Genomic DNA, 56,334 nt, shown 5'->3' with positions numbered 1-56,334 from the left:
GAGACCTACGCCTCGGTCCATCATCTCGTCTCGGTCGTCACGGGCCGACTGCGCGAAGGCCTCGGCGTCGCCGACCTGCTGCGCGCGAGCTTCCCCGGCGGCTCGATCACCGGCGCGCCGAAGCTCCGCGCCATGGAGATCATCGCGGAGCTCGAGGGCCACGCCCGCGGCGTCTATTGCGGCTCGATCGGCTGGATCGGCTTTTCCGGCGACGCCGACTTCAACATCGCGATCCGCACCGCGACCATCGCCCGCGGCAAGGCGCTGTTCCAGGCCGGCGGCGGCATCACCGCGCTGTCCGACCCTGCGGCCGAGTACGACGAGACCCTGACCAAGGCGCGCGCTGTGTTCGAGGCCTTCGGCGGCGCGCTCGAGGAGGCGGGGGCCGCCGACCGACCGCGGACCGCCGCGGCGGGAGGCCTGCGATGATTCTCGTCGTCGACAACTACGACAGCTTCGTCTTCAACGTGGCGCGCTACATCGAGGAGCTCGGACGAGAGGTCCGGGTGGCGCGAAACGACGCGATCACCGTCGAGGAGATCGTGCGGTTGGATCCAGAGGCGGTGGTGGTCTCGCCCGGCCCCTGCACGCCGACCGAGGCCGGCGTGTCGCTGCCGCTGGTGCGGGCGCTGTCCGGACGGCTGCCGATCCTCGGGATCTGCCTCGGCCATCAGGCGATCGGCGAGGCCTTCGGCGGCCGCGTGGTCCGCGCCCGCCGTCCGTTGCACGGCCGCGCCTCGCGCGTCGCCCATGACGGAACCGGCCTGTTCGAGGGGCTCGCCAGCCCGCTCACGGTCGGGCGCTACCACTCGCTGATCGTCGAGTTCGACGAGGGCTACGCCGGCCCCTTGCGCGTCACCGCGCGTTCGGAGGAGGGCGAGGTGATGGCGCTGGAGCATGCCGAGCACCCGACCTACGGCGTGCAGTTCCATCCGGAATCGATCCTGACCGAATCGGGCCACGGCCTGCTGCGGAACTTCTTCGACGCGGCGAAGCGGCGGCAGGCGTGCTTCGCCTGAACGGCGCGCCGGTCGACGGCGGGCGCGCGGGCTTTGATCTCGCCGACCGCGGGCTCACCCTCGGCGACGGCCTGTTTGAGACGATTCCAGCGTTCGGTGGGCGTCCGGCGCTGCTTACCCGCCATCTCGACCGGCTGAAGGCGGCGGCGGCGGAGATCCGGCTGCCCGTGGATCGCGCGTTCTGCGAGGCGGAGGCGCTGGCGCTTGCGGCCGCTGTCGAGAGCGATTGCGTGATCCGGCTGACCGTCACGCGCGGCGCCGGCGCGCGCGGGCTCGCGATCCCGGACGGCGGGGAGCCGACGGTCATCGCCGCGGCGAGCCCCTATCCGAAGGGGGCGCTGAACGCGCCGATCCGGCTCGCGACCGTCGCCGTTCGCCGCAACCCGACCTCGTTCGCCTCCCGCGCCAAGACGCTGTCTTATCTCGACAGCGTGCTCGCCTTCGACGCAGCGAGGCGCGCCGGCGCCGACGACGCGCTGATGCTGAACGTCGCGGGCCGCGTCGCCTCCACCGCCATGGCCAACCTGTTCGCCGTGTTCGGCCGGACGGTCGTCACGCCGCCGGTCTCGGAGGGCGTGCTGCCGGGAGTGATCCGCGCGCTTGTGCTGGAGGTCTGCGCCGGCTTGGGCCTCAAGGCGGAGGAGCGTCCGCTCGCGGCGGACGACCTGTTCCGGGCCGACGCCGTCTTCGCCACCAACAGCGTGCGCCTCGTCATGCCGGCGACCGCGCTCGACGGACGCGCGCTGGGCGGCGCCAGCGACGCGGTCGGCCGCCTCCGGGCCGCGGTGGCGGAAGCCTGCGGCGCGCCGGCCTGAACCGGACGGCTGCATCCAATTTTTTATCGTCAGTTGATCAAATTCCGCCGTCGAGGGTCTTGAGCGGCGCAGCGTCCGGCGTAAGTGGAAGAGACGACAGCCTCGGTATCCCTCTCCGCGTTACAAGCCGCCTCATCGCCCATGGCTCACACCTACAGGCACTTCAAACCGAAGATCGACGCGCCGCAGGCGTCGGAGCGTCAACCGTTCGGGCGCCGCACGGTTATTCCCGACGTCGCCCCGCGGCGACGGCGAAGCGGCGCCTCGACTGCGAGCCAAATTTTCTGTGCGGCGATGATCCTTGTGGGGGTTGCGGCGATCGTCGTCGGCGCAACTTAGATTTGTTGGCGTGGGACGTTCGAGCATAGCTCCTCTGCATAGGGGAGCCTCTTTTTGGTCACAGGCTAATGTCCCTCGTCGTCAACAATCGTTGCGCGCGGGCTAACGCCGGTGAAACCGCCGTTCGCCTCAGTCAGGCTCGCGACAGCATGCACAAGCGACCTGCTGTCGACGGAGAGATGGCTTATAGACACCAAAGATCGATAATCGGAAAATACATTGGAATAAATTTTAAAAGTCCGAAAAATATTTGTCGAATAAGATTTGATACAATGATTGGTCTCAAGGATCAGGTAGCTCGAGTGCCAGCCGACATGCATTTTGTGAATTGATTTGAAGGGAAGAAATAGGCCGGTTCGCCTGTCGTGTACGGCGTCCGTCGCAATGATGAGCGCGGGCCCTCTCCGACAGGCATCAACAAGGAAAGTCAGAGCGCTTCCCGCTTGGAAAAGAGCGAGGACCGCGCTTGCAGGCAGGAAAAATACATAAAGGAATGCGATGCCAGCCTTATCGGCGTACGTTGTCGAAGTTGGGGCCAGGCCGTTGGCTAGCACCCAGACCAGGAAAGAGGACATCCACGCGCCAAAGCCATAGAGCGCCGCGATGAGCGCCAACCTCCAGCGGACGGGGAATGCGACGATCGGCAGTTCAATTCGCGTGCCTGGCAGGCCCACGGTTTGACTGAAGCCGGGAGCGGCCGGAATGTCGATCCACACTGGCGCCGTCCTCGTCGACAGATGCGCGAACCGTGCCGGCTTGATCTGAGGTCAAGTGCGGCCAGCATACGCTCCGTATGCTTACGGCAGCGCGTCGAACCCCGGCCCGAAGCCCTTCAGCGACACCGGCACGCCGATGCCCTTCTCGGGCGTCTGGAAGATGATGAAGGTGGCGCTCTGGCCGCTCTTGAGCTGATTGACGAGCTGGTCCTCGAGCACGACTTCGGCCACGCAGCCGTTCGTCATGCAGCGCACGAAGCCCGCGCGTCCGACCTCGGTCTGGTCGATGCGCAAGCCGAGCCCCGACGGGAGCAGCACCCCAAGAGGCGCCAACACCCGCAGCAGGCGGCTCTTCTTGTCCGCGGTCTTCAGCGCGATCACGGTCAGCCCGACATTCGGCATGTCGTCGGCGGTGACGCTCTGGACCAGGGCGCACTGCTCGCCCTGCGCGCCTGCGGGCGTGTCGCAACGCATCTGCCAGTCGCCATGGGTGGCTTTGACCGCGCCCTGGGCGAAGGCCGGCTGGGCCAGCGCGGCGAGAACGGCCGCCGCTGCGGCGGCTGCGGAGAAAAGGCGTGGCACGGCGGCGACATCTCCTGGTGCGCGCGGACGCTGGGGGTAGCAGAGCGGGGCGTCCTGTCAAGGCGACCAGCCCGGTTCCGGGCGGCCGGTCAAGACTTAGTTTTTCGCGCCCTTATGCCGCATGGAGGCCGGTCCGACCACATTGAGCTTTCGTACTCTTTATGATTTCAAAGGTGCGGGGGCGGCGCGCGGCCAACGCGCGGCGCAGGATTCGGCTCGAACCGACACGCCCCCAAAACCTTCGACGAATGGCGCATTTGCCGCGCCGTCCCGGTGCGTGATGACAACAACAAGGGCGACACCGGCCCTTAGGGATGCGACGAGAGGCTGGCTCATGTTCGGAACCGGACGTCTGACGACGCTCATGCTGACGGCGGCCGCCGCGTGTCTCGCCGCCGGCCCCGCGCTCGCTGGAGACGGTCAGCCTTCGCCGTGGCAGCTCGGCTTCCAGAACGCCGCGTCGCCGATCTTCGAGCAGATCCACTCCTTCCATAACTTCATCCTCGTGATCATCACCGTGATCACGCTGTTCGTGCTGGCGCTGCTGGTCTACTGCGTCGTGCGCTTCAGCGAGAAGAACAACCCGACCCCGTCGCGCACCACCCACCACACCATGCTCGAGGTGGTGTGGACGATCGCGCCCGTGCTGATCCTCGTGGTCATCGCGATCCCGTCGTTCCGGCTGCTCTACGCGCAGTACTCGCCGCCCCCGGCCGACGTGACGATCAAGGTGGTCGGCCGCCAGTGGAACTGGGACATCGTCTATCCCGACGCCAACGAGCTGACGCTGACCGCCGTGATGCTCCAGGAGAGCGAGCTCAACGGCAAGCCGCGCCTGCTCGCGGTCGACAACGAGGCGGTGGTGCCGGTCGGCAAGGTCGTCCATGTCGACGTGACCGCCGAGGACGTGCTGCACTCCTTCGCCATGCCGGCCTTCGGCGTGAAGGTGGACGCGGTGCCGGGCCGGCTGAACTCGACCTGGTTCCGCGCCGACAAGGAAGGCGTCTATCACGGCCAGTGCTCCGAGCTCTGCGGCCAGGACCACGCCTTCATGCCGATCGTGATCCGCGTCGTGAACGACGATCTCTACAAGCGGTGGCTCGAAGCCGCGAAGAACAGCACCGAGGAAGCGAAGAAACTGCTTGAGGCTTCGGTCGGCGGCTCCGCCGCGACCGTGGCTCAGCGCTGAGCGCGTCGGTCGGAACGAGTATCTAGGGAGACGAGGCTATGGCCACTGCGGCTCACGCCCACGGGACGACCCACGACGCGCACGCGCACCCCACGGGATGGCGGCGGTACGTCTATTCGACGAACCACAAGGACATCGGCACGATGTACCTGATCTTCGCGATCATCGCGGGGATCATCGGCGGCGCGCTGTCGATCGGGATGCGGCTCGAGCTCCAGGAGCCGGGCATGCAGATCTTCAGCAACCCGAACACGTTCAACGCCTTCACCACGGCGCACGGCCTCATCATGATCTTCTTCATGGTGATGCCCGCGGTGATCGGCGGCTTCGCCAACTGGTTCGTGCCGCTCATGATCGGCGCGCCGGACATGGCGTTCCCGCGCATGAACAACATCTCGTTCTGGCTGCTGATCCCGGCGCTCGGCCTGCTGCTGATCTCGCTGTTCGTGCCCGGCGCGCCCGGCTCGAACGGCGTCTCCGGCGGCTGGACGATCTATCCCCCGTACTCGACCAGCGGCCAGCCCGGCCCGGCCATGGACTTCGCGATCCTCGGCCTGCACATCGCCGGCGCCTCGTCGATCCTCGGCGCGATCAATTTCATCACCACCATCTTCAACATGCGCGCCCCGGGCATGACGCTGCACAAGATGCCGCTGTTCGCCTGGTCGGTGCTGGTGACCGCCTTCCTGCTGCTGCTGTCGCTCCCGGTCCTCGCGGGCGCCATCACCATGCTGCTCACCGACCGCAACTTCGGCACGACCTTCTTCGCGCCGGCCGGCGGCGGCGATCCGATCCTCTACCAGCACCTGTTCTGGTTCTTCGGCCACCCCGAGGTGTACATCCTGATCCTGCCGGGCTTCGGCATCATCAGCCACATCATCTCGACCTTCTCGCGCAAGCCGGTGTTCGGCTATCTCGGCATGGCCTACGCCATGGTTGCGATCGGCGTGGTCGGCTTCGTGGTGTGGGCCCATCACATGTACACAACCGGCGTTTCGGTGAACACGCAGGCCTATTTCGTGTTCGCCACCATGGTCATCGCGGTTCCGACCGGCGTGAAGATCTTCTCCTGGATCGCGACCATGTGGGGCGGCTCGATCTCGCTCCGCACCCCGATGATCTGGGCGATCGGCTTCATCTTCCTGTTCACGCTCGGCGGCGTGACGGGCGTGGTGCTCGCCAACGCCGGCATCGACCGTTCGCTGCACGACACCTATTACGTCGTGGCGCACTTCCACTACGTGCTGTCGCTCGGCGCCGTGTTCGCCATCTTCGCGGGCTGGTACTACTGGTTCCCGAAGATGTTCGGCTACATGTACAACGAGAGCATCGGCAAGCTGCACTTCTGGGTCACCTTCGTCGGCGTGAACCTCGTGTTCTTCCCGCAGCACTTCCTCGGCCTCGCCGGCATGCCGCGCCGCTACGTCGACTATCCGGACGCGTTCGCCGGCTGGAACTTCGTGTCGTCGATCGGCTCCTACATCTCGGCCGCGGGCGTTTTCATCTTCCTCTACGGCGTGTTCGAGGCCTTCTCGAAGAAGCGCGTCGCGGGCGACAACCCGTGGGGCGAGGGCGCGACGACGTTGGAGTGGACGCTGTCTTCGCCTCCGCCGTTCCACCAGTTCGAGACGCTGCCGCGCGTCAAGTGACCTCCCTCCGGGCGGCGTTCGCGCCGCCCGGACCACATCGGGCGGCGCCCTCCGATCTGGCGCCGTCGTCACGCATCGCGCCCCGTCCCGCGTCATCGCGCAGGACGGGGCGATCCGGTCCCGCGAGGGCCGGGCGTGACGCATCGCATGAGGCCTGACCGGGACGACCGTCCCGTCCCGGCCGTAGAAAGAGGCCTGCCGCGTTCATGTCTTTCGCTCACGACGAACCGATCGAGACCGGCGCGCTGCCGGCTCTGCCCGGGCCGAGCCTCGCCGGCGTCGAGGACTATCTCGCGCTGCTGAAGCCGCGGGTTATGTCGCTCGTCGTGCTCAGCGCGCTCGTCGGCATGGTGGCGGCGCCCGAGGGCCTGCATCCCGTGCTGGGCGCGATCTCGCTGCTTTGCATCGCCATCGGCGCCGGCGCCTCCGGCGCGCTGAACATGTGGTGGGACGCCGACATCGACGCCGTGATGGCGCGCACCGCGACGCGACCCGTGCCCGCCGGCCGCGTCCAGCCCGGCGAGGCGCTCGCCTTCGGCATGACGCTCTCGGTCGGTTCGGTGCTCACGCTCGGTCTCGTCGCCAACTGGCTCGCGGCCGGCCTGCTCGCCTTCACGATCTTTTTCTACGTCGTGGTCTACACGATGTGGCTGAAGCGCTGGACGCCGCAGAACATCGTCATCGGCGGGCTCGCCGGCGCGATGCCGCCGATGGTCGGCTGGGCCGCCATGGCGAACGCGGTCAGCCTCGAGAGCGCGCTGCTGGTCGCGATCATCTTCATGTGGACGCCGCCGCACTTCTGGGCGCTCTGCCTCATCAAGTCGGACGACTACGCCCGCGCCGGCGTGCCGATGCTGACGGTGGTCGCGGGGCCGGACGAGACGCGCAGGCAGATCCTGCTTTACGCGCTTGCGCTCGCGCCGCTCGGCGTGGCGCCGGCCTTCATCGGGCTTGGCGGCTGGGCCTACCTCGCCATCTCGACGGCGGGCGGCCTCGCCTTCGTCGCGCACGCCGTCGCCGTCTACCGCCGCCGGGAGGGCGAGCCCGCCCGCAAGGCCGCTGGCCGCCTGTTCGGCTTCTCGCTGATCTACCTGTTCGCGCTGCTCACCGCCCTGCTGTTCGAGAAGCTCGCGGGCCTGCCCGCCGTGAGCTGGGCGTGAGCGCGATGACCGAGCCCGAAGACGGCGGCGTCGTGCTGACGCCCGAGCAGAAGCGCCAGCGCAACCGGCGCAACGTGGCGCTTGCCCTGGCGCTCGGGTCGCTGGTCGTGATCTTCTGGCTGGTGACCGTGTTCAAGCTCGGCGGCGCCGTGCTGAACCGGCCGCTGTGAGGAGAGCATGAGCGAGACCCCGATCCCGGCCGACATGAACCGCCGCAACGCCCGCATCGCGGTCGGCTGCGTCGCCTTCGTGGCCGTCATGGTCGGCGCGGCCTACGCCGCCGTTCCGCTCTACGACATGTTCTGCCGCGCCACCGGCTTCGGCGGCACGACGCAGGTCGCGGCCGCAGCCCCCGCCGCGGCGCTCGACCGCGAGATCGTCGTGCGCTTCGACAGCAATGTCGGGCAGGGGCTCGACTGGTCGTTCCGGCCCGAGACGACGCAGATGAAGGTCAAGGTCGGCCAGAGCAATCTGGTGGTCTTCAAGGTCCGCAACCGCTCCGACCGCGAGCTGACCGGGACCGCGACCTACAACGTCACGCCCGAGACCACCGGCGGCTATTTCGCCAAGCTGCAGTGCTTCTGCTTCACCGAGCAGACGTTGAAGCCGGGCGAGGAGATCGACATGCCGGTCGCCTTCTTCGTCGACCCGTCGATCGCGGACAACCGCGAGCTCGACCGCCTGAACCACATCACGCTGTCCTACACTTTCTTCCCGGTGAAGCCGAAGCCGCTCGCCTCCGCCGGGACCGACCGACCCAGACTCTAGACCGCGCGGCGCCGCGACGTTGCCGCCGCCTGCGCGGGCGAGAACGAGAAGAATTCAAGGGGAGACCTCGATGGCCGACGCCCACGCCAAGCACCACGACTATCATCTCGTCGATCCGAGCCCATGGCCGTTCCTGGCGTCGATGGCGGCCTTCGTCACCGCGATCGGCGCGGTGCTTTGGATGCACGGCTCGCAGCCGTGGATCTTCTCGATCGGCTTCGCGGGCCTGCTCTATTGCGCGATCTCGTGGTGGGCGGACGTCATCAAGGAGGCCAACACCGGTTTCCACACCCGCGTCGTCCAGCTTCACCACCGCTACGGCATGATCCTGTTCATCGCCTCCGAGGTGATGTTCTTCGTGGCGTGGTTCTGGGCCTATTTCGACGTCGCGCTGTTCCCGAACGAGGCGCACCAGTTCCAGCGCACCGAGTTCGTCGGCGGCGTGTGGCCGCCGAAGGGCGTCGAGACCTTCGACCCCTGGCACCTGCCGCTGCTGAACACGATGATCCTGCTGACCTCGGGCACCACCATCACTTGGGCGCATCACGCGCTGCTGCACGGCGACCGCAAGGGCCTGAAGCAGGGCCTGTGGCTGACGATCGTGCTCGGCGTCATCTTCAGCTTCGTGCAGGCGGTCGAGTACAGCCACGCCGCGTTCGGCTTCTCGCAGAACATCTACGGCGCGACCTTCTTCATGGCGACCGGCTTCCACGGCTTCCACGTGCTCGTCGGCACCATCTTCCTCGCCGTCTGTCTGGCGCGGGTCTACAAGGGCCACTTCACGCCGGAGCACCATTTCGGCTTCGAGGCGGCGGCCTGGTACTGGCACTTCGTCGACGTGGTCTGGCTGTTCCTGTTCGCCGCGATCTACGTCTGGGGCGCCGGCACGCCGCACTGACGGCTAAGCGACGACCGATGAACAAGAGGCCGCCGGCGCCACGCCGGCGGCCTCTTGCGTTCTGGCGCGTCGGCGCGCCATACCGCCGGGAACGTCACGAGGAGCCGACGCCATGACCAATCCCGCACGGCCCTCCGCCGGGGCGACCGCCGCCGCGGGGCTGCTCGGCCGCTGCCCCGCCTGCGGCCGAGGCCCGTTGTTTGACGGCTACATCGCGCTGAAGCCCAGCTGCGACGTCTGCGGCCTCGACTACGGCTTCGCCGACAGCGGCGACGGGCCGGCGGTGTTCGTCACGCTGATCGGCGGCTTCGTCACGCTTGCCTTCGCGCTTTGGCTCGAATTTGCGTTCGCGCCGCCGATGTGGGTCCATCTCGTCGTGTCGCTGCCCGCGGTCGTGCTGGTCTGCCTCGTGCTGCTCCGGTTGATGAAGGGCGTGCTGATCGTGCTCCAGCACCGCAACGCCGCCGCCGAAGCGCGGCTCGACCGGTGACGGCGTGAAGCCGCCCGTCAAGCTCGCGGTGGTCGGCGCGGCCGCGCTCGCGGCCTTCGCGCTGCTGGTCGGGCTCGGCCTATGGCAGCTCCAGCGGCTCGCCTGGAAGGAGGCGCTGGTCGCCCGCATCGAAAGCCGGATGGCGGCGGAGCCGACCGCGCCGCCGGCGGAGGCCGAGTGGCCCGGCCTCGACGTCGACCGATGGGCCTATCGCCGCGTCCGGGCGGAGGGGACCTTCGACCACGCCCGCGAGGCGCGGGTCTATGTCGCGCTGTCGGAGCCGCGGGGACCGGCCGGCGGCCCGGGCTACTTCATCCTGACGCCGCTCGTCCTCGCCGACGGCTCCCGCGTCATCGTCAACCGCGGCTTCGCGCCCGAGCCGAAGGCCGATCCCGCGACCCGCGCGGAGGGGCAGCCCGCCGGGCCCGTCACCGTGACGGGCGTGCTGCGGACGCCCGAGGACCGCAACCCCTTCACGCCCGCCGACCAGCCGGCGAAGCGGCTGTTCTTCGCGCGCGATCCGGTCGCGATCGCCGCCGGCCTCGGCCTCGACCGCACGGCCCCCTTCACCATCGACGCCGACGCGACGCCGAACCCCGGCGGCTTCCCCCAGGGCGGCGAGACGCGGGTCAGCTTTCCCAACCGCCATCTTGAATACGCGCTCACCTGGTTCGGCCTCGCCGCCGCGCTGGTCGGCGTGTTCGCCGCCTTCGCTTGGCGGATCCTGCGTGAGCGGCGGGGCCGCTAGCCGGTCCCCGCGCTTGCGACGCGGTCCCCTCGGGCCTAGTTTGGCGCACTCTTTTCGGTTCTGACGGAGCATGTTCGGCATGGCGATCGCCTATGTCTCGACCCGCGGCGACGCGCCCAGGCTCGGCTTCGCCGACGCCATGCTGGCGGGGCTCGCGCGCGACGGCGGCCTCTATGTGCCGGAGACCTGGCCGACGCTGTCGCGCGAGACCATCGCGGGCTTCGCCGGCCGGCCTTACGCCGAGGTCGCCGAGGCGGTGATCGCGCCCTTCGTCGGCGACGCCATCGCGCGGCCGACGCTGAAGGCGATGATCGCGGAGGCCTATGCGAGCTTCCGGCATCCGGCCGTGACGCCGCTCGTGCAGACCGGCGACAACCGCTTCGTGCTCGAGCTGTTCCACGGGCCGACGCTCGCCTTCAAGGACGTGGCGATGCAGCTGCTCGCGCGGCTGATGGACCACGTGCTGGCCGAGCGGGGCCTGCGCGCCACCATCGTCGGCGCCACCTCCGGCGACACCGGCGGCGCCGCGATCGAGGCCTTCCGCGGCCGTTCGCGCGTCGACGTCTTCATCCTGATGCCGCACGGCAAGGTCTCGGACGTCCAGCGCCGCCAGATGACGACCGTGCCGGACGCGAACGTGCACGCGATCGCGATCGACGGCTCGTTCGACGACGCGCAGGCGCATGTGAAGGCGATGTTCAACCATCACGCCTTCCGCGACCGGCTGGCGCTCGCGGGCGTGAACTCGATCAACTGGGCGCGCGTGCTGGCCCAGGCGGTCTACTACTTCACCGCCGCCGTCGCGCTCGGCGCGCCGCACCGCGAGGCCGACTTCGTGGTGCCTACCGGCAATTTCGGCGACGTGTTCGCGGGCTATGTGGCGAAGCGCATGGGGCTGCCGATCGGCCGTCTGGTGATCGCGACCAACGTCAACGACATCCTGGCCCGCACGCTCGAAACCGGGCGTTACGAGGTGACGGGCGTCACCGCGACGACCTCGCCCTCGATGGACATCCAGGTGTCGTCGAACTTCGAGCGCCTGCTGTTCGACGCGGTCGGCCGCGACCCCGCGACGGTGCGCTCCGCGATGGCGTCGCTCGCGCAGGCGCGGTCGTTCACGATCGCCGACGATGCGCTCGCCGCCATCCGCCGGGATTTCGACGCCGGCCGCGCCGATGAGACGGCGGTCGGCGAGACGATCGCGCGCGTGAAGCGCGACACGGGCTATCTGCTCGACACCCACACGGCGGTGGCCTACGCGGTCGCCGACGCCGCGGCGCTCGATCCGGCGACGCCGACCGTGGTGCTCTCGACCGCCCATCCCGCCAAGTTCCCCGACGCGGTCGAGGCCGCGTCCGGCATCCGCCCGGCGCTGCCGCCGCATCTCGCCGACCTGCTTGACCTGCCGGAGCGCCTGACGCGCCTGCCGAACGACGTCGCCGCGATCGAGGCCTACGTCGCTGCGAACGCGCGCGTCGCGCGGGACGCCGCCGCGTGAGCGCCCGCCTCACGGTGCTGCCTTCGGGCCTCGCGGTCGTCACTGACGCGATGCCGGGGCTCGGAACGGCCGCCGTCGGGGTCTCGTTCGGCGCCGGCGCGCGCTCCGAGGCCGAGAACGAGCACGGCCTCGCCCATCTGCTCGAACACATGGCGTTCAAGGGCACGGCCCGGCGCTCGGCGATCGCGATCGCCGAGGAGATCGAGCAGGTCGGCGGTGACCTCAACGCCGCAACCGGCGTCGAGCAGACCGGCTACTCCGCGCGCGTGCTGAAGGACGACGTCGCCCTCGCGCTCGACATCCTCGCCGACATCGTCACCGAGCCGTCCTTCGACGCCGAGGAGCTGAAGCGCGAGAAGAACGTGATCGTCCAGGAGATCGGCTCGGTCGAGGACACGCCCGACGATCTCGTCTTCGACATGGCGCAGGACGCGGCCTTCCCCGGCCAGCCGCTCGGCCGCTCGATCCTCGGCACGCCGAAGACCGTGCGCGCGCTCGACCGCGCCGCGCTGTCGGGCTTCCTCGAGCGCGGCTACCGCGCCTCGAACGCGGTCGTTGTGGCGGCAGGCGCCGTGGAGCACGAGGCCGTGGTCGCGGAGGCGGAGCGTCGCTTCGCGGCGCTGCCGGGCGGGGAGGCGCCTCAGCCCGCTCCCGCGTCCTATGTCGGCGGCGACGTGCGGCGCGAGAAGCGCGATCTCGAGCAGCTTCACGTCACGCTCGCCTTCGAGGGCCGGCCTTTCGACGCGGACGACGCCTATGCCGCGCAGGTCTTCGCCAATCTGGCGGGCGGCGGCATGTCGTCCCGCCTGTTCCAGGAGGTGCGCGAGCGCCGCGGGCTCGCCTATTCGGTCCACGCCTTCCACTGGTCCTACGCCGACGTCGGCATGTTCGGCGCCTACGCCGCGCTCGGGCCGGAGGACGCCGCCGAGATCCTGCCGGTCATGATCGACGTGCTGCAGGCCGCGGCGGACAGCGCCGACGAGCGCGAGACCGCCCGCGCCAAGGCGCAGATGAAGGCGGGCCTGCTGATGGCGCTGGAGCAGCCGTCCGCGCGCGCCGACCATCACGCCCGCCACCAGCTCGCCTACGGCCGACCGCTCGACGCGGAAGAGACCGTGGCGAAGATCGAGGCGGTCACGGCGGAGGCCGCCCGCGCGGCCGGGCGCCGGATGCTGGCGACGCCGCCGACGCTCGCGGCGATCGGTCCGACCCGCCGGCTGATGGCCGCCGAACGCATCGCCGAGCGCCTCGGCGCCCGCCGGCCTGCGGCCTGACGGACCGCGCCATGGCGTTCTTCCGGACGCTCGCCGCATCCGAGACGATCCCGGTCATCATCGGGGAGGGCGTGTCGCTTCGCGTGCCGCAGATGGCGGACCATCAGGCCTGGGCAGAGCTTCGCGCGGCGAGCCGTGAGTTCCTCAAGCCCTGGGAGCCGATCTGGCCCGCGGACGACCTGTCGCGGCTCGCCTTCCGCCGCCGGATCAAGCGCTACATGCGCGAGCTCGAACAGGACCAGGCCTATCCGTTCTTCGTGTTCGGCGCTGGCGGCGAGCTCGTGGGCGGGGTGACCCTGAGCCAGGTGCGGCGCGGGGTGGCCCAGACCTGCTCGGTCGGCTACTGGATGGGCCGCCCTTACGCCGGGCGCGGCCTGATGACGGCGGCGGTGACCGCGCTGAAGCCGTTCGTGTTCGAGGGCCTGAAGCTGCGCCGTCTCGAGGCCGCCTGCCTGCCGCGCAACGCCGCCTCGATCCGCCTGCTGGAGAAGACCGGCTTCGAGCGCGAGGGCTACGCGCGGCAATACCTGTGCATCGACGGGGTTTGGCAGGATCACCTGCTCTACGCGCTTCTGCGCGAGCCCGCGCTGGGCTAACGTACCGGCGCTTCGCCGACCGGCGGAACGCCATGCCAAGGCTTCGTCCGGCCGTTCGCCGCGCGAGGCCGTCGAGCCGGCCGTCGCCGGAGTTCTGGGAGACGCCCCGCGTTGCGTATCGTCCGCGCCCTGCTTCCGGCGCTGCTGCTCGCCATCCTGACGCTGGCCGGGACCGTTCCCGCGGCGGCGCTGCAACCGCTTTCCATCGGACCGGACGACACAGCGATCGACCTGCTCGGCGCCATCGAGCGCCCGATGGGGCAGGCCGACCGCATCCAGGTCGCCACCTTTCCCGGCGCAGACGGCATCGTGCGCCGCATCGAGGTGCGTTCCGAACAGACCGGCGACGGGCGGCAATGGGCGGTGTTCGCGCTGCGGAACGACGGCGACGAGCAGATCGACCGGCTGCTGGTGTCGCCGCACTTCCGGCTCGTCGGCTCCGGCGCGCTGTGGCCCGATCTCGGCGACGACCGCATCCGCAACGTCACCGCGAGCCAGGGCGTCCGGCCCGAACGGCAAAGCTCCGACGACGCCGACGTGTTCGTGCTGACGATCGATCCCGGCGCCACCGTCACCTACGTGGTCGAGCTCGCCTCGCCGAAGCTGCTGCAGCTCACGCTGTGGGAGCCAGGCGTCTTCAAGGACAAGGTCAACTCCTTCACGCTCTACCGCGGCATCATGCTGGGCATCGGCGGCCTGCTGGCGCTGATCCTGACGATCCTGTTCGTGGTGAAGGGCAGCGTGATGTTCCCTGCGGCGGCCGCGCTCGCCTGGGCCGTGCTGGTCTATCTCGGCGTCGATTTCGGCTTCTGGCGCAAGATCTTCGAACTGACGCCGGAGTTCGAACGCATCTTAAGGGCCGGCAGCGAGGCGGCGCTCGCCGCCACCATGCTGGTGTTCCTGTTCGCCTATCTCAACCTTAACCGCTGGCACGTGCGCTACAGCCACGTCATGGGCGCGTGGCTCGTTTTCCTGCTCGCGCTGGTTTGGCTCGCGGCCTACGACGCGCCGGTCGCGGCCGGCATCGCGCGCATGTCGCTGGGCGCGGTCGCGGTCATCGGCTTCGTCATCGTGGTGTGGTTCGCGGCCAAAGGCTACGACCGCGCGGTGATGCTGGCGCCGACCTGGGCGCTGCTGGTGGCGTGGTCGGCCGCCGGCGCCGCGACCATCGGCGGCGCGCTGTCGAACGACATCGTCGCGCCCGCGCTGGTGGGCGGGCTCGTGCTGATCGTGCTGTTGATCGGCTTCACCGTGATGCAGCACGCTTTTTCCGGCGGCGCGGTCGCGCCGGGGCAGGTCTCGGACGTCGAGCGCCGGGCGCTGGCGGTCACCGGCTCCGGCGACATCGTGTGGGACTGGGACGTGGAGGCCGATCGCGTCAACGCCGGACACGAGCTCGAGCAGGCGCTCGGCCTGCGCCGTGGCGCGCTGGAGGGGCCCGCGGCGCGCTGGCTCGACGTCGTCCATTCCGCGGACCGCGACCGCTTCCGGGCCGCGCTCGACGCGCTGGTGGAGGAGCGGCAGGGCCGGCTGGTCGAGACCTTCCGCCTGCGCGGCCCCGACGGCCACTATCTCTGGTACCTGCTGCGCGCGCGGCCGGTGGTGGGCGCGGACGGCGAGGTGGTGCGCTGCGTCGGGACGCTGCTCGACGTCACCGACTCCAAGACCACCGAGGAGCGCCTGCTCCAGAACGCGGTGCACGACAACCTGACCGGGCTGCCGAACCGCGAGCTGTTCGTCGACCGGCTCGACGCCGCGCTCGCCTATGCGCAGAGCGAGCCGTCGCTGCGGCCGACGGTGATGGTGCTCGACATCGACCGCTACAAGAAGATCAACGAGAGCGTCGGCGTCACCACCGGCGATACCATCCTGATCACGGTGGTGCGCCGCCTTTCGCGGCTGCTGAAGCCGCAGGACACGCTGGCGCGGCTCGGCGGCGACCAGTTCGGCGTGCTGCTGCTCTCCGAACGCGACGGCGAGAGCATCACGGCCTTCGCCGACACGCTGAAGCGGACGCTGCGCTCGCCGATCACCTTTGGTGGCCGTGAGCTGTTCCTGACCGCCTCGATCGGGCTGGCGCTGACCGACGGCCGCTCCGGCGCCTCGGGCGATGAGATGCTGAAGAACGCCGAGGTGGCCATGTACCACGCCAAGCGGTTCGGCGGAGACCACATCGAGGTGTTCAAGCCGACCATGCGCGTCGCGACCACCGACCGGGTGCTGATCGCGGGCGAACTCAACCGCGCGCTGGAGCGCAACGAGATCAAGGTGCATTTCCAGCCGATCGTGCGGCTCGAAGACCGCACCATCGCCGGCTTCGAGGCGCTGCTGCGCTGGGAGCATCCGCGCTACGGCCGGCGGTCGCCGTCGGAGTTCATCGCGATCGCCGAGGAGACCGGCCTGATCGTCGACCTCGGGCTGTTCGCGCTCGACGAGGCCGCCCGCCAGCTCGCGACCTGGCAGGCGCGGGTGCCGGGCGAGCCGCCGCTGTTCATGTCGGTCAACGTGTCGAGCCGCCAGTTCCTGCGGCAGGATCTGGTGCAGGACATCCAGAACGTGCTCGGCCGCTACGCCCTGCCGCACGGCACGCTCAAGATCGAGCTGACCGAAAGCCTCGTCATGGAGAACCCGGAGCACGCGGCGCAGATGCTGACGCGGCTCAGGGAGCTTGGAGCCGGGCTCTCGCTCGACGATTTCGGCACCGGCCATTCCAGCCTCGCCTATCTGCAGCGCTTCCCCTTCGACGTGCTGAAGATCGACAAGTCCTTCGTGCGTCCGACCGGCCGCGGCGAGCGGCCGGTGATCCTGCGCTCGATCGTGCGGCTCGCGCACGACCTCGGCATGCAGGTGGTCGCCGAAGGAGTCGAGACCGACAGCGACGCGGTCGAGCTCTACCACCTCGGCTGCGTGTTCGCGCAGGGCTACGCCTTCGGCGAGGCGATGAGCGCCGAGGACTGCGACCGCCTGCTCGGCCTCGCGCCGGAGGGCGTCGCCCGTCGGGTGATGCAGGGCGCGCTGCGGCGGAGGTGACGGGCGCTACAGATTGTTCTGAATCACGACGAACCAGTTCTGCGACCTGTCCGTCAGTTGGCCCCGCGCGTTTGTCCGGACCTGTCGCCGCGTGACGCTATGATTGACGTTCCCACCAATCGCGTACGCAAACTTATCGTCAATCGCGACGACGATGTCGGTATGGCTTTCGTACCAACCGATCCTTCGAGCGTTCTCGTAGCTGATCACCTCACCTCCGCGCCAGTAACCGATCAGGTCTCCGGGCTTGAGGCTGTATGAGTTCAGCTTGTGGCCGACAATCGGCGCATCCAGGGCGCCATTGGCGGCATTCGAAATCGCTTTATTAATGTACTTCGAATGCCCTGCTGAATATGGAAATTTATCACCAGCACCTACAATTTTGAATGCATACGAAATAAATGCCGCCGACCATGCATATCCGCGGTCTTTTCCCGTCAAATTCTTATATGGCCCGCCAATTTCCTTCCAATAATCGGCCACGCGCTCGTAGGCGCCGTCCTCGTATTCCTTGCGACCGGCCACCGTTGTTCCGTTGAGCTTGATCTCGCCCTTTCTAAAGAACGCCCATTCCTCAAGGCAAAATGCGATGAGTTCGTCCGTGAACACTGACATCCAGGTCCCTCCACAAGCGTAGATTGCGGAACCCTAGGCTGACAGCTGGTGCGATCGTGAAAAGGTGGGATTAATACGAATGCCGCTAGAGGTACCACGCGTCACGCGTGGCCGGCCTCGGGCGAGAGCTTGCCGAGGTCGATGCCGATCTTCGCCAGCGCGCGGTCGTATTTGGTGTCGACGCTGTCGCCGAACACGAGGTCGCGATCGGCCGGGCAGTTCAGCCAGCCGTTGGCCTGAATCTCGGTCTCGAGCTGGCCCGGCGCCCAGCCGGCGTAGCCGAGCGCGAGCACCGCGTTCTTCGGGCCGCCGCCCTTGGCGATCGCCTTCAGGATGTCGAGCGTCGCGGTGAGGCAGATGCCGTCGTCGATGGAGAGCGTCGAATCCTCGATCATGAAGTCAGCGGAGTGCAGCACGAAGCCCCGGCCGGATTCCACGGGGCCGCCGCGCAGGACGGGGATGCCTCCCGCCGCGTCCGGAAGCCGGATCTCGTCGCCTTCGGCGATCACGCCGAGCTGCACCAGAAGGTCGGGGAAGCTGATGTGGGGCGCCGGTTTGTTGACGACAATGCCCATCGCGCCTTCGGAGGAATGCGCGCAGACGTAGATCACCGTACGGGCGAACCGGTCGTCCGACATTCCGGGCATCGCGACCAGCACCTGCCCGTCGAGATAGCCCGATCTGGCGTTGCGTCCGAGCTTCGATTGGCGAAGGATCTGCGGCATGCGGGGAAGAGTAGGGCCGGGCCGTCGGTTTTGAAAGGGACGCCGCACGCGTCTGCGTCGCCGCGCCGCTTTCGCGGCCGGCCGCGTCACGACGAGTTGCGTTTGGCGTGTGGCCGCGGCGGCGCTACCTAACGGGTATGATCGCACGCCTCGCCTTCGCCGCGGCCGCCGCCGCGCTCTTCGCCGCCCCCGCGTCCGGCGAGCCGGCGAGCCCATGGGCCCGCGACGGCTCCTCCGAGCTCCGCCTGATCGACGCCGGCGCGGCGCCGGACGGCGGCCGGCTGGTCGGCGTCGCGATCCGGCTCGACGCCGGCTGGAAGACCTACTGGCGCCAGCCCGGCGACAGCGGCGTGCCGCCCCAGTTCGATTTCGCCGCCTCGACCAATCTGGCGGGCGTCGACATCGCCTATCCCGCGCCGGAGCGCATGACCGACGAGAGCGGAATCGCCAACGTCTATCATGGCGAGGTGGTGCTGCCGGCGACCGTGCGGGCGAAGGACCCGTCGCAGCCGGTGCGGCTGGCGCTGGTGGCGGATTACGGCGTCTGCGACAAGGTCTGCGTGCCGGTGCGCGCGGAGACCGCGCTCGACCTCGCGCCGGACGGCGCCTATCCCGGCCCGGCCGCCGCCGCCGTGCGCCGCGCGCTGGCGAAGACGCCGAAGCGCACCCCGTTCGGCGCGGCTGCGGAGGGACTGTCGATCGCCTCCGTCAGCCGCCGCGACGGGCCGGACGGCAAGCCGGCCGTGGAGGTGGTCGCCGCCGCCCCCGGCCCGGTGACGCTGTTCGCCGAGACCGGGGAGGGCGGCTTCGTGAGGGCGCCCGAACCTCTTGGAGAGAGCGAGGGCGGCAAGGCGCGGTTCCGGATTCCCTTCGACCGGGAGCTACCGGCCTCCGGTCTCCGCCTGACGCTTGCGGCGCCCGAGCGGGCGATCGAGACCTCGGTGCCTCTCGGCGCCATTCTCCGGACGCCGTAGACCCCTATCCATGTGTCCCGGCAGGCTCTAAGACGAAATCGTTTCGCCCGCCGGGGCGTCGCCGACTTCCCGGCTTCACTGCGTCAGGAGTCCGCGATGGCCATCGAGGTCGGTTCCCGCCTGCCCAACACCACCTTCCGCACCATGGGTCCCGACGGTCCCGCCACCGTGATGGCCGACGAGCTGTTCGCGGGGAAGAAGGCGGTGCTGTTCGCCGTGCCCGGCGCCTTCACGCCGACCTGCCACAGGAACCACCTGCCGGGCTACCTGAAGAACCTGGACGCGCTTCAGGCCAAGGGCGTCGACGTGGTGGCCGTGACCTCGGTCAACGATGTGTTCGTGATGGACGTCTGGGCCGAGGCCACCGGGGCCAAGGGCAAGATCGAGTTCCTCTCGGACGGCAACGCCGATTTCGCCAAGGCGGTCGGGCTCGAGCTCGACGCCTCCGGCGGCGGCCTCGGCGTCCGCTCGAAGCGCTACGTCATGCTGCTCGACGACATGGTGGTCACCTCGCTCGCGGTCGAGGATTCGCCCGGCAAGGCCGACCTGTCGAGCGCGGAACGCCTGCTCGAGTCTCTCTGACATTCGCCGGCGCTACGGGCGGGGCGCTCCCCGCCCGTGAGCCTGGCTGTCAGTGCGCGTGCTCGCCGGCCTTGGCCTCGGGCCCCCGCGCGCCGAGCGCCTCGACGACGAACTCCACCTTGATCTCGCCCGCCTTCTCGAAGGTCAGCGCGCCGGCGAACTTTTCGCCTTGCGCGAGCGGGCGCTTCAGCTCGTGCAGCATGAGGTGCAGGCCGCCGGGCTTCAGCGCCACCTCGCCGCGCGCGGGGGCCTCCACGCCGTCCGGCAGCGGCCGCATGGTCATCACGCCGTCCTTGACGGTCATTTCGTGGATCTCCACGCGTCCGGCGACGTCGGCTTTCGCGCCGGTCAGGCGGTCGGGCGCATCGCCGCCGTTCCTTATGACGAGGTAGCCGCCGGCGACCCTGGCGCCGCTCGGGGTCGCGCGCGACCACGGATGGTCGATCTCGATCGACCCGGATTTGAACTCGTGCGCCGGCGCGGGGAGGGCGAAGGCGGCGCACGCGGCGGCGGCGGCCGCGCGAAGCGTCAGTTTCAGCATGGCGTCAGTCCTTGCGAATGCGGGGAGGCGCGGCCTCGACCCGACGTCGGCTTGTGGGATGTGCGATGTCGTCGGCGCCGTCAGGCCGGCGGGCCGCGCGCGAACGCGGGGCCGTCGCTCCGCTGGGCCAAGCGCTCGACGGCCGCGCCTGGCGAGGCTGCGAAAGCGAGGGCGGCGGGGCGGGCGAGAAGCGCAGCGCCGCCCGCAGGCGATGGCGCCGGTTGCGGCGCGCCGAGGCAGCCGACGCCGCAGCAGGCGAACCGGTCGCGGTTCTGGGCCGGCGCGCTCGCGTCGTCGCCCGAGCACAGGGTCAGCGCGAGGGCGAGGCGCTCAGGAGCGGGATGATGCGCGAGGCCCGCGAGCGCGGACTGGACGACGAGCGCATAGGCCGCCAGCACGACGCCGACGCGCCGCCAGAACCCGCTCCGATGTCCGCCCGCCGCCTGCGCCGCCATGGCGCGAGGCCTAGCATGGCGGCGGGTCGAAACCTAGGCGTCGCGGTCGCGGCCGACCGGCGCGATACCGCGGGGGATCGGCGGCGCGAAGGCGTCGATCGCGACCTGACCCGGAGCGCGAATCCCCATATCGTCAGCGGGATGGTCGAGGGGGCGACGACCGGCGTTCGGAACCATGGCGACGGCGGGCCGACCGCCATCCGTCGTCATGAGGAGGCCGAACGCCTGTGGGACCCTATGTCTCGGGTTCCGCGTTCTCTTGCGGGGACCGCGGATTGGGAAGGGATCTCCCCGGGAATGGCTAAGCGCGCTAAGCTCGCGAAGAAGGTCCGGCAGCAATACGGGGCGCTCCCGTTCAGGGAAGCCGCGGGCGGCGTCGAGGTGCTGCTGGTGACCACGCGCGAGACCCGGCGCTGGATCATCCCGAAGGGGTGGCCGATGAAGGGCCGCACGCCGGTCTACGCCGCGAGGCGTGAGGCGTTCGAAGAAGCCGGGCTCCACGGCGACGCGCTGCCGGAGGTTGGCCAGTTCGAGTATGTGAAGAGGATGGCGTTCGGCGCCGACCGTCCCTGTCGCGTCGGCGTGTTTCCGCTACGGGTGACGGAGGAGCTGACGGACTGGCCGGAGAAGGACGAGCGCGAGCGGCGCTGGTTTTCTGTTCCCGAGGCCGCGGCCGCCGTCGTCGAGCCTGACCTCTCGGCGCTGATCCTGGCGTTGCCGTCGCATCTCTCGGACGATTGACCGCGATTTTAAAGTGTTCGTGGATGGTGGGGTCGGGGCCGCCGGACGGCGGGCGCGGACGGGGGCAGCGCGAGCATGACGAAGGTCATACCCATCATCCTGTGCGGCGGGACGGGCTCGCGGCTGTGGCCGGCCTCGCGCGAGAGCTACCCCAAGCAGTTCCTGCCGCTTGCCGGCGATCGCACCATGCTGCAGGCGACGGCCCTGCGGGTCGCGGACCCGGCGCGGTTCGACGCGCCGATCGTCGTCACCAACGCCGAGCACCGTTTCATCGTAGCCGAGCAGCTCGCGCAGATCGGCTCGCGCGCGACGATCGCGCTGGAGCCGGCGCGCCGGGATTCCGGAGCGGCGCTGGGCGCCGCGGTCCGGCTGGCGGCGCTGCGCGATCCGGAGGCCGCCGTGCTCGCGCTCGCCTCCGACCATGTGGTGCTGGACGAGCCGGGCTTTCTCGAGGCGCTCGCCCGCGGCCTGCCGGCGGCCGAGGCCGGCCGCATCGTCGCCTTCGGCATCGAGCCGACCGAGCCGACCTCGAAATACGGCTACATACGACCGGGCGCTCCGCTCGAGGGCGCGTTCGGCGTCAGCGCGGTCGCGGCCTTCGTGGAGAAGCCGGCCCGGGAGGTCGCCGAGCGGCTGATCGCCGAGGGCTGCCTGTGGAACTCCGGCAACTTCCTGACGCGCGCGCAGACGCTGCTGGACGAGCTTGAACGGCTCGCGCCGGGAATCGCGGGGCCGGCGGTCGCCGCGGCCGATGGCGCCAGGCAGGACCTCGATTTCCTGCGGCTCGACCCGGACAGCTTCGCGCTGGCCGAGGCGAAGTCGATCGACTTCGCCGTGATGGAGAAGACGCCGCTGATGGCGGTGACGCCGGGCGCCTTCGGCTGGTCCGACGTCGGCAGCTGGTCGGCGCTCTGGGAGATCGCGTCGCGCGACGCCGACGGCAACGCGCTGATCGGACCGACCGCCGCGATCGGCAGCACCAACTGCTACGTTCGTTCCGACAAGCATCTCACCGCCGTGGTCGGCGTCGACGACGTCGTGGTGGTGGCGACGCAGGACGCGGTGCTCGTCACCACGCGCGAGCGCACCGACGAGGTGAAGGCGATGGTGGCGGCGCTGACCGCGCGCGGCGAGCCGACCGCGACCTCGGCCTCGCTGGTGCATCGGCCGTGGGGCTCGTATCAGATCCTCGACGACGGGGCGCGCTTCCAGGTCAAGCGCATCACGGTCAAGCCCAAGCGCCGGCTGTCGCTGCAGAGCCACGTGCACCGCGCCGAGCACTGGATCGTGGTGCGGGGCACCGCGAAGGTGACGATCGGCGACGAGACCCGCCTGCTGCGCGAAAACGAGTCCGTCTACGTGCCGCTCGGCGTGACGCACCGGCTCGAGAACCCCGGCGTCATCCCGCTTGAGCTGATCGAGGTGCAGTCCGGCAGCTATCTCGGCGAGGACGACATCATCCGCGTCGACGACGATTACCGCCGCGGCTGACGGCCCGGCCCGGCGGGCCGATCGCATGAGCGCAGGCCGGGAGTTGGGGACGACGGCCGTGCCCGGCGTCCCGCAGCGGCGGCGAATCGCGTAACCACAGGGGGTGTCCGACACGATCGAGCTGCGCCCGCCCGCCCTGCCGCCCGCCCTTGAGGCGGAGAAGCGGCGCGTGCTGAAGACCGCTTTCGGCTTCGACGAGTTTCGCCCCGGTCAGGAACGGGTGATCGACGCGCTGCTCGCCGGCCGCGATGTGCTCGCCGTGATGCCGACCGGCGCCGGCAAGTCGCTGTGCTATCAGGTGCCGGCGCTGGTGAAGGGCGGGCTCGCGGTCGTGGTCTCGCCGCTGATCGCGCTGATGGACGACCAGGTGGCGGGCCTCCGGCTCGACGGCGTCTGCGCCGAGGCGATCCACTCCGCGAAATCGCGTGACGAAAACGTCGCCTCATGGCGGCGGGTCGCCTCGGGCGAGGCGAAGATCGTCTACATGGCGCCGGAGCGGCTGATGACCGACCGCATGCTCGGCGCTCTCGGCCGTCTGCCGGTGTCGCTGGTCGCGATCGACGAGGCGCACTGCATCTCGCAATGGGGCCACAGCTTCCGCGCGGAATACCTGACGCTCGGCCGGCTGCGCGAGGCGCTGCCCGAGGCGCGGCTGGTGGCGCTGACCGCGACCGCGGACGACGGCACCCGCGCCGACATTCTGGACAAGCTGTTCGCCGGCCGCGCCGAGAGCTTCGTGGCGGGCTTCGACCGGCCCAACATCGCGATCTCGGTCGCCGAGAAGCGGGACGTCGGCACGGCGATCGAGCGCTACGTCACGTCGCGGCCGGGCTTGAGCGGCGTCGTCTATCGGCTGTCGCGCAAGAAGGTCGAGGAGACCGCGGCCAGGCTCCGTGACGCAGGCGTCAACGCGCTCGCCTATCACGCCGGCATGGAGGCCTCCGAACGCTCGGCTGCGCAGGAGGCGTTCCTGGCCGAGCCTGGCGTCGTCATGGTCGCGACCGTCGCCTTCGGCATGGGCATCGACAAGTCGGACGTCCGCTACGTCGTCCACGGCGACATTCCGGGGTCGCTCGAGGCCTACTACCAGGAGATCGGCCGCGCCGGCCGCGACGGCGCGCCCGCAGAGGCCCTGATGTTCTATGGCCTCGAAGACGTGCGCACCCGACGCCGCTTCATCGACGAGCAGGACAGCGACGACGAGCGCAAACGGGTCGAGGCGCGCCGCCTCGACGCGCTCGTGGGCTTCTGCGAGACGACCTCCTGCCGGCGCCAGACGCTGCTCGCCTATTTCGGCGAGACCACCGGCCCTTGCGGCAACTGCGACACCTGCCTCGACCCGCCCGACGTGATCGACGGCGCGCGCGAGGCGCGGCTGCTGCTCGGCCTCGTCGCCGCGACCGGCGAGCGCTTCGGCGCGGCCCACATCGTGGCGCTGGCGGTCGGCCACCTGTCCGAGACCGTGACGGCGCGCGGCCATGACCGGCTGCCGGGCTTCGGCAAGGGCGCCGACCGGCCGGCGGCCGAGTGGCGGGGCGTCGTGCGGCAACTGGTGGCGCTCGGCGCGCTGAAGGTCGAGGCCGGCGCCTATGGCGGGCTCCAGCTCACGCCGAAGGGCGGGCGCATCCTCGACGGCGCCGAGGGCGTGATGATCGCCAAGCCCAAGGAAAAAAAGCGCGAGCGCCGCCGCATGACGGCTGAGAGCGTGGGCTTCGACGGCGTGGACGGCGAATTGCTCGGCCGCCTCAAGGCGCTCCGCCGCGAGCTCGCGATCGCCCGCGCCGTGCCGGCCTACGTGATCTTCGCCGACCGCACGCTGGTGGAGATGGCGGCCGTCAAGCCGCGGACGCCGCAGGCGCTCGCCAAGGTCAAGGGCGTCGGCGCGGCCAAGCTCGACGCGTTCGGGGACGTGTTCCTCAAGGCGCTGAACGGCGGATGACCGGCGATTATTGGCTCCAGTCGGTCGACACCGCGTCGCCGGGCTTGGAGTAGAGCCGGATCGCCTCCTGATGGCCGGCCTGCAGGCTGAGATCGGAGTGCGTATTCTTGCCCGTAAGCTTGCCTGACGGATCGTAGGTCTTGGCGATCGTGCCGTTTCCGGTCGTCACGATGTCCACCCTGGAGCCGTCCTTTCGCTTGATCTTAGTGTGGCCCGCCTCGGCCATCGTCGCGCCCGCGAGCAGAGCGATGGCGACGGCCAGCGCCCGCCGCGATCCTGGCGTCCTCATGCGCATGACACCCTCCCCCGGAGATCCAGGTCGACACTGTCGCGCGGCGACGCGTTTGCGCAATCCGTAGCTGTGCTTATGACTGCATGCGCCTGCTCAGCGCGTAGAGCGCGATGCCGCTCGTCGTCGCGACGTTTAGGCTGTCGAAGCCGGCCGCCATCGGCACGCGCGCCGTCGTCGTCCGCGCCATGAGCGCCGTGGGAAGGCCGGGGCCTTCGGCGCCCAGCAGCAGCGCCGTGCGCGGGGAGGGGGCGATCTCCGCGATGTCACGCGTTCCCGCGGGGCTGAGGGCGACGGTCGAGAACCCTTCCGCGTCCAGCGCGTCGAGCAGGTCGCCGCCCGATCCGCCGCGAGCGAAGGGCAGGATCAAGCTGGCTCCGACCGACACGCGGATCGCCTTGCGATAGAGCGGGTCGCAGCTCGTCTCGTCCAGCAGCACGACGTCGGCGCCGAAGGCGGCCGAGTTGCGGAAAATTCCGCCCACATTGTCGTGGTTGGCTACGCCGACAAGGACGACGACCAGCGCCCGTTCCGGCAGGCGGGCCAGCAGGGCGGCGGCGGTCTCGGGCGCGGCGCGGCGGGCGATCGCCAGCACGCCGCGGTGGATGTGGAAGCCGACCACCGCGTCCATCACGCTCTGGCCCGCCGCGTAGACCGGGACCTCCGGAGGCAGCTTCGCGAGAAGCTCGCCCAGCGCGTCGAGCCGATTCTCCGCGATCAGCAGGCTTTCGGCGACGTGCCGGCGGGGCGCGCCGCGGCCGCCCTCGATCAGCAGACGCAGCACCACCTCGCCTTCGGCGACGAAGCGCTCGCCGCGCCCCGTCACGTCGCGCTCGCGCACGGCGCGATAGGGCGCGATGCGCGGATCGTCGGGATCGTGAATGGCGATCATCTCAGCGTTCCGGAAGCGGGCCTCACCCCGCCGCCAACTCCTCGCGCATCATCTCAAGCTCCAGCCAGCGCTCCTCCGCCGCGGCCTTCTCCGTCTCAACCTTCGCGAGGTCGTCGCTCGTCTTCGCGGAGGCCTTCGGGTCCCTGGCGTAAAGCTGCGGATCGGCGAGCTTCGCGGCGAGCCGGGCGATTTCCGCCTCCAGCTCCTCGATGCGCTTCGGCAGCGTGTCGAGCGCGTGCTGGTCCTTGAATGACAGTTTCTTTCGCGCCGTCGGCGGGGCGGCGGAGGCCGCGGGCTTCGGCTTCTCGGACGCCGTCGCCGCGGCCGGCCCGCGCGCGTCCACCCCGCGGCCGCGCTGGGCGATCATGTCGGCGTAGCCGCCGGCGTATTCCTGCCAGCGGCCGCCGCCTTCGGAGGCGATGACGGCGTCGACGGTGCGGTCGAGGAAATCCCGGTCGTGGCTGACGAGGATCACCGTTCCGGGGTACTCGCCGATCATCTCCTGGAGCAGATCCAGCGTCTCCAGATCAAGGTCGTTGGTCGGCTCGTCCAGCACCAGCAGGTTGGACCGCTGCGCCAGCGCGCGGGCGAGCAGCAGCCGGCCGCGCTCGCCGCCGGAGAGGGCGGAGAGCGGCGAGCCCGCCTGCTCGGGGTCGAACAGGAAGTCCTTCATGTAGGACACGACGTGCTTGGTCTGGCCGCCGACCTCGACCGTGTCGCCGCGGCCATGGGTCAGCGCGTCGCGCAGCGTGGTCGAGGGGTCGAGGCTGGCGCGCTTCTGGTCGAGGGTCGCGATCTCGACATTGGCGCCCACCCGGATCACGCCGTCGTCGGGCGCGAGCGCTCCGGTGAGCAGATTGAGCAGAGTGGTCTTGCCGGCGCCGTTGGCTCCGACGAGCCCGATGCGGTCGCCGCGGGCGATGCGGGTCGAGAAATCCGCCACGATGGGACGGCCGTCATAGGCCTTCGAGACGCGCTTCGCCTCCACGACCAGCGCGCCGGAGGTCGCGCCCTCCGTCACGGTGAGCTGGACGGACCCTTGCGCCTTGCGCTGCGTCCGCCGCTTTTCGCGCAGATCGTCGAGCGCCCGCAGCCGGCCCATGTTGCGCTTGCGCCGGGCGGTGACGCCGTAGCGCAGCCAGTCCTTCTCGCGCTCGATCTGGCGGTCGAGCTTGTGACGCTCGAGCTCCTCCTGCGCGAGCTGTTCGTCGCGCCAGGCCTCGAAGGCGCCGAACCCCTTCTCGAGCTTGCGGGTTCGGCCGCGGTCGAGCCAGAGCGTGGCGCGGGTCAGGTTCTCGAGGAAGCGTCGGTCATGGCTGATCAACACCAGCGCGGAGCGCGACGATTTCAGCTCGGCTTCGAGCCATTCGATCGCGGGCAGGTCGAGATGATTGGTGGGCTCGTCCAGCAGCAGGATGTCCGGCTCGGGCGCGAGCGTGCGGGCGAGCGCGGCGCGCCGCGCCTCGCCTCCCGACAGGGTGGCGGGCGCTTCATCGCCGGTGAGGCCGAGCGCCATCAGCAGGTAGGACGCGCGATGCTCGTCGTCGCCGGGCGCGAGCCCCGCCTCCACATAGGCGCGGGTGGTGGCGAAGCCGGAGAGGTCGGGCTCCTGCGGCAGGTAGCGGATGGTCGCGCCGGGCTGCACGAAGCGCGCACCGTCGTCGGCCTCGACGAGGCCGGCCGCGATCTTCAGCAGCGTCGACTTGCCCGAGCCGTTTCGGCCGACGAGGCCGAGGCGTTCGCCGGCCGAGACCGAGATCTCTGCGCCGTCGAGCAGCGGGGAGCCGCCGAAGGTGAGGCGGATGTCCTTGAGGAGAAGCAGGGGAGGAGGAGCCATCCGCGCTGCTTACGCCGAGGCGCCGCGGCCCCGCAAGCGGGCGGGCCGGCGCCGCGGCCTCAGCCGGTCGCCTGACGGGGCTTCATGCCGATGGAGGGCTTGTCGGACGCCGGCGCGAAAGCGAAGGCCACGACGCCCGCGCCGTCGTCCTCGATGGCGCTCGAGAGCTGGTCGGCGTAGGCGCGGATCAGGCGCATCGACAGGCCGGTCGCCGGCAGCCATCCCGGCGCGTCGGCAGCGATCCTCAGCATCATGCGGCCGTCCTCGCACGGCGACACGCTGACGGCGGCGGTGGAGCCGGCGGCGCCGGCCGCGGTGAGCAGCTCCATCGACAGCAGCGCGACGGACACCGCCCGGTCGAGGTCGATCTCGCCGATGTCGTTCGCGACCGTGACGGACACGTCGAACGCGCGTTCGGAGCCCACATCGCGCGCCTGCAGCGCCACGTCGCGCACCAGCGTGGCGACGTCCACATGACCGATCTCGCCGCGGGCGTAGGACGCCTTGTAGGCGGCGGCCATGGCGCGGACGCGGTCTTCCGGAGCGCGCAGCACGGCGGACAGCGACTGAGGCGCCTCCTGGCGCTGGAGCGCGAGCAGGCTCGCGATCATCTGGAAGTTGTTCTTCACCCGGTGATGGAGCTCGCGCAGAAGCGTGTCGCGGTCGGCGACGGCGGCCTGCAGCGCGTTGGAGCGCTCGTCGACGCGGGCCGACATGGCGTCGAGCGCGTCTCCGAGTCGCGCCAGCTCGGCCGGGGCGCCGTCGAGCTTGGTGGCCTTCACATCGAGCCGGCCGCCCTGATAGGCCTCGGCGGTGACCCGGAGCGCGCGAATCCAGCGCAGCACGAAGCGCTCGATCCCGAACAGGACCAAACCGACGCAGAGCAGGCTCATCAAAGCTGGAAGGCCGAGCGCGAGCAGAAGCCACTGGGTCTGGCTGCGGCCCGTGAAATCGAAGGGCGTCGCGACGACGACCCGCGCGGCCGCGCTTTCGATCGGCGCCACGGCGTAGCGGTAAGCGCGGCCATCCGCGCCGCGGCCTTTCAGGATGCGTTCGTCGGAGGGGAGGCGCTTGTCCGGAAGGGCGCCGGCCGGCAGCCATCGGCCGCCAAGCGGGGCCTCGGCGTCCTCCGCGATCACCCGGCCGTCGGCGTCTAGGATCGCGACCGAGATCATCGCCCGCGAGCCGCGGTCCTGGAAGATGACCCGACGCGCCTGTTCCGACAACGGCTCGCGGGCGACGGGAAACGCGGTGGCGCGCGCCGCGACCAGCTCGGCGGCCTGCACAAGCCGGTCGCGATCGGCAAGGTCGGCAGCCCTGAAATCGCGCACGCCGATCCAGACCGCGAGCGCGATCACGGGCAAATTGGCTGCGATCAGGAGAAGCGCGATGTTCGCGCGCAGCGTCTTCAACACGACATCACCGCGACGGCGCAGGAGAGGGTGCGCCGGCCGTCAACTACCCTACGGAAGACCCCAACGCTGCGCGCAGGGTCGGCTCCAGCCCGATTTCGGACGTATCGATGTTGAGCTTCTTCGCCAGCGCGTTGCGTGCGCGGTTGACGCGGCTCTTCACCGTGCCGACGGCGCAGTTCGAGATTTCCGCCGCCTCCTCGTAAGAGAATTCGGCTGCGCCGATCAGGATCAACGCCTCGCGCTGCTCTTCGGGCAGATCGGCCAGCGCGGCCTTGAAGTCCGCGAGATCCATGTGGCCGTTCTGCTGCGGGGGCACGGACACGCTCTCGGCGAAAACGCCGTCTGTGTCCTGAACCTCCCGACGGCGGCGGCGGATGTCCGAGATGTAGACGTTGCGCAGGATCGTGAAGAGCCACGCCCGCATGTTGGTCCCCTCGGTGAAGCTCGAGAGGTTTCGCCACGCCTTGACCAAGGTCTCCTGGACGAGATCGTCAGCCCGGTCGACCTGGCCGGACAGCGACACTGCGAAAGCGCGAAGGCTTGGGATATGGGTGACAAGCTCGTCGCGCGGCGGCCGCGGAGGCGCCGCAGTCATCGAGAGCCATTCTGACGAATGTCGTCGTCGTCCGGCCGCTCCGCAGCGCCCTGCGCCTTGTCGAGCTCGGCCAGCAATTCGAGAAATCGGTCCGGCACAGGCTGATTCAAAATGTCGACATATCCCGCACGAAGCTGGCGGCCGATATGCGCCTGCACATCTTGATCCACCTCCGTCTCTGCGGTCTTTCGTTCACTCATTTCATGGTCCCTCGGCGGAGCCCGCCGGCCGCCGGATCTAGATCGGTAGGCGCCATCAGCCGAAATGGCGCATAAACGTCAATATTCCATAAGCCAAATCGCCGCGCGCTTGCGTGGTCAGCACAATACACACCTAGAGCGCTACACCGCATGCTCCAGGGCGAATGTTCATTTGAAGTCCTGCGCGTAGGGCGACGCGGGATGGAACGACGACGCCGCGCCCTTGGCGACCGTCGTGGTCCGGGACGAAACGTTCGTCACGACTCCGTTGGGGATGGCGGCGGAGGTCGCCTGGGTCGTCGCGACGACCGGGGACGCGAGCCGGTCGCCCTTGCCGGTTGACGCATGCTGCGCGCCTGCCGAGAGCGTCAGGAGCGCGATCGCGCCGATCACGGCGACGAACGCTCCAGCCGCCGTCCACGACGTGACCGCCGGACGCGCAACGAAGCGGCGATCGAGGGAATACGAACGATACGCACCATGCGAAACATAGGCCATGTCGCGCCTCCGCGTGCTCTTTTTTGCTCTAAGTTCAGTCTGCGATCGTCGCCCGCAGCATCCACACCGCCTTCTCATGGAACGCGAGCCGCGCGGCGAGGAGATCGTGGGTGACGAAGTCCTTCGCTTCTTCGGCGTGCTCCGCGCCCTCGCGGATCAGCCGGGCGAGACCTTCGTGATCCTCGACGAGCTCCTCGACCATCCCCTTGACGGTGGGACGACCTTCGAGCGAGAGCGCCTTGTCGAGACCCGCGGTCACGCGTGCGCTCGGCGCCGGCGCGCCAAGCGCACGGATGCGCTCCGCCAGCGTGTCGATCGCTGTGAACATCTCGGAATAGTGCTGCTCGGTCAGGACGTGGACGGGCTGGAACAGCGGGCCCACGACGTTCCAGTGCACCACCTGCGATCGCAGAAGCACCCGGTAGGTCTGGCCCACGATCTCGCTCAGAACGTCGGCGACGGCCTTCCGGTCGTCATCCGCGATGCCGGTCGAAACGTTCGCCGCCTTCGGTCTTACGTTGAGGACGTTGCTCGCCTTCGCCATGGTCTGCCCTGTCGTGTCGTTCTCGTCCGGCTTCGCCCGACGGCCGCCGTTCGGCGGATTTTTCAACACGACAACGCAGAATCACGGGGAAGGTTTCAGCGGACCGCCGGCTGCGATCGAAAATGCGAGGGGCCGCTGACAACCGGTCCCTCGCCTGGGCGTTCAGACCGCGGCGCGATCCGGATTGCGGGCGCGAGCGCCGAAGAACAGCGCCTGACTAACGATCGCCTTCACGGTCGAGGCCTGGAACGGCTTGGTCACGAGGAACACCGGCTCCGGCCGCGTGCCGCTCAGCAGGCGCTCGGGATAGGCGGTGATGAAGATGACCGGGACCTCGAGCTGCGGCAGCATCTCGCGCACGGCGTCAAGCCCCGAGCTGCCGTCGGCGAGCTGGATATCGGCGAGGACAAGGCCCGGCCGGGTCTTCGCGGCCATTGCGACCGCCTCGGTATGGGTGCGGGCGGTGCCGACCACCCGGTGGCCGAGGCCCTCGACCAGTTTCGCAAGATCCATCGCTATGATCGGCTCGTCCTCGATCACGAGCACGTCGGTCGCGACCTGCTCGGCGATCTCGCGGCCGGCGTCGTCGATCGCCCGCGCGATCTCGGCCTGGGACAGGTTCAGGATCTGGCTCGCCTCCGAGGGGGTGAAGCCCTCGACCGACACCAGCAGGAACACCTGTCGCGAGCGCGGGGTCAGCGCCTCGATGTTGCGCTCGGAGTGGGCGGCTTCCGCGCCGGTCTCGACGTTCAAAGCGACCGAGGACCAGATGCGCGAAAAGATGGCGTAAAGGCCGACGCGCGGCTCCAGGTCCGCCGGGAAGATCGACGGATCGGCGATCAGCGCCTTCAGCACGGCGGCGACATACGCGTCGCCGCTGTCCTGCCGTCCGGTGAGGGCGCGGGCGTAGCGGCGAAGAAAAGGCAGATGGGGAGCGATGGTGTCGGCGAGAGCCATGACGCGCGATTCCAGACGTCGTTTACTGTTCCGATCGGGCGGCACGCCCGGGGGTCGAAATATGGCGGGACGCGGAGTGAGCAAGCCCCTGCGAAGCTTGTCAACCGGTAGCCGTTTCCGGGGGGATCAGCGCCTCGACCCGGAAGGTCGGCTCGGTCTGGCGCACCAAGCTGCCGCCTGCGCTTTCAACGAGGTTGCGGGCGAGCGCGAGACCCAGTTCGACCGAACCGGTCGCGGCGGCCGCCGCCGGCGCGCCCGTCTCCCCGCGCAGGCTCACGCCGCCGTCCGGCGTCGCCGTGACCGACAGTGCGCCCCGACCCGGCCGTTCGCCGAGGCCGCAGCGGAACAGGTCGATCGCAAGCTCGGTGGCGACCTGCGCGTGAAGCGCGGCGCGGCGCGGCGACATGGCCGGCAAAGGCGACAATGTGACGACCGTCTCCCGCCTGCGGAGCGGATCGAACAGCTGGACGACCCGTTCGATGACGCGGGCGACGGCGTCGGCCTCCGGTGGCATCTCGGCCGTCAGCGCCTCGAAGCGCGCCCGCAGGTCGATCAGCGCGTTCTGGCCGTGGCCGGGAGGCAGCCTGCGCGCCTGAAGAGCGGCGAGGCTCGTCATGCTCTGGACCTGATTGCGGAACCGATGCCAAAGGCTCCCCGCCAGCGTGGGTTCGATGGTCACGACCACCATCGCGCGGCCGGAACCCGATACCGGCGCGGCCGTCAGAGTCATGGCGCCGGCTTTGGAGCCGAACGTCTCCAGGCTGAAGGCGCCGCCGGCCGCGAGCCCGGCGGCGAGCAGAACCTCCTCTTCGGAGGTCAGCCTCCCTCGCAGCGCCACCTGCAGGGGCGCGCCGGCGACGGCCGGCGACGTGTCGGCGCTCGCCGCCAGCACGACGAAATCCGGCCCCGTCGCGTCCGCCAAGAGCACCAGGCGCGCCGTCGCATCCGCGCCGGTGGCCGCGCTGTCGTCATGGGTGGATAATGCGGGATCACGGATCATGCATTGGGATTTATCGCCTATCGCGCGGCCGACCTATGTGTTTTGACGTAGTGGCGACGTTCTATGGACCCGATGATCCGTGGCCGCCGGTTCGCGGCTTCCGCGCTGTGAGTTTTCGCCGTCATGTTCATCCGCTGCGCCTCGTGCCCGCTGCGCCGTCGCCCCGCGTTTCGGCAAAAGAGCGACGAAGAGGTGCGCTTCATCGAGACGCTCAAGACCGAACATCTGCGGCTGCCCGAAGGCGCGGACATCATTCTGCCGGAGCAGGACGACGCGGAGCTTTTCACGGTCTTTTCGGGCTGGGTCTTCCGCTACAAGGAGCTCAGCGACGGCCGTCGCCAAATCCTCAACTTCGCGCTGCCGGGCGACCTGATCGGGCTGCAGGCCTCGTTGTTCGAAAAGGCGCTTCACGGCGCGGTCGCGCTCACCGATGTGGAGCTGTGCGTCATCCCGCGGCGCAAGCTTTGGCAGCTCTATGAAAAAATGCCTGAGGTCGCCTACGACGTGACCTGGCTCGGGGCGCAAACGGTCGCGCTCGTCGACGAGAACCTGCTGAGCGCTGGCCGGAGAAACGCCGCCGAGCGCATCGCGGCCCTGGTGGCCTCGCTCTACAAGCGCATGGAGACGCTCGGCGCCGTGCGCGACAACTCGATGCCGTTTCCGCTGACGCAGCAGCACATCGCGGACGCGCTCGGCCTGTCGCTCGTGCACACCAACAAAACGCTGGCGAAATTGAAGTCCAGCGGACTGTTCAGCATCGCCGACGGCCGCCTGACCCTCGACAATCCCCGTGCGGTGGGGCGGCTGGCCCAGCATTTCGAGAAAGACATCGCGCCGCGTCCGATCATCTGATCGGGACTGCGTGAATTTCGTCGCGCCCGGCTTGAAGTGTGGCGACAGACGCCGATTTTCGATCGCTCAACTCTTTGGGAGATCGTCATGACCGTTCTCGTCACCGGCGGAGCCGGCTACATCGGCAGTCATATGGTCCTCGCGCTGCAGGATGCGGGGCGCGACGTGGTCGTCGTCGACGACCTGTCGACGGGGCTCAGGACCGCCGTGCCGGCGGCCGTGCCGCTGGTGGTGGGCTGCGTCGGCGACGAGACCCTGATGGGACAGGTCATCAAGGACTACCACGTCGAGGCGATCGCCCATTTCGCAGGCTCGATCGTGGTGCCGGAGTCGGTGGCGGACCCGATCGACTACTATCTCAACAACACCGTGCGCTCGCGCGCGCTCATCGCCGCCGCCGTCGCAGGCGGCGTAAAACGCTTCCTGTTCTCGTCCACCGCCGCGGTCTATGGCGAGGCCTCGTCCGAGCCGCTGTCGGAGGACGCGCCTCTCGACCCGGTGTCCCCCTACGGCGCCTCCAAGCTCATGACCGAGCGGATGCTGGCGGACGCTGGCGTGGCCTACGGCCTGTCCTATGGCGTGCTGCGGTATTTCAACGTCGCGGGCGCCGATCCGCATGGACGGGCGGGGCAGTCCGGCGCGCGGGCGACCCACCTCATCAAAGTCGCCGCGCAGACGGCGCTCGGGCAGCGCGGTCATCTCGACTGCTTCGGCGAGGATTACCCCACGCGCGACGGCACCTGCGTGCGCGATTACATCCACGTCTCCGATCTGGCGCGGGCCCATGTCCTGGCGCTAGACCACCTCGCGGATGGGGCCGACAGCTTCGTAGCGAACTGCGGCTACGGGCGCGGCGCCTCGGTGAAGGAGGTCATAGCGGCGGTGAAACGGGCGTCCGGCGTCGATTTCCCGGTGCGGAAGGCGCCGCGCCGCGACGGCGACCCAGCTTCGCTCGTCGCCGATCCCTCGCGCATCCGCGCCACGCTCGGCTGGCGCGCCGAGCATGACGACCTCGACGCGATCGTGGCGAGCGCACTCGCATGGGAGGCGAGCCTCGCGGGCGCGCGGCGCGCCGCCGCGTGAGCGAGCCGTCGCTCGCAGGCCGAAAGGCCGTCGCGATCGACATTCCGGCGCGGATGGACCGGCTGCCGTGGTCGCGGTTCCATATGCTCGTCGTCGTGGCGCTCGGCGTCACCTGGGCGCTCGACGGTCTCGAGGTCACGATCGTCGGCGCGCTCGCCCCGCGCCTCCAGAGCCCGGACGCTCTCGGGCTGACCGACGCCGACGTCGGCATGCTGGCCTCGTTCTACCTCGTCGGCGCGGTGGCCGGCGCGCTCGGCTTCGGCTGGTTGACCGACAGGCTCGGCCGCAAGCTGATGTTCTTCACGACGCTCGGCGTCTACATCGTCGGGGTCGCGCTCTCGGCCTTCGCTTGGGACGTCTGGAGCCTCGCGGTCTTCCGCCTGATCACCGGCGTCGGCATCGGCGGCGAGTACGCGGCGATCAATTCGGCGATCGACGAACTGATGCCGGCGCGCCTGCGCGGACGGATCGCGCTCATCGTCAACGGCACCTTCTGGGCAGGCGCTGCGCTCGGCGCCATGGGCAGCGTCGCGCTGCTGGACGAAGCCCTGTTCGACGCGGATCTCGGCTGGCGGCTCGGCTTCGGCATCGGCGCGGCGTTGGGCCTGCTGATCCTGTTCGCCCGCCGCCATGTCCCGGAGAGCCCTCGCTGGCTCGCCGCCCACGACCGCATCCCCGAGGCCGATGCGGTCACCGCCGAGATTGAGCGCGAGGTCGAGGCCGAGCGGAACGCGCCGCTGCCGACGGCGACGGGATCGATTCTGATCCGGCCGCAGCGCGTGTTCGGGTTGGGCGTCGTGTTCCGCGCGATGCTGGCCGACTACCGCGGCCGTTCGGCGCTGGTGCTCGCGCTCATGACCGCGCAGGCGTTCCTCTACAACGCGATCTTCTTCACCTACGGGCTGGTGCTGACGAAATTCTACGGCGTCGCCGCCGGCCATGTCGGTCTCTACCTCATCCCGTTCGCGCTCGGGAACGTGGTCGGGCCGATCGTGCTTGGGCCGCTGTTCGACACCGTCGGCCGGCGAAAGATGATCTTTCTCACCTACGCGATTTCCGGGACGCTGCTGCTTGCGACCGGCTGGCTGTTCGCGGCCGAGGCGCTGACCTCCGTGACGCAGACTCTCGCCTGGTCGGCGATCTTCTTCTTCGCCTCCGCCGCCGCCAGCTCCGCTTACCTCACCGCGAGCGAGGTCTTTCCGCTCGAGGTGCGCGCGCTCGCGATCGCGGCGTTCTACGCGATCGGAACCGCGCTCGGCGGCGTCGTCGCGCCCTACGTGTTCGGCGTCCTGATCGGCGGCGCCGACCGCTGGCCGATCTTCGGCGGCTACGCCTTCGCCGCCGCGATGATGATCGGAGCGGGGCTCGCGGCGCTTCGCTACGGCGTCGACGCGGAAGGGCGCTCGCTCGAGGACGTCGCCGCTCCGATCTCGAGGGTCGGTTAGCGGCCGTTGGTCGCTGCGCCTTGCGCGATCAGGCCGGCCGAAGCAACCTTCGCCACAGTGCGGCGTTAGCCGTTTGCGCGCGGGCCGGCTGATTCGGCGCGACGTACACCCATGTCCGAAGCGCGTCGGTCGCCGACGGCGAGGAGACCCCATGGCTGAACAGGCGGCAGGCGTTCCGCAGTCCGAACGGGCCGCATCGTCCAGCGCAGGGGCCGCGCCGGCCAAGCACCCCAGCGGCGCCGCGCCTGTCTCGGCCCGAGACTGGCGGCTCGATTTCTGGCGCGGTCTCGCGATCGTGTTCATCTTCTGGAATCACACCGTCGACAACGTCATGAGCTGGCTCACGACGAAGAACTTCGGCGTGTCGGATTCGGCCGAGCTGTTCGTGTTCCTGTCCGGCTTCGCCATGGCGAGCATGTTCACCGGCAAGTTCCTCGATCGCCCCATCATGGCGATTCCTTACGGCGTCCAGCGCGCCTTCTCGCTCTACCTGCACCACATCACCGCCTTCGTGGTGATCGCGACGCTCGCCGTGCTCTACCGGGAATATGCGGGCTCCAGCGTGATGGAGCGCGACCTGTTCGTGCGCCCGTTCCTGGTGGCGACCGAGACCGTGCTGCCGAAGCTCGCGACCCTCGGCTATCTGCCTCCGTTGCTCGACATCCTACCGCTCTACATCATCCTGACCCTGATGATCGGCGTGCTTTTCGCCGCGTTCCGCGACCGCTGGGCGTTCTATGTCGGCTTCGCGGTGGTTGTCTGGAGCTGGGCGCAGATCTCGGGCGCGACGCTGTCGTCCTATCCCGACACGCGGCTCTGGACGTTCAATCCCTTCGCCTGGCAGGCGGTGTTCCTCTCAGGTTTCGCGGCTTTCCTCGCCCGCGGCGAGGCGTGGTTTCGAGATCTGATGGCGGCGCCGGCGACCATCGCGCTGTCGATCACCATCGTGATCGTGGCCTTCATTGCGGCGGCCCCCTGGGCGACCCTCGGGCTCTACGAGTGGCGACCGCTGCGCATCATCACCGACATCGCGGACAAGGCGAACGCCTCGCCGGTGCGGCTCGCGCACTTCCTCGCCATGGCGCATCTGGCGTCGCTGTTCGTGCGGCGCGAAAGCCGGCTAGGCTCCACCTTCCTCGGCCGCTCGATGGTGCTGATCGGCCGCCAAAGCCTGCCGCTGTTCGTGCTGTCGACGGTGTTCGCCGCCGCGAGCCACGGCGTGTTCGACTGGTTCGGCCACGGCGCGGCCGTGCAGATCGCGTTCTCGCTCGGCGGCGCGGCGATTCTGATCGCGCTCGCTTTCGCCACCGAGGAGCTGCGCACGACCAAGCGCGTGTCTCCGCCGCGGCCTTCGGCGCCGCGTCCGGAACCTGCGGCGGCCAAGCCCCAGACTCCGACGGCCACCGCGCCGAGCGCGGTGCCGGAGGCCCGGTAGCCGCCACGGAGGACAGCGGGAGGCCGAGTTTCGGCGTTCCGCTTTCATGGTTCTTTACGGTTGGCGGTGGTATCGCGTTCGGGTCGCGCCATTGGGCGTGTCTCGGGAAACGCCCATGCTCCGCGCACTCGGCAGCGCTCTGCTGACGCTCATCGTCCTCTGCGCGGCCCCGTCGGCGCGCGCGCAGACTCAGCCCGACACGTTGCTCGTCAACCGCAACAGCGGCATGTGCGTCGAGATCCCGCGCGGGAACGCCGAACCGGGGATCTGGGCGGTCCAGTACCCCTGCAAGGACCTGCGCGAGCAGCGCTGGACGCTGACGCGCGCAAAGAGCGACTACGTCATCCGCAACGCCGCGAGCGGCCGCTGCCTAGAGATCATCGACGCCTCGACGCAGGACGGCCATTCGGTCAACCAGGCGGTGTGCGACGGTTCGCGGAAGCAGGTGTTCCGGGCCGAGCCGATCGAGAGCTGGGTGCGCCTCGTCACGGTCGGCGGTCTATGCGTCGACCTGCGCGACGCCTCGATCGACGACGGCGGGCTGCTGATCCAACGCCCCTGCGGCGGCGCCAGCAGCCAAAAATGGACCCTTTACGGCCGCGCGCAGCCCTCGGCCTGGTCGTCCAAGATCTCGCTGCCGCTCGTGCCGGTCGCGGCTGCGACGCTGCGCAACGGTAAGATCCTGGTCTGGTCGGCCTATGATCGCTTCGCCTATGGCGGCGACCAGGGCAAGACCTACAGCGCGCTCTACGACCCCGCGACCAACCGCTCGACCGAGCGGCTGGTGTCGTCGACGGGGCACGACATGTTCTGTCCCGGCACGGCGACGCTGCCGGACGGCCGCATCCTCGTGAACGGCGGCTCGTCCAGCGCCAAGACGTCCATCTACGATCCGGCGACCGACGTCTGGACCACGGGCGCGCCGATGAACGTGCCGCGTGGCTATCAGGGCGACACCGTTCTGGGCACCGGCGAAGTGCTGACGATCGGCGGCTCGTGGAGCGGCGGCGAGGGCGGCAAGCTCGGGGAGATCTGGTCGCCCGCGCGCGGCTGGCGCACCCTGCCAGGCGTGCCGGCCGAGGCGCTGGCGGCGAAGAACGACCCCGGCGGCATCTATCGCTCCGACAACCACATGTGGCTGTTCGGGTCGAGCTTCGGCTACGCGTTCCACGCCGGTCCGGGCGTCGACATGAACTGGATCCGCACCACCGGCGGCGGCGCGATCAAGTCCGCGGGGCCGCGCGGCGACGACGTCTACTCCATGAACGGCAACGTGGTGATGTACGACGCCGGCAAGCTGCTGAAGCTCGGCGGCGCGCCGGCCTACGAGCTCGTCCGCGCCGTGGACGGCGTCTACAGCATCGATTTCGCGGAAGGGCCCTTCGCCCGGGTGAAGGTCGCCAAGCAGCGGCCGATGGCGTTCGCCCGCGCCTTCGTCAACTCGGTCGTGCTGCCGACCGGCGACGTGGTCGTGATCGGCGGGCAGAACTACGCTCAGCTCTTCAGCGACTACCGCGGCGTCTACATCCCCGAGATCTGGCGCATGCGGACCGGGACCTTCGAGCGCCTCGCGGCGATGACGATCCCGCGCAACTACCACAGCGTGGCGACGCTGATGCTCGACGGCCGTGTTTGGGTCGGCGGCGGCGGCCTGTGCGGCGATTGCCCGACCAACCATCCCGACGCCCAGATCCTGACGCCGCCCTACCTACTGAACGCCGACGGCTCCCCCGCCGTCCGGCCGGCGATCACCACGACGCCCGCGACGGCCGGGTACGGCGCGAGAGTATCGGTGACGACGGACCGCGAGGTGGCGTCCTTCGCCATGATCCGTCTCAATGCGGTGACGCACTCGGTCAACAACGACCAGCGCCGCATCTCGATTCCGATCGAGGCGACGCGGGGAACGACCTATACGCTCCGGCTGCCGAGCGACCGCGGGGTGCTGCTGCCGGGCGACTGGATGCTGTTCGCGATGACGAAGGCCGGCGTGCCGAGCATCGCCAAGATCGTCCGCGTCCAGTGAGACGCTGGGCCGCCGCGGTCCTGCTGGCGATGGCCGCGTTCGCGGTCGCGGCCGAGGCCGCTCCACAGTCGCCGCCGCCACCGCCCGCCGCTCTGGTGATGACGCCGGGGCCGTTCACGCTGACGGCGGTCGACGGCAGGACGGTCGACGGGCTCGATCTCGACGGAGCGGCCTATGGCGTGTTCTTCGGCTTCACACACTGCCCGGACATATGTCCGAGCACGCTCGCCGACGTGACGCTGGCGCTGCGCGGCCTCGGCGAGAAGGCGGCCGGCTTCCGCGTCTATTTCGTCGCCCTCGACGCCGAGCGGGACACGCCGCAGGCGGTCGGGGTCTTCCTGTCGAGCTTCGATCCGCGCATCGTGGGGCTGACCGGAACGCCGCGGCAGCTCGCGGAAGCGGCCGCCGCCTTCGGCGCCGTCGCTCGCAAACGGACGTTCGCGGACGGCGGCTACACGATCGAGCACACCGCGGCGCTGTTTCTGGTCGACGCGAACGGCGTGGTGGCCGACCGCGCGCCGTTCTCCGATCCGCCGGAGCGCCTCGCCAAGCGGATCGCCGCCGTCGCGGCCCGCTGATCGGTCGCGAGGCTCGCCGCCCCTTGCATGCCATGCCGCAATTGCGAGAATGCCGCCTTCGCGGTCGCAGCACGCGGCCGACGGCAAGAAGGAGCCTGCGCGCATGAACGCCGCCCAGACCGTCGTCCCGCCCCGCAAGATCGAGAAGCTGCTGGTCGCCAACCGCTCGGAGATCGCCATCCGCGTGTTCCGGGCCGCGGCGGAGCTCGGCATCCGCACGGTCGCGATCTACGCGGAGGAGGACAAGCTCTCGCTCCACCGCTTCAAGTCCGACGAGGCCTACCAGGTCGGCCGGGGCATGGGGCCGCTTGAGGCTTATCTCTCGATCCCTGAGGTGATCCGGGTCGCGACCGACGCGGGCGTCGACGCGATCCATCCCGGCTACGGCTTCCTGTCGGAAAGCCCGGAGTTCGCCGAAGCCTGCGCCGAAGCCGGCATCCTGTTCATCGGGCCGTCGCCCGAGACCATGCGCAAGCTCGGCAACAAGGTCGCGGCGCGCAACCTCGCCGAAAGCGTCGGGGTGCCGGTGATGCCGGCCACCCCGCCGCTGCCCGACGATCCGGACGCCATCCGCAAGGCGGCCGAGGAGATCGGCCTGCCGGTGATGCTCAAGGCCTCCTGGGGCGGCGGCGGTCGCGGCATGCGCGTCATCCGCGACATGGGCAAGCTGATCGGGGAGGTGACCAACGCCAAGCGCGAGGCCAAGGCCGCCTTCGGCAAGGATGAGGTCTATCTGGAGAAGCTCGTCGAGCGCGCCCGGCATGTGGAGGTGCAGGTTCTCGGCGACCGCTACGGCAACACCGTGCACCTGTTCGAGCGCGACTGTTCGGTGCAGCGCCGCAACCAGAAGGTGGTGGAGCGCGCCCCTGCGCCGTACCTCGACGATGAGGGCCGCGCCGCCCTGTGCGAAAGCGGGCTGAAGATCGCCCGCGCGACGGACTATCTCGGCGCCGGCACGGTCGAGTTCCTGGTGGACGCCGACAGCGGCCAATTTTACTTCATCGAGGTCAATCCGCGCATCCAGGTGGAGCACACGGTGACCGAGGTGGTCACCGGCGTCGACATCGTGAAAGCGCAGATCCGGGTGATCGAGGGCGCGGCGATCGGGGCGCCGGAGTCGGGCGTGCCGGCGCAGGGCGACATCCGCCTCAACGGCAACGCCCTGCAGTGCCGCATCACGACCGAAAATCCGGAAGACAACTTCATTCCGGACTACGGCCGCATCACCGCCTATCGCGGGGCCATGGGTTTCGGCATCCGGGTGGACGGCGGCACCGCCTATTCGGGCGCGGTCATCACCCGGTTCTACGATCCCATGCTGGAGAAGGTGACGGCCTGGGCGCCGACGGCGGAGGAGGCGTGCCTGCGCATGCAGCGCGCCATCAGCGAGTACCGCATCCGCGGCGTCGCGACCAACCTCGCCTTTCTCGAGAACGTGGTGCGTCACCCGACCTTCCTGGCGGGCGAGACCATCACCCGCTTCATCGACGAGACGCCGGAGCTGTTCGCGTTCGAGAAGCGGCAGGACCGCGCCACGCGGCTGCTCACCTACATCGCCGACGTCACCGTCAACGGCCACCCGGAGGCAAAGGGCCGCGCGAAGCCGAAGGACGGCATCCCCATGCCCTCCGCGCCCCGGTTCGGCGAGCCGGCAGACGGCTCACGGCAGCTTCTGGAGAGCCTGGGGCCCAAGGCGTTCGGCGAATGGATGCGCGCCCAGTCCCGGGTGCTGGTCACCGACACCACGATGCGCGACGCGCACCAGTCGCTGTTGGCGACCCGGGTTCGGAGCTTCGACATCGCGGCCTCCGCGCCGTCCTACGCGTCGGGCCTCCCGCAGCTTCTCAGCCTCGAGTGCTGGGGAGGCGCGACCTTCGACGTCGCCATGCGCTTCCTGACCGAGGACCCGTGGGAGCGCCTCGCCAAGATCCGCGAGAGCGCGCCGAACCTGCTGCTGCAGTGCCTCGTGCGCGGCTCGAACGGCGTCGGCTACGCCAACTATCCGGACAACGCGGTGGCGTTCTTCATCGCGCAGGCGGCGAAGGGCGGGGTGGACCTGTTCCGGGTGTTCGACTGCCTGAACTGGATCGACAACATGCGCGTCAGCATGGAGGCGATCATCGACGCCGGAAAAATCTGCGAGGCGGCGATCTGCTACACCGGCGACGTGCTCGACCCGTCGCGGGCCAAATACGACCTGAAATACTATGTCGATCTGGCGAAGCAGCTCGAGAAGGCCGGCGCCCATGTGCTGTGCCTGAAGGACATGGCGGGCCTGCTGAAGCCCGCCGCCGCGCGGCTGCTGGTGAAGACGCTCCGGGAGGAGACCGGCCTCCCGCTGCACCTCCACACCCACGACACCTCGGGCATCGCCGGCGCGACCGTGCTCGCCGCCATCGACGCCGGCGTGGACGCCGTGGACGCCGCCATGGACGCCTTCTCCGGCATGACGTCCCAGCCTTGCCTCGGCTCCATCGTGGCGGCGCTCAAAGGCTCCGAGCGGGACACCGGCCTCGACCTCGACGCCATCCGGGCGATCTCGCTCTACTGGGAGCAGGCGCGCGCCCAGTACGCCGCGTTCGAGAACGACCTGCTGGCGCCGGCCTCGGAAGTCTATCTGCACGAGATGCCGGGCGGCCAGTTCACCAACCTCAAGGAGCAGGCCCGCTCCATGGGGCTGGAGACCCGCTGGAACGACGTCGCGCGCACCTATCGCGACGTGAACGACATGTTCGGCGACATCGTGAAGGTGACGCCGACCTCCAAGGTGGTGGGCGACATGGCGCTTTCCATGGTCTCGGCCGGGCTCACCCGAGCGGACGTCGAGGACCCGGCGGTGGACGTGTCCTTCCCCGAAAGCGTGGTCCAGCTCATGAAGGGCGAGCTCAGCCAGCCGCCGGGCGGCTTCCCCAAGGGCATCCAGTCCAAGGTGCTGAAGGGCGAGCAGCCGATCGAGGGCCGTGCCGGCGCGCTGATGCCGCCGGTGGATTTCGACGCCGCGCGGGCCGAACTCGCCAAGAAGATCGAGCGCGAGCCGAGCGACTTCGATCTCGCCTCCTACCTCATGTATCCGAAGGTCTTCGCGGACTTCGCCCAGGCCGAGAAGAAGTACGGCCCGGTCTCGGCGCTGCCGACCCCGATCTACTTTTACGGCCTCGGCGCCGGCGGCGAAATTCCGGTCGAGATCGAGCGCGGAAAGACGCTGGTGATCCGCAACTTGGGCGTCGGCGAGACCGACGAGGAAGGCCAGGTGAAGGTCTTCTTCGAGCTGAACGGCCAGCCGCGCATCATCAAGGTGCCGAACCGCTCCGCCGCCGCGCGGGAGGCGCGCCGCAAGGCGGACGCCGGCGACCCCGGACATGTGGCTGCGCCCATGCCGGGCGTCATCTCCACCGTGTCGGTGAAGCTCGGCCAGAAGATCGAGGCCGGCGACGTGGTGCTCTCGATCGAGGCCATGAAGATGGAGACCTCGATCCACGCCGAGCGCGGAGGCGTGGTGAAGGAGGTGCTGGTGTCGCCGGGATCGCCGGTAGACGCCAAGGATCTGCTCGTCGTCGTGGAGGAATGAGGCGAAGCCCTCCCGCCGCGGCGCGGGAGCCGCTATCGTGCCGCGCATGGCCGACGACGTTCCGAGCGCACCCGCATCCGCGCGCCCCGCTTCAAGCAGGCCGCTGCGCGAGGCGTTGCGGCGCGCGCGGATCGAGGCGGCCGAGCGCAGCGACGTGGTGATCGACTTGCGGCAGGCCGAAATCGCCCGGCTCGAGATCCTGCGCGACGCGCTGGCGCCGGTGTTCGCCGACGTGCCCCCGGAGGTCGACCTGTTCGACGTCGGCCTCGTGCCCGGCGACCGGCCGCGACTGTTCGTCGACATGGTGTCGTTCGTCGAGATGGGGCGTGACCGGAAGGTCTACCGCTTCCTGCGCGACGGCCGCCACGGTCGCTCGGTCGCAGCCGAAAGCGAGCGGGTCGAGCCGATCGTCGCCGCCGTCACCGACTATGTGGCGCGCCGGCTCGTGGAGCGCGAGCGCCTGCTGGCGCAGGACGACCGCGAGCATCGCTCGTCGCCGGACCCCGCGCCGGTCGCGGCGACGCCCGTCGCCGATCCTGCGCCGCAGCCTCACGCGCCTCCAGCCGACGTCGCGCCGGCGTTCGTCGCGGAGCGTCCGGCGCGCAGCCGCTGGGTGCGCGCGCTTGCGGTGCTCGGCGCCTTCGTCATCGGGGGAACGGTCGGCGCGATCGTGGTGGTCGCGCTCATGGTCGCCGCCGCCAAGGGCATGCTGCCGGGGATCGGCTGAGCCGAGGTCTGAACGCTCCAGCCTCACGCCACGCGGAAGCGGTCGGTCTCTCCGATGGTCCCGTCGGGCTTCAGGCCGCGGGTCACCGCCTCGCAGGTCCAAGCGCCGGGTTCGCCGTCCACGGCATAGAGATTGTAGGCCGCGAGAGGTTCGTGGCTGACGAGGCCCGTGGAGCAGGACGGCACCGCGATCACCGGGATCGGACCTTCGGGCCCCTGGACGGCGTGGCGGGCGGGCTCGTGATTGTGGCCGTGCAGCACGAGCTCCGCGCCTTCGGCGGCGAGCAGCGCGCGCAGTTCGGGCGCGTCGCGCAGGCGGCGCAGCCAGGGCGTGCCGTCCTCGGCGACGGGATGGTGCACCATCACCACTCGGAAAAGGCCTTCTTCCTTGAGCGCGCGCAGCAGCGGCGCGAGCCGGTCGCGCTGGCCGGGGCCGAGCTCGCCCGTCGCGGCCAGCGGCCATGTCGCGACCGCCGACGACAGGCCGACGAGCGCGATCCGCCCGTGCCGGCGCACATAGGGGAAGCCGGCCGCGCCGTCGTCGCCGGACATGTGCGCGCCCCAGACCCGCGCCGGCGCGCTCGCCACGCGCCGCACATAGGCGTCGTGATTGCCGGGGATCGCCGCGACCTTATCCGCCGGCCCGAGCCGCCCAAGGAAAGCCGCGGCCGGCAGGAACTCGGCCTCGAGCCCGAGATTGGTGAGGTCGCCGGTGACGGCCACCGCGTCCGGCAGCTCGTCCAGCACGTCGGCGACGAGCTTCTCCAGCACGACCATGTCGTGCCAGCGCCTGCGGCGGCGGAACCAGTTGATGGCGCCGAGCCCCCGCTTCGACATCAGCTCGAAGGCGGTGAAACGGGGCAGGGGGCCGAGGTGAGGGTCGGAAAGATGGGCGAGCACGGTCACGGACGGCGTTATAGCCGCTTCGGCGCCGTCTGCGCACCGGGCCGTGGCTCAAAAAAGCAAAACGCCGGCGCGCGGGAAGCGCGGCCGGCGTCAGGCGGCAAAACCGAGAAAGCGAAACCTGAAGCTCAGTTGCCCGAAAAGGTCATCAGCGCGGCGATCGCGCGGCCGTTGGGGGCGCGCAGGCTCGGACGCCAGGAATACTCCGCCTGCGGGTTGCGCGAGCGGAACGAAAACAGCCAGAACATAACATCACCAGAGGGAGAGCCACGCCCATCGACATAGGGCGCTTCAGCGATCTCCTGACGCGCATATGGGCAGGACGCCCGCATTTTGACCAGTCGGACAAATGAATGACGGGTATGCGTCCGTGGTCGATCTCGTTGCGACCTATGCTGTGAGCGGGCATCGAGGGCGACGATGACCCGAAAACGACGGCTCGTCCTCTGGCTTCTTGCCCGCTGGGGCCGGGCGACCCGCGGCATGACGCTGGGCGTTCGGATCGCCGTCATCGACGGCGATGGCCGCGTCCTGCTGGTGCGCCACGGCTACGCCCCCGGCTGGCACCTGCCGGGCGGCGCGGTCGATCCCGGCGAGACGGCGGCGGAAGCCGCGCTGCGCGAGTTGCGCGAGGAGACCGGCGTCATCGGCGACGAAGCGGATCTTCGCCTGCTCGGCCTGCTTTACAATCCGGCCTTCGGCGGTCGCGACCATGTGGCGACCTTCCGCCTGACGGCGTTCCGCGCCGGACCGGAGCCCGCGCCGAACCGGGAGATCGCCGAGCGCGGCTGGTTTCCGCTCGACGCCCTGCCGGCAGACGTCACGGCCGCCACGCGGCGGCGGCTCGATGAGATCGCCGCCTCCGCGCCACCGGCGACGAGGTGGTGATGCGGCGTCGAGGCCGCAGCCTCAGCCGAGCGCCTCGCGTCCGTGCGGGGCGTCGAGGTCGAGCGCCGGTCCGAGCGGGATCACGCGGGTCGGGTTTATGGTGGTGTGCGACCAGTAATAGTGCGTCTTGATGTGGTCGAGCCGCACCGTCTCCCGCACGCCGGGCCATTGGTGGAGATCGCGCAGGTAGCCCGAGAGCGAGGGATAGTCGGCGATCCGGCGGCGGTTGCACTTGAAGTGGCCGACATAGACCGCGTCGAAGCGGACGAGCGTGGTGAACAGCCGCCAGTCCGCCTCGGTCGCCTGGCCGCCGGTCAGGAAGCGCTGGTCCGAGAGCCGGTCGTCGAGAGCGTCGAGTTCGTCGAACAGCGCCTCGAACGCCTCCTCATAGGCGGCCTGCGTGGTCGCGAAGCCGGCGCGGTAGACGCCGTTGTTGACGCGTTCGTAGATCCGCGCGTTGAGCGCGTCGATGTCGGCGCGCAGCCGGGGAGGGTAGAAGTCGCCCGTGTCGCCGGTCAGGTCGTCGAAGGCCGAGTTGAACATGCGGATGATGTCGGCGCTTTCGTTCGAGACGATGGTCCCGCGCGCCTTGTCCCACAGCACCGGCACGGTCACGCGGGTCGTCGCCTTCGGCGCGGCCTTGACGTAGATTTCGTAGAGCCGGCGGGCGCCATTGACCTCGTCGGGGGTCGCGCCGGGAAAATCGCCGAAAGTCCAGCCCTCGTCGCCCATGCGGGGATCGACGACGGAGACGGAGATCAGGTCTTCGAGCCGCTTCAGCTTCCGGAAAATCAGCGTGCGGTGCGCCCAAGGGCAGGCGTAGGAAACATAGAGATGGTAGCGGCCGGCCTCGGCTGCGAAGCCGCCTTCGCCGCTCGGCCCGGGCTCGCCGTCCGGGGTCACCCAGTTGCGGAACTGCGAGGCCTGGCGCTCGAAGCGTCCCCCGGTCTTCGAGGTGTCGTACCACTGGTCCCGCCAGACGCCGTCGACGAGCAATCCCATTCGTTCTTCTCCTCCGCTGCGCGTCCGAAGCATAGCGCGGCGCGTCCGTGCGCGCGCGCCGCGCTTTGCGTGCGCAAGCGCGACGTGCTACGCGCTCCGCCGTCATGATCCGCGCTCTCCGCTCCTCATCGCGACGACGTCGTCCGCTCCGCGCCTCTGGCGCGACGCCCGCGCGCGGCTGACGGAACGCCTCCGCTCGGCCGGCCCCGACGATCCTTTTCGCCCGAGCGCGTCCATGACCTCCCTTCCTCTCGCCATTCTCCACGAGCAGCCGGGCGACGATCCCGCCGTCGACTACCTGCACGAACGGGCCTTCGGTCCCGGCCGGTTCGCGCGCTCCGCCTACCGGCTGCGGGAGGGCGTGCCGCCGGCGGGCGACCTGTCCTATGTGGCGCGGGTCGGCACCTTCCTCGTGGGCTCGAACCGGCTGACCCCGATCCGCATCGGGTCGTCGCCCGCTCTGCTGCTCGGGCCGCTGGTGGTCGATCCCGCGTTCCGGAGCAAGGGCATCGGGCATGCGCTGCTCAACGCCTCACTCGAGGCGGCGGAGAAGGCCGGACACCGATTGGTGATGCTGGTCGGAGACGAGCCCTATTACGCCCGTGTCGGGTTCGAGCGCATCCCCGCGGGCCGGGTGACGCTGCCGGGCCCGGTCGATCCGCGGCGGGTGCTGTGGCGTCCGTTGGTCGAGGGCGCGACCGAAGGCGTCGCCGGCGAGGCGCGCCGGGCGGTCTGAGCCATCCTGCGCCTCAGCAGGCCACCGCCTCGACCACCTCCACCACGACGCCGACGCAGACCAGCAGCAGCCCGACCGGGATCAGGAACAGGCCGACGACGTATTTCAGCGTCGCGACGCCGTAGTCCACCAGCATCCAGCCGAAGGCTTTGGTGCGCGCGCCCTGCCGGCAGCTCTTGTCTTCCTTCGGTTTGTCGCTCTCCGCCGCCGAGATCGCCTGGACGACCGGCGCGCGCGCGGCGGCGGCGTGAGGCGCCGCGACGATGAGGCAGAGCAGGGCCGCGACGCGCGCGGCGGAGGCGAACAGGCGGATCACGGAAAGATCTCCGGGGACGATGTCAGGACGCGCCGATGCCGGCGTGGCGCAGCGCGTCCGTGAACCCGTTTATGGTGATCTGTACGCCGATGCACAGGAGCAGGAACGCCGCGAGCCGTGCGACGATTTGCACCCGCGCCGTGCCGAGCAGGTTCACGATCGTGTCCGCCCAGCGATAGGCGATCCAGATCGCGAGCGCGAGCGCCACGGCGGCCGCGGTCGAGGCGAGCGTGAAGGCGAGGAAGGCGGACGGCTCCGAAGGCCGGTTGGCCCCGAGCGCGATCGCGACCGAGATCGTGCCCGGACCCGTGGTCAGCGGCATGGTGAGCGGAAAGAACGCCACGTCCGGCGGGGCGGTGCGCGCCTCGTCGGCATGGGACTGCTTGCGGTCCTCGTGCACCTCCGGGGCCGACAGCAACTGCCAGGCGTTGACCGCGACCACGAGGCCGCCGGCGACCCGCAGGGCGTCGACCGTGACGCCGAAGAAGTTCAGCACATAGACGCCGATCCACAGCGCGCCGAGCATCACCATGGCGGCGTAAATCCCGATGCGGCGGGCGAGATCGGCGCGCTGCGCATGCGTGCGGGCGGCGGTGACCTGGCTGAAGATCAGCGCGCCGCCCATCGGGTTCACGATCGAGAACAGCGCCGAGAACACCAGCAGGAACTGCTGCAGCAGGTCGATCCACCAGCTCATGGGCGCCGACTACCGCGAAGCGAAGCAGGGGCCGCCGCGGGCGGGCGACGAGATCACCGGCCCTCCCGCGCCCAGGCCGCGGCGAAGGCGCCGAGCAGCAGCAGCAGGCCAAGCACGCCCGCGAACACCGGCAGGATGCCGATGCCGCGCACGACCGAGGCGTCGGCCTGCCGGACGCCGATCCAGTCCGAGCCGAAGGCGCGCGCGCCGGCCGCCACCTGCACGACGCGCGGGACCGAGACGTCGTCGCCGGCGTCCGCCACCACGCGGCGGACCGAGCCGCCGGTGGCGTTGGCGATCGCGGTCATGCGGGCCGCCGTGCTCGTCACCTCGGTGAACTCGCGCGGGTTGGGCGGGCCGACATTGACGAGCGTCGAGAAGGTGCCGTCGACCGCGCGGTGCAGTCCGAGCTCCGGCGTCTCCAGTTCGCCGCGCCACAGGCCGGGCTCGGCCTCCGTCAGCTCGATCCGGCGGGTCGCGCCGCTCGGCAGCGTCACCTCGACCGGCGCGGCCTCGTCCTTCAGCGTCTGGCGCTCGAACACGATGGTCCTGCCGGTCGCCTTGGCGCGCAGGGCCTCCTCCTCGAGGTCCGGCTCCTGCATCAGCCAGTGCGACAGGCGCCGCAGCAGGTCCACATGCGGCCCGCCGCCATCGAAGCCGCGCGCCCACAGCCAGGCGTGGTCCGACAGCAGCAGCGCGACGCGGCCCTTCTCCTCGCGGGCGAGCACGAGCAGGGGCCGTTCGTCAGGGCCGTTCAGCACGGACTCGCCCTCGTGCATGCGGCTGTCGACCATCCGGAACCACGGCGCCCAGCTCGGCGGCGTCGTCTCCGATCCCGGCAGGCCGCGGGTGACCGGGTGCTTGCGGCCGACGGGCGACAGCTCGGCCTTGAAGGCCCGCTCCAGAACGCCGCCCATGGGTTCGGCCGGCAGCACCTGCGCAAGCGGCGTTTCGAACAGCGAGCCCGGCTCGGCGTAGTCCGGCCCGGAGGCGACCAGCACGGCGCCGCCGTTCCGCACGTAGCGGGCGATGTTCTCGAAATAGATGATTGGCAGGATGCCCTGGCGCGCGTAGCGGTCGAAGATGATGAGGTCGAACTCGTCGATCTTCTGGGCGAACAGCTCGCGCGTCGGGAAGGCGATCAGCGACAGCTCGTTGATCGGCGTGCCGTCCTGCTTGTCCGGCGGGCGCAGAATGGTGAAGTGCACGAGATCGACCGAGGCGTCGGCCTTGAGCAGGTTGCGCCAGGTGCGTTCGCCCGCGTGGGGCTCGCCCGAGACCAGCAGCACGCGCAGCTTCTCGCGCACGCCGTCGATCGGCAGCACCGCGCGGTTGTTGACCGCGGTGATCTCGCCGGGCGCGGTCTCGGCCTCGATCTCGATGAAGTTGACGCCAGCGTGGCTGATCGGCGCGTCGAAGGTCGTCTCCTCGCCGGGAAAGGCCTCGAAACGCTCGATCTCCTCGCCGTCGCGCCGCACCACCACCGGCACCGGACGGCCGCCCTGGAACCCGGTCTCATGCACGCGGAAGCCGACCCGCTGGGTCTGGCCGACGATGCCGAAGCGTGGCGAAAGCGTCAGCGCGACGCGGCGGTCGCGCTCGTCCGGCCGGCCGGTGACGAGGGTGTGGACGGGCGCGGCGAAGCCGAGGTCGCGGGCGTCGGCGGGCGCGTCGTGCACCACGCCGTCGGTGACGAACAGCGCGCCGGCCACGCGCTCCGGCGGCACGTCGGCGAGCGCGTTGCGCAGCGCCGCGAACAGCTCGGTGCCGTCGGCGGACGTCCCGTCCTGACCGGCCTCGATCCAGCGCACCTCCGTGTTGGGCAGGCCCTGAAGGCGGGCCTCGACCTGCCGGCGCACCTCGTCGGTCTGGGCGCCGCGGCCGTCGAGCGTCTGGCTGCCGGAGCGGTCGACCACCACGGGCAGGATGTTGGTCAGCGTCTCCCGGTCCTCGCGCGTGAAGGACGGGTTGGCGAGCGCGAGCAGCAGGCAGGCGATCGCGCCCGCCCGGAGCCACGCGCCGCGCGTGCGCCCCAGCACGCACAGCGCCGCCACGACGGCGCCGGCGACGCCGAGCGCGATCAGCGGGATCAGCGGGATCAGCGGCGCGAAGGCGACATCGAGGTTCATCGCGCACCCCTCACTGGCCGAGCCTTTCGAGCAGAGCGGGGACGTGGACCTGGTCGGCCTTGTAGTTCCCTGTCAGCGTGTACATCACGATGTTGACCCCGACGCGATAGGCGATCTCGCGCTGCCGCTCGTCGCTCGAGGTCGGAAACAGCGGCTGGCCGTCGGCGCCGATCGCCCAGGCGCCCGCGAGGTCCGCGCCGGTGATCAGCACCGGCGAGACGCCGTCGCCCGCGCGCGCCGGGCGCTCCTCGCGCTCGTCGGCCGCGGGCAGCGTCTCGACCCAGAGCGGGCTGTCGGCGTAGCGGCCGGGGAACTCGTCGAGCAGATAGAACGCCTTGGTCAGCACGTGGTCGCGCGGCACCGGCTCCAGCGCCGGCACGTCGAGCCCTTCCAGCAGCCGCTTCAGCGCCGCGCCCTCAGGCCCGCCGCCGCCGGCGGTGAAGCCGTCGCGGGTGTCGAACAGGATGGTGCCGCCCTGCTTCATGTAGGCGTCGATGCGGGCCAGCGCCTCCGGCGAGGGCTGGGCCGCGTCGGCGGTCACCGGCCAATAGATCAGCGGGAAAAAGGCGAGCTCGTCCTTGGCGGGGTCGATCGCGATCGGCGCGCCGGGCTCGAGCGCGGTGCGCGCGGCGAGCGACTGGGTCAGGCCTTCGAGGCCGGCCTTGGCGATGCGGTCCACCTCGAAATCGCCGGTCGCCACATACGCGAAGCGGGTGGCGAGCGTCGCTTCGAGCGCGAAGCGTTCGTCGAAAGCGTCGGCGGCCTTCGCGGGCGCCTGCGCGGTCTGCTGCGCGAAGCCGGGCTGCCCGCTGAGCGCGAGCGCCAGCGTCGCCGCGATCAGCGCCAAAGCGGCCGCCTGCGGCCGACGCCGGGCCAGCAGCGCGGCGCCGCCGCCGAGCAGGAACACGATTAGCCCGTCGACGATCGCAACGATCGCCGCCGCCGTGAACAGCCAAGGCGCGACCGGAGTAGGCTCGGCGACGACGACGGCGCTCACGCCGACGTCGAGGCCGGACAGATCGAGCCGGGCAAGCGCCGCGTTCGCCGGCATCGCGTTGATCGCGACGCCGGCGTCCACCGGACCGTACAGGCCGGGCGGATTGTCGAAGGTGGCGAAGGCGCGGCCTTCGGCGGGCGCGGGTTTCGCGGTCGCCGGCGGGTTGCGGAACGCGCCGAAGCCGTCGAGCGTGCGCGTCGGCGGCAGCGTGGCGCGCGGACCCTGCGGCGCGGGCTGCGCCGGCTGGCCCGCCGCGGCCGCGCCCTGCGCAGGAGCGGCCTCGGCCGGGGCGGGGCCGGAGCCTGCGAGATCGACCACGCGCCGCAGCATGTCGACGAAGGCGCCGGAAAGCGGGAGGTTTGACCAGCGGGTGTCGGCGGTGACGTGGAACAGCACGGTCATGCCCTTGTTCTGGCGTGCGCCGGTGACGAGCGGAGTCCCGTCGCCGAGCGTCGCCCACACCCGGTCTGGCAGGTCGGCGTCGGGCTCGGCCAGCACCTGCCGGTTCACCGTCACGTCGCCGGGCACGGCGAGCGGCGCGAACGGGCCGTCGGCGGCGAAGCTCGCGAGCGGCTGCGGCGTCTCCCAGGCGAGCGCGCCGCCGAGCGTGCGGCCGCCTTGACGCAGGCGCACCGGGCTCAGGCCGTCTTCCGGCGCGCCGGCGAGGCGGGGGCCGGCGAAGCGCACGAGCACGCCGCCGGCGTCGATCCAGCCCCGCAGGCGTTCGCGCGCGGTCTCCGTCAGCGCGCCGACGTCGGCGAGCATGATGACCGGCAGCTTCTGCTCGATGAAGCTCTCGACCGCGGCGCTCGCGCCCTGGCCGCGCGCCTCGCGCACGTCGGCGAACGGCTTCAGCGCGCGGGTGACGTAATAGGTCGGCGACAGCAGCGGCTGGGCGGTGTCGGCGGTCGCGCCGGTGACGACGCCGACGGCGCGCCGCTTGGAGCGCCGGTCGAGAAGCTGGACCGCGCCCGCGGAGCCCGCGCCGACGATCTCCAGCCGGGCGACGTCGTTGCGGAGTTCGACTGGCATCTCAAAGCTCGCGGTCGCCTCGCGCGCGCCGACGCCGAAGGCGGCGTCCGCCTCGCCGAGGGCCCGGCCGCGCAGGTCGAGCGCGCGCACGCGCAGCGTCTCCGGCCCGGCCGCTTCGGCGCGCAGCGCCTTCACGGTCATTGCGGCCGGCGTGTTGTCGGCGCCGGCGAGGCCGCGGGCGGAGCCCGTCGGGTCGACCCGCACCGTCAGCGCCCGGCTTCCGAGCGCGGTCTTCAGCGCCTCGGCGAAGGGACGCGCTTCGCCCGCGCCGAGCCCGTCCGCGATCCAGATCGCCTCCGCCTCCTGGTTCGCGGCGAGGAAGCGCTCGATCGACGGCAGATGCGCGCGCCGGTCGGCCGAATAGGGCTCCGGCTGAAGAACGCGCAGGCGCTCGCGCGCCTCGTCCGCGGTGGCGAGGCCGACGTCGCGCGGCGCTTCGGCGGTCGCGACCAGCGCCACGCCGCGGCCGGCGTCGCCCGCGGCCGAGATCGCGCCCTCGGCCGACCGCACCCGCTCGTCCCAGTCGGGCGCCGCCGCCCAGCCGTTGTCGAGCACCACCAGCAGCGGGCCGGAGCCGGCCGGCGCCGCAGCGGAGGGGTTCCACACCGGCTTCGCCAGCGCCAGCACGATCAGCGCGGCGAGGCCGAGCCTGAGCAGCAGCAGCCACCAGGGCGTCGTCACCGGCGTCTCGCGCTTGGCGGCGACCTCGAGCAGCAGACGGAGCGGCGGAAAGTCGACCCTTCGGGGCTTCGGGGGCGTCAGCCGGAGCAGCAGCCACAGCGCCGGCAGCGCGAGCAGGCCGAGCAGCAGCCAGGGGCTCAGGAAGGCGAGGGGAAGGGCGCTCATGCCGCGGCCTCGGCGAGGCGGCCGTGCAGCGCGAGCAGCGGCTCGGTCGCCGGGCGGTCTGTGCGGTGGATGGTGAAGCTCCAGCCGTGGCGGCGCGCGATCTCGGCCAGCGCCGCGCGGTGGCGGGCGAGCCGCTCCGCGTAGCCCTGGCGCCATTCCTCGGCGCGGCCGGCGACCAGCCGGACGCCGGACGCGTCGGGATCGTGGAATTCGGTGCGCCCGGTGAAGGGAAAGGTCTCCTCGACCGGATCGACGATCATGACCATGTGGCCCCGTCCGCCGCGCGCGGCGAGATTGCCGACGGAGGCCGCGATCTCGGCCTCGGGCGCCAGCAGGTCGCCGATCAGGATCGCCTCGGACAGGCGCGCGATCGGCGTCGCGGCGGGCGGCAGGCCAGAGTCATCCGAGCCGGCGCCCCCGAGCGACTGCGCCAGCGTCTCGACCGCGTTTCGGCTCGCGGTCGGCCGCGTCAGGCCGAGCAGCCCGACGCGCTCGCCGCCGCGCACCAGCACGTCCGCGAGCGCGAGCCCCAGCACCGCGGCGCGCTCGATCTTCGGAACCGGCGAGAGGCTCGAGCGGAACGCCATGCTGCGGGAGCGGTCGATCCAAATCCAGACGGTGTGGGCGGCCTCCCACTCCTGCTCGCGCACGTAGAGATGGTCGTCGCGGGCCGAGCGGCGCCAGTCGATCCGGCCGACGGGCTCGCCGGCGGAGAAGCGCCGGAACTGCCAGAAATTCTCGCCCGTTCCGGAGCGGCGGCGGCCGTGCAGGCCATGGACCACGGTCGCGGAGGCGCGACGGGCGGCGACCACAAGGCGCGGAAGGCTTCCGGCGAGGCGAAGCGCCGCTTCCTCATGCCGGGGCGCGACGCGCGTCTCGGACGGATCGACCAGCCCGGTCCTCACCGCCATCGGCGTCAGCCGAGCCGCTCGACGAGCTTGCCGATCAAGCCGTCGAGCGTGTCTCCGTCGGCCCGGGCGGAGAAGGTGAGCGCCATGCGGTGCTTGAGGACGGGATCGGCGAGCGCCGCGACGTCGTCGATCGAGGGCGCGAAGCGGCCGTCGAGCAGGGCGCGGGCGCGCACCGCCAGCATCAGCGACTGGCTCGCGCGCGGGCCAGGGCCCCAGGCGATCTTGTCGGCGAAGCCCTTTTCGGCGGTCTCGGGCCGGGCGGAGCGGACCAGGTCGAGGATCGCCTCGACGACCGATTCGCCGACTGGCAGGCGCCGCACCAGCCGCTGGGCCGACAGCAGGTCGTCGGCGGACATGGCGGCTCTCGGCTTCGCCTCCTCGGCGCCGGTGGTCGCGAGCAGGATGCGGCGTTCGGCGTCGCGGTCGGGATAGCCGACGTCGATCTGCATCAGAAAGCGGTCGAGCTGCGCCTCCGGCAGCGGGTAGGTGCCCTCTTGCTCCAGCGGGTTCTGGGTCGCGAGCACGTGAAACGGGCGCGGCAGGTCGTAACGGTGGCCGGCGACGGTGACGTGGTACTCCTGCATCGCCTGCAGCAGCGCGGACTGGGTGCGCGGGCTCGCGCGGTTGATCTCGTCCGCCATCAGGAGCTGGGCGAAGATCGGGCCGGAGACGAAGCGGAACGAGCGGCGGCCATGATCGTCCTCCTCCAGCACCTCGGAGCCGAGAATGTCGGAGGGCATCAGGTCCGGCGTGAACTGTACGCGGCGCGCATCGAGGCCGAGCACGGTGCCGAGCGCCTCCACGAGCTTCGTCTTGGCGAGGCCCGGCACGCCGACGAGCAGCGCGTGGCCGCCGCAGAGCACGGTGAGCAGCGCGCGGTCGACCACCTGGTCCTGGCCGTAGATCACCTGTCCGATGGCGGCGCGGGCCGCCGCGACATGGCCGCCGATCGCTTCCGCGCCCTTGACGATGGCCGCGTCGAGATCGGTCGCGCCGTCGCTTGCCGCCTGGATCATGGAGCTTTCCTCGCATGCTGTGTCGCCGGACTGTTACGCATCGGACGACCGTATGGCCCACAATGCAAGCCTTGCGCCCTTTGGGCT

54 protein-coding genes (1 of these 54 cut by a window edge) are annotated in these 56,334 nt (G+C 70.2%); 30 read left to right on the top strand and 24 right to left on the bottom strand.

Going from position 1 to position 56,334, the window contains the following annotated elements:
* The 3 genes in view from pabB to PKE78_RS01535 are tightly spaced (each overlapping or abutting the next) and all read left to right on the top strand, a layout consistent with a single transcriptional unit that may run on beyond the window.
* Positions 1-429 carry the 3' end of an aminodeoxychorismate synthase component I gene (gene pabB / locus PKE78_RS01545; RefSeq protein ID WP_271199083.1) on the top strand. 1,008 nt of this gene lie to the left of the window's left edge, so the window shows 429 of its 1,437 coding nt (coding positions 1,009-1,437); its start codon lies off the left edge, out of view; its stop codon occupies positions 427-429.
* Positions 426-1,019 carry an anthranilate synthase component II gene (locus PKE78_RS01540; RefSeq protein ID WP_271199082.1) on the top strand — a complete coding sequence of 198 codons (594 nt, stop codon included), beginning with the start codon at positions 426-428 and terminating at the stop codon, positions 1,017-1,019. Before pabB ends, PKE78_RS01540 begins: the two co-directional genes overlap by 4 nt.
* Positions 1,007-1,834 carry an aminotransferase class IV gene (locus PKE78_RS01535; protein WP_271199081.1) on the top strand — a complete coding sequence of 276 codons (828 nt, stop codon included), beginning with the start codon at positions 1,007-1,009 and terminating at the stop codon, positions 1,832-1,834. Before PKE78_RS01540 ends, PKE78_RS01535 begins: the two co-directional genes overlap by 13 nt.
* Before the next feature lie 404 nt (positions 1,835-2,238).
* On the opposite strand, the gene PKE78_RS01530 is transcribed toward PKE78_RS01535, so the two are convergent.
* Positions 2,239-2,889, bottom strand: a complete 651-nt coding sequence (locus PKE78_RS01530; protein ID WP_271199080.1) for a hypothetical protein — start codon at positions 2,887-2,889, stop codon at positions 2,239-2,241.
* 81 nt (positions 2,890-2,970) lie between these two features.
* Positions 2,971-3,471: an invasion associated locus B family protein gene (locus tag PKE78_RS01525; protein ID WP_271199079.1), complete on the bottom strand. Its 501-nt coding sequence runs from the start codon at positions 3,469-3,471 to the stop codon at positions 2,971-2,973.
* A 334-nt stretch (positions 3,472-3,805) separates the two neighbouring features.
* On the opposite strand from PKE78_RS01525, the gene coxB reads away from it, so the two are divergent.
* The 12 genes from coxB to PKE78_RS01465 all read left to right on the top strand — a co-directional run bounded on the left by coxB (position 3,806) and on the right by PKE78_RS01465 (position 16,771).
* Complete coding sequence (coxB, locus tag PKE78_RS01520) at positions 3,806-4,660, top strand: cytochrome c oxidase subunit II (RefSeq protein WP_271199078.1); 855 nt, start codon at positions 3,806-3,808, stop codon at positions 4,658-4,660.
* Between the two features lie 38 nt (positions 4,661-4,698).
* The gene (gene ctaD / locus PKE78_RS01515) at positions 4,699-6,309 is read left to right on the top strand and encodes a cytochrome c oxidase subunit I (protein ID WP_271199077.1); all 1,611 of its coding nucleotides are present in this window, start codon (positions 4,699-4,701) and stop codon (positions 6,307-6,309) included.
* Positions 6,310-6,515: 206 nt separating this feature from the next.
* Positions 6,516-7,469: a heme o synthase gene (gene cyoE / locus PKE78_RS01510; protein ID WP_271199076.1), complete on the top strand. Its 954-nt coding sequence runs from the start codon at positions 6,516-6,518 to the stop codon at positions 7,467-7,469.
* Positions 7,470-7,474: 5 nt separating this feature from the next.
* The gene (locus PKE78_RS01505; protein WP_271199075.1) at positions 7,475-7,639 is read left to right on the top strand and encodes a hypothetical protein; all 165 of its coding nucleotides are present in this window, start codon (positions 7,475-7,477) and stop codon (positions 7,637-7,639) included.
* 7 nt (positions 7,640-7,646) lie between these two features.
* Entirely contained in the window at positions 7,647-8,237 is a 591-nt protein-coding gene (locus PKE78_RS01500) for a cytochrome c oxidase assembly protein (RefSeq protein ID WP_428981213.1), read from the top strand.
* Between the two features lie 70 nt (positions 8,238-8,307).
* Positions 8,308-9,135 (top strand): cytochrome c oxidase subunit 3, encoded by an 828-nt coding sequence (locus PKE78_RS01495; RefSeq protein ID WP_271199074.1) that lies wholly within the window; start codon positions 8,308-8,310, stop codon positions 9,133-9,135.
* Between the two features lie 112 nt (positions 9,136-9,247).
* Positions 9,248-9,625, top strand: a complete 378-nt coding sequence (locus PKE78_RS01490) for a DUF983 domain-containing protein (protein ID WP_271199073.1) — start codon at positions 9,248-9,250, stop codon at positions 9,623-9,625.
* A 4-nt stretch (positions 9,626-9,629) separates the two neighbouring features.
* Positions 9,630-10,373, top strand: coding sequence for an SURF1 family protein (locus tag PKE78_RS01485; RefSeq protein WP_271199072.1), 744 nt, complete (start codon positions 9,630-9,632; stop codon positions 10,371-10,373).
* A gap of 79 nt (positions 10,374-10,452) precedes the next feature.
* Positions 10,453-11,871, top strand: a complete 1,419-nt coding sequence (gene thrC / locus PKE78_RS01480; RefSeq protein WP_271199071.1) for a threonine synthase — start codon at positions 10,453-10,455, stop codon at positions 11,869-11,871.
* Complete coding sequence (locus PKE78_RS01475) at positions 11,868-13,145, top strand: M16 family metallopeptidase (RefSeq protein ID WP_271199070.1); 1,278 nt, start codon at positions 11,868-11,870, stop codon at positions 13,143-13,145. The genes thrC and PKE78_RS01475 overlap by 4 nt, the downstream gene beginning before the upstream one ends.
* An 11-nt stretch (positions 13,146-13,156) precedes the next feature.
* Entirely contained in the window at positions 13,157-13,741 is a 585-nt protein-coding gene (locus tag PKE78_RS01470) for a GNAT family N-acetyltransferase (protein ID WP_271199069.1), read from the top strand.
* A gap of 111 nt (positions 13,742-13,852) precedes the next feature.
* On the top strand, positions 13,853-16,771 hold the full coding sequence (locus PKE78_RS01465; protein WP_271199068.1) for an EAL domain-containing protein: 2,919 nt from the start codon (positions 13,853-13,855) through the stop codon (positions 16,769-16,771).
* A 6-nt stretch (positions 16,772-16,777) separates the two neighbouring features.
* Here PKE78_RS01465 and PKE78_RS01460 read toward each other — a convergent pair whose 3' ends face one another.
* Both PKE78_RS01460 and PKE78_RS01455 read right to left on the bottom strand, forming a co-directional pair.
* Positions 16,778-17,386: a DUF2272 domain-containing protein gene (locus PKE78_RS01460; protein ID WP_271199067.1), complete on the bottom strand. Its 609-nt coding sequence runs from the start codon at positions 17,384-17,386 to the stop codon at positions 16,778-16,780.
* Positions 17,387-17,487: 101 nt separating this feature from the next.
* On the bottom strand, positions 17,488-18,111 hold the full coding sequence (locus tag PKE78_RS01455; protein ID WP_271199066.1) for a YqgE/AlgH family protein: 624 nt from the start codon (positions 18,109-18,111) through the stop codon (positions 17,488-17,490).
* 137 nt (positions 18,112-18,248) lie between these two features.
* On the opposite strand from PKE78_RS01455, the gene PKE78_RS01450 reads away from it, so the two are divergent.
* Both PKE78_RS01450 and PKE78_RS01445 read left to right on the top strand, forming a co-directional pair.
* Positions 18,249-19,085 (top strand): protein-disulfide reductase DsbD domain-containing protein, encoded by an 837-nt coding sequence (locus tag PKE78_RS01450; RefSeq protein ID WP_271199065.1) that lies wholly within the window; start codon positions 18,249-18,251, stop codon positions 19,083-19,085.
* A gap of 96 nt (positions 19,086-19,181) precedes the next feature.
* A complete protein-coding gene (locus PKE78_RS01445; protein ID WP_271199064.1) occupies positions 19,182-19,667 on the top strand; it encodes a peroxiredoxin in 486 nt (161 codons plus the stop codon).
* A 49-nt stretch (positions 19,668-19,716) separates the two neighbouring features.
* Here the strand turns inward: PKE78_RS01445 and PKE78_RS01440 are convergent, their stop codons facing one another.
* Entirely contained in the window at positions 19,717-20,208 is a 492-nt protein-coding gene (locus PKE78_RS01440; protein WP_271199063.1) for a copper chaperone PCu(A)C, read from the bottom strand.
* A gap of 80 nt (positions 20,209-20,288) precedes the next feature.
* Positions 20,289-20,663, bottom strand: coding sequence for a hypothetical protein (locus PKE78_RS01435; protein WP_271199062.1), 375 nt, complete (start codon positions 20,661-20,663; stop codon positions 20,289-20,291).
* A gap of 297 nt (positions 20,664-20,960) precedes the next feature.
* Between PKE78_RS01435 and PKE78_RS01430 the strand changes: the two genes are divergently transcribed.
* From PKE78_RS01430 to recQ, 3 genes are all read left to right on the top strand, one after another.
* On the top strand, positions 20,961-21,404 hold the full coding sequence (locus PKE78_RS01430; RefSeq protein WP_271199061.1) for an NUDIX hydrolase: 444 nt from the start codon (positions 20,961-20,963) through the stop codon (positions 21,402-21,404).
* A gap of 75 nt (positions 21,405-21,479) precedes the next feature.
* Positions 21,480-22,895: a mannose-1-phosphate guanylyltransferase/mannose-6-phosphate isomerase gene (locus tag PKE78_RS01425; RefSeq protein WP_271199060.1), complete on the top strand. Its 1,416-nt coding sequence runs from the start codon at positions 21,480-21,482 to the stop codon at positions 22,893-22,895.
* Between the two features lie 103 nt (positions 22,896-22,998).
* Positions 22,999-24,834 carry a DNA helicase RecQ gene (gene recQ / locus PKE78_RS01420; protein WP_271199059.1) on the top strand — a complete coding sequence of 612 codons (1,836 nt, stop codon included), beginning with the start codon at positions 22,999-23,001 and terminating at the stop codon, positions 24,832-24,834.
* 7 nt (positions 24,835-24,841) lie between these two features.
* Here recQ and PKE78_RS01415 read toward each other — a convergent pair whose 3' ends face one another.
* The 10 genes from PKE78_RS01415 to PKE78_RS01370 all read right to left on the bottom strand — a co-directional run bounded on the left by PKE78_RS01415 (position 24,842) and on the right by PKE78_RS01370 (position 33,061).
* The gene (locus PKE78_RS01415) at positions 24,842-25,129 is read right to left on the bottom strand and encodes a hypothetical protein (RefSeq protein ID WP_271199058.1); all 288 of its coding nucleotides are present in this window, start codon (positions 25,127-25,129) and stop codon (positions 24,842-24,844) included.
* A gap of 70 nt (positions 25,130-25,199) precedes the next feature.
* Entirely contained in the window at positions 25,200-26,015 is an 816-nt protein-coding gene (locus PKE78_RS01410; protein ID WP_271199057.1) for a TrmH family RNA methyltransferase, read from the bottom strand.
* A 22-nt stretch (positions 26,016-26,037) separates the two neighbouring features.
* A complete protein-coding gene (locus PKE78_RS01405; protein ID WP_271199056.1) occupies positions 26,038-27,852 on the bottom strand; it encodes an ABC-F family ATP-binding cassette domain-containing protein in 1,815 nt (604 codons plus the stop codon).
* A 59-nt stretch (positions 27,853-27,911) separates the two neighbouring features.
* Entirely contained in the window at positions 27,912-29,267 is a 1,356-nt protein-coding gene (locus PKE78_RS01400; protein WP_271199055.1) for a sensor histidine kinase, read from the bottom strand.
* Positions 29,268-29,310: 43 nt separating this feature from the next.
* Complete coding sequence (locus tag PKE78_RS01395; protein ID WP_271199054.1) at positions 29,311-29,862, bottom strand: sigma-70 family RNA polymerase sigma factor; 552 nt, start codon at positions 29,860-29,862, stop codon at positions 29,311-29,313.
* A complete protein-coding gene (locus PKE78_RS01390) occupies positions 29,859-30,062 on the bottom strand; it encodes a NepR family anti-sigma factor (protein ID WP_271199053.1) in 204 nt (67 codons plus the stop codon). Before PKE78_RS01390 ends, PKE78_RS01395 begins: the two co-directional genes overlap by 4 nt.
* A gap of 168 nt (positions 30,063-30,230) precedes the next feature.
* A complete protein-coding gene (locus PKE78_RS01385; RefSeq protein ID WP_271199052.1) occupies positions 30,231-30,455 on the bottom strand; it encodes a hypothetical protein in 225 nt (74 codons plus the stop codon).
* Positions 30,456-30,594: 139 nt separating this feature from the next.
* On the bottom strand, positions 30,595-31,173 hold the full coding sequence (locus PKE78_RS01380) for a Dps family protein (RefSeq protein ID WP_271199051.1): 579 nt from the start codon (positions 31,171-31,173) through the stop codon (positions 30,595-30,597).
* A 93-nt stretch (positions 31,174-31,266) separates the two neighbouring features.
* Positions 31,267-32,061 (bottom strand): response regulator, encoded by a 795-nt coding sequence (locus PKE78_RS01375; RefSeq protein WP_271199050.1) that lies wholly within the window; start codon positions 32,059-32,061, stop codon positions 31,267-31,269.
* A gap of 100 nt (positions 32,062-32,161) precedes the next feature.
* Entirely contained in the window at positions 32,162-33,061 is a 900-nt protein-coding gene (locus PKE78_RS01370; RefSeq protein WP_271199049.1) for a hypothetical protein, read from the bottom strand.
* 192 nt (positions 33,062-33,253) lie between these two features.
* Here PKE78_RS01370 and PKE78_RS01365 point away from each other — a divergent pair, with 192 nt between their 5' ends.
* The 8 genes from PKE78_RS01365 (at position 33,254) to PKE78_RS01330 (ending at position 44,775) form a co-directional block, all read left to right on the top strand.
* On the top strand, positions 33,254-33,913 hold the full coding sequence (locus tag PKE78_RS01365) for a Crp/Fnr family transcriptional regulator (protein WP_271199048.1): 660 nt from the start codon (positions 33,254-33,256) through the stop codon (positions 33,911-33,913).
* Positions 33,914-34,000: 87 nt separating this feature from the next.
* Positions 34,001-34,996 carry a UDP-glucose 4-epimerase GalE gene (gene galE, locus PKE78_RS01360; RefSeq protein WP_271199047.1) on the top strand — a complete coding sequence of 332 codons (996 nt, stop codon included), beginning with the start codon at positions 34,001-34,003 and terminating at the stop codon, positions 34,994-34,996.
* A gap of 53 nt (positions 34,997-35,049) precedes the next feature.
* Complete coding sequence (locus PKE78_RS01355) at positions 35,050-36,441, top strand: MFS transporter (RefSeq protein ID WP_271200042.1); 1,392 nt, start codon at positions 35,050-35,052, stop codon at positions 36,439-36,441.
* Positions 36,442-36,592: 151 nt separating this feature from the next.
* The gene (locus PKE78_RS01350) at positions 36,593-37,876 is read left to right on the top strand and encodes an OpgC family protein (RefSeq protein ID WP_271199046.1); all 1,284 of its coding nucleotides are present in this window, start codon (positions 36,593-36,595) and stop codon (positions 37,874-37,876) included.
* 115 nt (positions 37,877-37,991) lie between these two features.
* Positions 37,992-39,902 carry an RICIN domain-containing protein gene (locus PKE78_RS01345; protein ID WP_271199045.1) on the top strand — a complete coding sequence of 637 codons (1,911 nt, stop codon included), beginning with the start codon at positions 37,992-37,994 and terminating at the stop codon, positions 39,900-39,902.
* Positions 39,899-40,480, top strand: coding sequence for an SCO family protein (locus PKE78_RS01340; protein WP_271199044.1), 582 nt, complete (start codon positions 39,899-39,901; stop codon positions 40,478-40,480). Before PKE78_RS01345 ends, PKE78_RS01340 begins: the two co-directional genes overlap by 4 nt.
* 103 nt (positions 40,481-40,583) lie before the next feature.
* The gene (pyc, locus tag PKE78_RS01335; RefSeq protein WP_271199043.1) at positions 40,584-44,048 is read left to right on the top strand and encodes a pyruvate carboxylase; all 3,465 of its coding nucleotides are present in this window, start codon (positions 40,584-40,586) and stop codon (positions 44,046-44,048) included.
* A 46-nt stretch (positions 44,049-44,094) separates the two neighbouring features.
* Positions 44,095-44,775, top strand: a complete 681-nt coding sequence (locus PKE78_RS01330) for a hypothetical protein (RefSeq protein ID WP_271199042.1) — start codon at positions 44,095-44,097, stop codon at positions 44,773-44,775.
* 23 nt (positions 44,776-44,798) lie between these two features.
* Here the strand turns inward: PKE78_RS01330 and PKE78_RS01325 are convergent, their stop codons facing one another.
* A complete protein-coding gene (locus PKE78_RS01325; RefSeq protein ID WP_271199041.1) occupies positions 44,799-45,680 on the bottom strand; it encodes a metallophosphoesterase family protein in 882 nt (293 codons plus the stop codon).
* A 417-nt stretch (positions 45,681-46,097) separates the two neighbouring features.
* Between PKE78_RS01325 and PKE78_RS01320 the strand changes: the two genes are divergently transcribed.
* Positions 46,098-46,565, top strand: a complete 468-nt coding sequence (locus tag PKE78_RS01320) for an NUDIX domain-containing protein (RefSeq protein ID WP_271199040.1) — start codon at positions 46,098-46,100, stop codon at positions 46,563-46,565.
* Between the two features lie 21 nt (positions 46,566-46,586).
* Here the strand turns inward: PKE78_RS01320 and PKE78_RS01315 are convergent, their stop codons facing one another.
* Positions 46,587-47,567 (bottom strand): glutathione S-transferase family protein, encoded by a 981-nt coding sequence (locus PKE78_RS01315; RefSeq protein ID WP_271199039.1) that lies wholly within the window; start codon positions 47,565-47,567, stop codon positions 46,587-46,589.
* Between the two features lie 235 nt (positions 47,568-47,802).
* On the opposite strand from PKE78_RS01315, the gene PKE78_RS01310 reads away from it, so the two are divergent.
* A complete protein-coding gene (locus PKE78_RS01310) occupies positions 47,803-48,303 on the top strand; it encodes a GNAT family N-acetyltransferase (protein ID WP_271199038.1) in 501 nt (166 codons plus the stop codon).
* 13 nt (positions 48,304-48,316) lie between these two features.
* Here the strand turns inward: PKE78_RS01310 and PKE78_RS01305 are convergent, their stop codons facing one another.
* From PKE78_RS01305 to PKE78_RS01280, 6 genes are read right to left on the bottom strand one after another with little or no spacing between them, the layout of a single operon-like run.
* Positions 48,317-48,619, bottom strand: a complete 303-nt coding sequence (locus tag PKE78_RS01305) for a hypothetical protein (RefSeq protein ID WP_271199037.1) — start codon at positions 48,617-48,619, stop codon at positions 48,317-48,319.
* Positions 48,620-48,641: 22 nt separating this feature from the next.
* Positions 48,642-49,316 carry a MarC family protein gene (locus PKE78_RS01300; RefSeq protein WP_271199036.1) on the bottom strand — a complete coding sequence of 225 codons (675 nt, stop codon included), beginning with the start codon at positions 49,314-49,316 and terminating at the stop codon, positions 48,642-48,644.
* A 53-nt stretch (positions 49,317-49,369) separates the two neighbouring features.
* Complete coding sequence (locus PKE78_RS01295; RefSeq protein WP_271199035.1) at positions 49,370-51,445, bottom strand: hypothetical protein; 2,076 nt, start codon at positions 51,443-51,445, stop codon at positions 49,370-49,372.
* 10 nt (positions 51,446-51,455) lie between these two features.
* Positions 51,456-54,320 (bottom strand): DUF4159 domain-containing protein, encoded by a 2,865-nt coding sequence (locus PKE78_RS01290; RefSeq protein WP_271199034.1) that lies wholly within the window; start codon positions 54,318-54,320, stop codon positions 51,456-51,458.
* The gene (locus PKE78_RS01285) at positions 54,317-55,231 is read right to left on the bottom strand and encodes a DUF58 domain-containing protein (protein WP_271199033.1); all 915 of its coding nucleotides are present in this window, start codon (positions 55,229-55,231) and stop codon (positions 54,317-54,319) included. The genes PKE78_RS01290 and PKE78_RS01285 overlap by 4 nt, the downstream gene beginning before the upstream one ends.
* A 5-nt stretch (positions 55,232-55,236) precedes the next feature.
* On the bottom strand, positions 55,237-56,247 hold the full coding sequence (locus PKE78_RS01280; RefSeq protein WP_271199032.1) for an AAA family ATPase: 1,011 nt from the start codon (positions 56,245-56,247) through the stop codon (positions 55,237-55,239).
* Positions 56,248-56,334 lie beyond the last annotated feature (87 nt).

It is taken from the genome of Methylopila turkensis (assembly GCF_027922325.1).
GTDB classification, from domain to species: domain Bacteria; phylum Pseudomonadota; class Alphaproteobacteria; order Rhizobiales; family Methylopilaceae; genus Methylopila; species Methylopila turkensis.
Note: the sequence above shows the minus strand (reverse complement) of the source record. Positions and strands in the feature narration are given on the sequence as shown.

Coding starts and splice junctions, on each gene's coding strand:
- PKE78_RS01540 (WP_271199082.1), top strand. CDS start 426: ATGATTCTCGTCGTCGACAACTACGACAGCTTCGTCTTCAACGTGGCG.
- coxB (WP_271199078.1), top strand. CDS start 3,806: ATGTTCGGAACCGGACGTCTGACGACGCTCATGCTGACGGCGGCCGCC.
- ctaD (WP_271199077.1), top strand. CDS start 4,699: ATGGCCACTGCGGCTCACGCCCACGGGACGACCCACGACGCGCACGCG.
- cyoE (WP_271199076.1), top strand. CDS start 6,516: ATGTCTTTCGCTCACGACGAACCGATCGAGACCGGCGCGCTGCCGGCT.
- PKE78_RS01505 (WP_271199075.1), top strand. CDS start 7,475: ATGACCGAGCCCGAAGACGGCGGCGTCGTGCTGACGCCCGAGCAGAAG.
- PKE78_RS01500 (WP_428981213.1), top strand. CDS start 7,647: ATGAGCGAGACCCCGATCCCGGCCGACATGAACCGCCGCAACGCCCGC.
- PKE78_RS01495 (WP_271199074.1), top strand. CDS start 8,308: ATGGCCGACGCCCACGCCAAGCACCACGACTATCATCTCGTCGATCCG.
- PKE78_RS01490 (WP_271199073.1), top strand. CDS start 9,248: ATGACCAATCCCGCACGGCCCTCCGCCGGGGCGACCGCCGCCGCGGGG.
- thrC (WP_271199071.1), top strand. CDS start 10,453: ATGGCGATCGCCTATGTCTCGACCCGCGGCGACGCGCCCAGGCTCGGC.
- PKE78_RS01470 (WP_271199069.1), top strand. CDS start 13,157: ATGGCGTTCTTCCGGACGCTCGCCGCATCCGAGACGATCCCGGTCATC.
- PKE78_RS01460 (WP_271199067.1), bottom strand. CDS start 17,386: ATGTCAGTGTTCACGGACGAACTCATCGCATTTTGCCTTGAGGAATGG.
- PKE78_RS01455 (WP_271199066.1), bottom strand. CDS start 18,111: ATGCCGCAGATCCTTCGCCAATCGAAGCTCGGACGCAACGCCAGATCG.
- PKE78_RS01450 (WP_271199065.1), top strand. CDS start 18,249: ATGATCGCACGCCTCGCCTTCGCCGCGGCCGCCGCCGCGCTCTTCGCC.
- PKE78_RS01445 (WP_271199064.1), top strand. CDS start 19,182: ATGGCCATCGAGGTCGGTTCCCGCCTGCCCAACACCACCTTCCGCACC.
- PKE78_RS01440 (WP_271199063.1), bottom strand. CDS start 20,208: ATGCTGAAACTGACGCTTCGCGCGGCCGCCGCCGCCGCGTGCGCCGCC.
- PKE78_RS01435 (WP_271199062.1), bottom strand. CDS start 20,663: ATGGCGGCGCAGGCGGCGGGCGGACATCGGAGCGGGTTCTGGCGGCGC.
- PKE78_RS01430 (WP_271199061.1), top strand. CDS start 20,961: ATGGCTAAGCGCGCTAAGCTCGCGAAGAAGGTCCGGCAGCAATACGGG.
- PKE78_RS01425 (WP_271199060.1), top strand. CDS start 21,480: ATGACGAAGGTCATACCCATCATCCTGTGCGGCGGGACGGGCTCGCGG.
- PKE78_RS01415 (WP_271199058.1), bottom strand. CDS start 25,129: ATGCGCATGAGGACGCCAGGATCGCGGCGGGCGCTGGCCGTCGCCATC.
- PKE78_RS01410 (WP_271199057.1), bottom strand. CDS start 26,015: ATGATCGCCATTCACGATCCCGACGATCCGCGCATCGCGCCCTATCGC.
- PKE78_RS01405 (WP_271199056.1), bottom strand. CDS start 27,852: ATGGCTCCTCCTCCCCTGCTTCTCCTCAAGGACATCCGCCTCACCTTC.
- PKE78_RS01395 (WP_271199054.1), bottom strand. CDS start 29,862: ATGACTGCGGCGCCTCCGCGGCCGCCGCGCGACGAGCTTGTCACCCAT.
- PKE78_RS01390 (WP_271199053.1), bottom strand. CDS start 30,062: ATGAGTGAACGAAAGACCGCAGAGACGGAGGTGGATCAAGATGTGCAG.
- PKE78_RS01375 (WP_271199050.1), bottom strand. CDS start 32,061: ATGGCTCTCGCCGACACCATCGCTCCCCATCTGCCTTTTCTTCGCCGC.
- PKE78_RS01370 (WP_271199049.1), bottom strand. CDS start 33,061: ATGATCCGTGATCCCGCATTATCCACCCATGACGACAGCGCGGCCACC.
- galE (WP_271199047.1), top strand. CDS start 34,001: ATGACCGTTCTCGTCACCGGCGGAGCCGGCTACATCGGCAGTCATATG.
- PKE78_RS01355 (WP_271200042.1), top strand. CDS start 35,050: ATGGACCGGCTGCCGTGGTCGCGGTTCCATATGCTCGTCGTCGTGGCG.
- PKE78_RS01350 (WP_271199046.1), top strand. CDS start 36,593: ATGGCTGAACAGGCGGCAGGCGTTCCGCAGTCCGAACGGGCCGCATCG.
- PKE78_RS01345 (WP_271199045.1), top strand. CDS start 37,992: ATGCTCCGCGCACTCGGCAGCGCTCTGCTGACGCTCATCGTCCTCTGC.
- pyc (WP_271199043.1), top strand. CDS start 40,584: ATGAACGCCGCCCAGACCGTCGTCCCGCCCCGCAAGATCGAGAAGCTG.
- PKE78_RS01330 (WP_271199042.1), top strand. CDS start 44,095: ATGGCCGACGACGTTCCGAGCGCACCCGCATCCGCGCGCCCCGCTTCA.
- PKE78_RS01320 (WP_271199040.1), top strand. CDS start 46,098: ATGACCCGAAAACGACGGCTCGTCCTCTGGCTTCTTGCCCGCTGGGGC.
- PKE78_RS01315 (WP_271199039.1), bottom strand. CDS start 47,567: ATGGGATTGCTCGTCGACGGCGTCTGGCGGGACCAGTGGTACGACACC.
- PKE78_RS01310 (WP_271199038.1), top strand. CDS start 47,803: ATGACCTCCCTTCCTCTCGCCATTCTCCACGAGCAGCCGGGCGACGAT.
- PKE78_RS01300 (WP_271199036.1), bottom strand. CDS start 49,316: ATGAGCTGGTGGATCGACCTGCTGCAGCAGTTCCTGCTGGTGTTCTCG.
- PKE78_RS01295 (WP_271199035.1), bottom strand. CDS start 51,445: ATGAACCTCGATGTCGCCTTCGCGCCGCTGATCCCGCTGATCCCGCTG.
- PKE78_RS01290 (WP_271199034.1), bottom strand. CDS start 54,320: ATGAGCGCCCTTCCCCTCGCCTTCCTGAGCCCCTGGCTGCTGCTCGGC.
- PKE78_RS01285 (WP_271199033.1), bottom strand. CDS start 55,231: ATGGCGGTGAGGACCGGGCTGGTCGATCCGTCCGAGACGCGCGTCGCG.
- PKE78_RS01280 (WP_271199032.1), bottom strand. CDS start 56,247: ATGATCCAGGCGGCAAGCGACGGCGCGACCGATCTCGACGCGGCCATC.